This window comes from Candidatus Symbiopectobacterium sp. NZEC151 (assembly GCF_025962655.1).
Lineage (GTDB): Bacteria > Pseudomonadota > Gammaproteobacteria > Enterobacterales > Enterobacteriaceae > Symbiopectobacterium.
Window position 1 is genome coordinate 115343 of sequence record NZ_JAGFPE010000009.1, and the last position, 57671, is coordinate 173013.

General features: G+C 50.9%; 57 protein-coding genes and 1 tRNA gene (2 of these 58 running past the window's edge). 25 read left to right on the forward strand and 33 right to left on the reverse strand.

The features are described 5' to 3' along the window. Together mobQ and J5067_RS21500 are read left to right on the forward strand one after the other, a co-directional pair. Positions 1-796, forward strand: the 3' portion of a protein-coding gene (mobQ, locus tag J5067_RS21495; protein WP_264651976.1) for a MobQ family relaxase. 605 nt of this gene lie to the left of the window's left edge; the window shows 796 of its 1401 coding nt (coding positions 606-1401); its start codon lies beyond the left edge, outside the window; its stop codon occupies positions 794-796. A gap of 87 nt (positions 797-883) precedes the next feature. After that, positions 884-1201: a helix-turn-helix domain-containing protein gene (locus J5067_RS21500; RefSeq protein ID WP_264628274.1), complete on the forward strand. Its 318-nt coding sequence runs from the start codon at positions 884-886 to the stop codon at positions 1199-1201. On the opposite strand, the gene J5067_RS21505 is transcribed toward J5067_RS21500, so the two are convergent. The 3 genes from J5067_RS21505 to J5067_RS21515 all read right to left on the reverse strand — a co-directional run bounded on the left by J5067_RS21505 (position 1198) and on the right by J5067_RS21515 (position 2949). Further along, entirely contained in the window at positions 1198-1551 is a 354-nt protein-coding gene (locus J5067_RS21505) for a type II toxin-antitoxin system RelE/ParE family toxin (protein ID WP_264628273.1), read from the reverse strand. The two genes, J5067_RS21500 and J5067_RS21505, sit on opposite strands and share 4 nt — an antisense overlap. Before the next feature lie 171 nt (positions 1552-1722). Continuing rightward, complete coding sequence (locus tag J5067_RS21510) at positions 1723-2379, reverse strand: hypothetical protein (RefSeq protein ID WP_264651977.1); 657 nt, start codon at positions 2377-2379, stop codon at positions 1723-1725. A gap of 15 nt (positions 2380-2394) precedes the next feature. After that, the gene (locus J5067_RS21515; RefSeq protein WP_264627802.1) at positions 2395-2949 is read right to left on the reverse strand and encodes a membrane lipoprotein lipid attachment site-containing protein; all 555 of its coding nucleotides are present in this window, start codon (positions 2947-2949) and stop codon (positions 2395-2397) included. A 636-nt stretch (positions 2950-3585) separates the two neighbouring features. On the opposite strand from J5067_RS21515, the gene J5067_RS21520 reads away from it, so the two are divergent. Continuing rightward, positions 3586-3963, forward strand: coding sequence for a hypothetical protein (locus J5067_RS21520; RefSeq protein ID WP_264651978.1), 378 nt, complete (start codon positions 3586-3588; stop codon positions 3961-3963). 222 nt (positions 3964-4185) lie between these two features. Next, entirely contained in the window at positions 4186-6546 is a 2361-nt protein-coding gene (locus J5067_RS21525) for an AAA family ATPase (RefSeq protein WP_264651979.1), read from the forward strand. A 461-nt stretch (positions 6547-7007) separates the two neighbouring features. Here the strand turns inward: J5067_RS21525 and J5067_RS21530 are convergent, their stop codons facing one another. From J5067_RS21530 to gpt, 12 genes are all read right to left on the reverse strand, one after another. Further along, positions 7008-7775, reverse strand: a complete 768-nt coding sequence (locus tag J5067_RS21530) for a hypothetical protein (protein ID WP_264652008.1) — start codon at positions 7773-7775, stop codon at positions 7008-7010. A 746-nt stretch (positions 7776-8521) separates the two neighbouring features. After that, positions 8522-8761: a DNA-binding protein gene (locus tag J5067_RS21535; protein WP_264628228.1), complete on the reverse strand. Its 240-nt coding sequence runs from the start codon at positions 8759-8761 to the stop codon at positions 8522-8524. A gap of 90 nt (positions 8762-8851) precedes the next feature. Continuing rightward, positions 8852-9154 (reverse strand): hypothetical protein, encoded by a 303-nt coding sequence (locus J5067_RS21540; RefSeq protein WP_264628227.1) that lies wholly within the window; start codon positions 9152-9154, stop codon positions 8852-8854. A gap of 72 nt (positions 9155-9226) precedes the next feature. Further along, positions 9227-9511, reverse strand: coding sequence for a hypothetical protein (locus tag J5067_RS21545; RefSeq protein ID WP_264651980.1), 285 nt, complete (start codon positions 9509-9511; stop codon positions 9227-9229). Between the two features lie 148 nt (positions 9512-9659). Beyond that, positions 9660-9860 (reverse strand): AlpA family transcriptional regulator, encoded by a 201-nt coding sequence (locus J5067_RS21550; RefSeq protein ID WP_264628225.1) that lies wholly within the window; start codon positions 9858-9860, stop codon positions 9660-9662. Between the two features lie 326 nt (positions 9861-10186). Then, the gene (locus J5067_RS21555) at positions 10187-11401 is read right to left on the reverse strand and encodes an integrase arm-type DNA-binding domain-containing protein (protein ID WP_264628288.1); all 1215 of its coding nucleotides are present in this window, start codon (positions 11399-11401) and stop codon (positions 10187-10189) included. Positions 11402-11576: 175 nt separating this feature from the next. Next, positions 11577-11652 (reverse strand) — tRNA-Thr (locus tag J5067_RS21560). Between the two features lie 188 nt (positions 11653-11840). Further along, positions 11841-13094: a glutamate-5-semialdehyde dehydrogenase gene (gene proA, locus J5067_RS21565; RefSeq protein WP_264651981.1), complete on the reverse strand. Its 1254-nt coding sequence runs from the start codon at positions 13092-13094 to the stop codon at positions 11841-11843. Between the two features lie 10 nt (positions 13095-13104). Next, positions 13105-14208, reverse strand: coding sequence for a glutamate 5-kinase (gene proB, locus J5067_RS21570; protein ID WP_264645781.1), 1104 nt, complete (start codon positions 14206-14208; stop codon positions 13105-13107). Positions 14209-14349: 141 nt separating this feature from the next. Continuing rightward, complete coding sequence (gene crl, locus J5067_RS21575; protein ID WP_264645780.1) at positions 14350-14724, reverse strand: sigma factor-binding protein Crl; 375 nt, start codon at positions 14722-14724, stop codon at positions 14350-14352. A gap of 97 nt (positions 14725-14821) precedes the next feature. Then, positions 14822-16072, reverse strand: coding sequence for an esterase FrsA (gene frsA / locus J5067_RS21580; RefSeq protein ID WP_264645779.1), 1251 nt, complete (start codon positions 16070-16072; stop codon positions 14822-14824). Positions 16073-16257: 185 nt separating this feature from the next. Continuing rightward, on the reverse strand, positions 16258-16716 hold the full coding sequence (gpt, locus tag J5067_RS21585; RefSeq protein WP_264645778.1) for a xanthine phosphoribosyltransferase: 459 nt from the start codon (positions 16714-16716) through the stop codon (positions 16258-16260). Between the two features lie 417 nt (positions 16717-17133). On the opposite strand from gpt, the gene pepD reads away from it, so the two are divergent. Then, positions 17134-18594, forward strand: a complete 1461-nt coding sequence (gene pepD / locus J5067_RS21590) for a beta-Ala-His dipeptidase (protein ID WP_264651982.1) — start codon at positions 17134-17136, stop codon at positions 18592-18594. Positions 18595-18649: 55 nt separating this feature from the next. On the opposite strand, the gene dinB is transcribed toward pepD, so the two are convergent. Both dinB and J5067_RS21600 read right to left on the reverse strand, forming a co-directional pair. Further along, on the reverse strand, positions 18650-19708 hold the full coding sequence (gene dinB, locus J5067_RS21595) for a DNA polymerase IV (RefSeq protein WP_264626189.1): 1059 nt from the start codon (positions 19706-19708) through the stop codon (positions 18650-18652). Between the two features lie 56 nt (positions 19709-19764). Then, entirely contained in the window at positions 19765-20574 is an 810-nt protein-coding gene (locus J5067_RS21600) for a helix-turn-helix transcriptional regulator (protein ID WP_264651983.1), read from the reverse strand. A 191-nt stretch (positions 20575-20765) separates the two neighbouring features. On the opposite strand from J5067_RS21600, the gene J5067_RS21605 reads away from it, so the two are divergent. After that, positions 20766-21536: a class I SAM-dependent methyltransferase gene (locus J5067_RS21605; RefSeq protein ID WP_264645870.1), complete on the forward strand. Its 771-nt coding sequence runs from the start codon at positions 20766-20768 to the stop codon at positions 21534-21536. Positions 21537-21760: 224 nt separating this feature from the next. Further along, positions 21761-22483, forward strand: coding sequence for a peptidoglycan meso-diaminopimelic acid protein amidase (dpaA, locus tag J5067_RS21610; protein WP_222157967.1), 723 nt, complete (start codon positions 21761-21763; stop codon positions 22481-22483). Here dpaA and J5067_RS21615 read toward each other — a convergent pair. Together J5067_RS21615 and lpcA are read right to left on the reverse strand one after the other, a co-directional pair. Beyond that, on the reverse strand, positions 22454-23221 hold the full coding sequence (locus tag J5067_RS21615; protein WP_264645775.1) for a class II glutamine amidotransferase: 768 nt from the start codon (positions 23219-23221) through the stop codon (positions 22454-22456). The genes dpaA and J5067_RS21615 overlap by 30 nt on opposite strands. Before the next feature lie 40 nt (positions 23222-23261). Further along, positions 23262-23846: a D-sedoheptulose 7-phosphate isomerase gene (gene lpcA / locus J5067_RS21620; protein ID WP_264651984.1), complete on the reverse strand. Its 585-nt coding sequence runs from the start codon at positions 23844-23846 to the stop codon at positions 23262-23264. 360 nt (positions 23847-24206) lie between these two features. On the opposite strand from lpcA, the gene fadE reads away from it, so the two are divergent. From fadE to J5067_RS21675, 11 genes are all read left to right on the forward strand, one after another. Beyond that, complete coding sequence (gene fadE / locus J5067_RS21625; RefSeq protein WP_264645773.1) at positions 24207-26654, forward strand: acyl-CoA dehydrogenase FadE; 2448 nt, start codon at positions 24207-24209, stop codon at positions 26652-26654. Between the two features lie 176 nt (positions 26655-26830). Next, on the forward strand, positions 26831-28681 hold the full coding sequence (gene atoS, locus J5067_RS21630; RefSeq protein ID WP_264651985.1) for a two-component system sensor histidine kinase AtoS: 1851 nt from the start codon (positions 26831-26833) through the stop codon (positions 28679-28681). Beyond that, positions 28678-30084: an acetoacetate metabolism transcriptional regulator AtoC gene (gene atoC, locus J5067_RS21635; protein WP_264651986.1), complete on the forward strand. Its 1407-nt coding sequence runs from the start codon at positions 28678-28680 to the stop codon at positions 30082-30084. The genes atoS and atoC overlap by 4 nt, the downstream gene beginning before the upstream one ends. Positions 30085-30292: 208 nt before the next feature. Further along, the gene (gene atoD, locus J5067_RS21640; protein ID WP_264627602.1) at positions 30293-30952 is read left to right on the forward strand and encodes an acetate CoA-transferase subunit alpha; all 660 of its coding nucleotides are present in this window, start codon (positions 30293-30295) and stop codon (positions 30950-30952) included. A 2-nt stretch (positions 30953-30954) separates the two neighbouring features. Next, positions 30955-31620, forward strand: a complete 666-nt coding sequence (locus J5067_RS21645; RefSeq protein ID WP_264627601.1) for a 3-oxoacid CoA-transferase subunit B — start codon at positions 30955-30957, stop codon at positions 31618-31620. Next, positions 31617-32939, forward strand: coding sequence for a TIGR00366 family protein (locus tag J5067_RS21650; protein WP_264651987.1), 1323 nt, complete (start codon positions 31617-31619; stop codon positions 32937-32939). The genes J5067_RS21645 and J5067_RS21650 overlap by 4 nt, the downstream gene beginning before the upstream one ends. A gap of 30 nt (positions 32940-32969) precedes the next feature. Next, a complete protein-coding gene (locus tag J5067_RS21655; protein WP_264627600.1) occupies positions 32970-34154 on the forward strand; it encodes an acetyl-CoA C-acetyltransferase in 1185 nt (394 codons plus the stop codon). A 50-nt stretch (positions 34155-34204) separates the two neighbouring features. Further along, the gene (locus J5067_RS21660; protein ID WP_264627599.1) at positions 34205-34315 is read left to right on the forward strand and encodes a helix-turn-helix domain-containing protein; all 111 of its coding nucleotides are present in this window, start codon (positions 34205-34207) and stop codon (positions 34313-34315) included. Positions 34316-34460: 145 nt separating this feature from the next. Beyond that, on the forward strand, positions 34461-35759 hold the full coding sequence (locus J5067_RS21665) for a cytosine permease (RefSeq protein ID WP_264651988.1): 1299 nt from the start codon (positions 34461-34463) through the stop codon (positions 35757-35759). After that, on the forward strand, positions 35756-36841 hold the full coding sequence (locus tag J5067_RS21670) for a DUF917 domain-containing protein (protein ID WP_264651989.1): 1086 nt from the start codon (positions 35756-35758) through the stop codon (positions 36839-36841). Before J5067_RS21665 ends, J5067_RS21670 begins: the two co-directional genes overlap by 4 nt. Continuing rightward, entirely contained in the window at positions 36838-38391 is a 1554-nt protein-coding gene (locus tag J5067_RS21675) for a hydantoinase/oxoprolinase family protein (RefSeq protein ID WP_264651990.1), read from the forward strand. The genes J5067_RS21670 and J5067_RS21675 overlap by 4 nt, the downstream gene beginning before the upstream one ends. A gap of 6 nt (positions 38392-38397) precedes the next feature. On the opposite strand, the gene J5067_RS21680 is transcribed toward J5067_RS21675, so the two are convergent. Both J5067_RS21680 and mtnK read right to left on the reverse strand, forming a co-directional pair. Continuing rightward, positions 38398-39153: a PAS domain-containing protein gene (locus tag J5067_RS21680; RefSeq protein ID WP_264628101.1), complete on the reverse strand. Its 756-nt coding sequence runs from the start codon at positions 39151-39153 to the stop codon at positions 38398-38400. Between the two features lie 790 nt (positions 39154-39943). Further along, positions 39944-41146, reverse strand: coding sequence for an S-methyl-5-thioribose kinase (gene mtnK, locus J5067_RS21685; protein ID WP_264652009.1), 1203 nt, complete (start codon positions 41144-41146; stop codon positions 39944-39946). Between the two features lie 149 nt (positions 41147-41295). On the opposite strand from mtnK, the gene mtnA reads away from it, so the two are divergent. Then, complete coding sequence (gene mtnA / locus J5067_RS21690; protein WP_264651991.1) at positions 41296-42324, forward strand: S-methyl-5-thioribose-1-phosphate isomerase; 1029 nt, start codon at positions 41296-41298, stop codon at positions 42322-42324. A 42-nt stretch (positions 42325-42366) separates the two neighbouring features. Here the strand turns inward: mtnA and J5067_RS21695 are convergent, their stop codons facing one another. The 5 genes from J5067_RS21695 to J5067_RS21715 all read right to left on the reverse strand — a co-directional run bounded on the left by J5067_RS21695 (position 42367) and on the right by J5067_RS21715 (position 44940). Further along, positions 42367-42909, reverse strand: a complete 543-nt coding sequence (locus J5067_RS21695; protein ID WP_264651992.1) for an acireductone dioxygenase — start codon at positions 42907-42909, stop codon at positions 42367-42369. Positions 42910-42920: 11 nt separating this feature from the next. Further along, positions 42921-43616 (reverse strand): acireductone synthase, encoded by a 696-nt coding sequence (gene mtnC / locus J5067_RS21700; protein WP_264651993.1) that lies wholly within the window; start codon positions 43614-43616, stop codon positions 42921-42923. Then, positions 43613-44227 carry a methylthioribulose 1-phosphate dehydratase gene (locus J5067_RS21705; protein WP_264651994.1) on the reverse strand — a complete coding sequence of 205 codons (615 nt, stop codon included), beginning with the start codon at positions 44225-44227 and terminating at the stop codon, positions 43613-43615. Before J5067_RS21705 ends, mtnC begins: the two co-directional genes overlap by 4 nt. A gap of 178 nt (positions 44228-44405) precedes the next feature. Further along, positions 44406-44735 (reverse strand): type II toxin-antitoxin system RelE/ParE family toxin, encoded by a 330-nt coding sequence (locus tag J5067_RS21710; RefSeq protein ID WP_264628828.1) that lies wholly within the window; start codon positions 44733-44735, stop codon positions 44406-44408. Continuing rightward, positions 44713-44940 carry a ParD-like family protein gene (locus J5067_RS21715; protein WP_264628827.1) on the reverse strand — a complete coding sequence of 76 codons (228 nt, stop codon included), beginning with the start codon at positions 44938-44940 and terminating at the stop codon, positions 44713-44715. Before J5067_RS21715 ends, J5067_RS21710 begins: the two co-directional genes overlap by 23 nt. A 228-nt stretch (positions 44941-45168) precedes the next feature. On the opposite strand from J5067_RS21715, the gene J5067_RS21720 reads away from it, so the two are divergent. Both J5067_RS21720 and J5067_RS21725 read left to right on the forward strand, forming a co-directional pair. Next, positions 45169-46326, forward strand: a complete 1158-nt coding sequence (locus J5067_RS21720) for a pyridoxal phosphate-dependent aminotransferase (protein ID WP_264651995.1) — start codon at positions 45169-45171, stop codon at positions 46324-46326. Further along, positions 46314-47081, forward strand: coding sequence for an amidohydrolase (locus J5067_RS21725; RefSeq protein ID WP_264651996.1), 768 nt, complete (start codon positions 46314-46316; stop codon positions 47079-47081). Before J5067_RS21720 ends, J5067_RS21725 begins: the two co-directional genes overlap by 13 nt. A gap of 382 nt (positions 47082-47463) precedes the next feature. Here J5067_RS21725 and hpxK read toward each other — a convergent pair whose 3' ends face one another. From hpxK to J5067_RS21760, 7 genes are all read right to left on the reverse strand, one after another. After that, positions 47464-48723 carry an allantoate amidohydrolase gene (hpxK, locus tag J5067_RS21730; protein ID WP_264651997.1) on the reverse strand — a complete coding sequence of 420 codons (1260 nt, stop codon included), beginning with the start codon at positions 48721-48723 and terminating at the stop codon, positions 47464-47466. After that, positions 48720-49967: an alanine--glyoxylate aminotransferase family protein gene (locus tag J5067_RS21735; protein ID WP_264652010.1), complete on the reverse strand. Its 1248-nt coding sequence runs from the start codon at positions 49965-49967 to the stop codon at positions 48720-48722. Before J5067_RS21735 ends, hpxK begins: the two co-directional genes overlap by 4 nt. 49 nt (positions 49968-50016) lie before the next feature. Continuing rightward, on the reverse strand, positions 50017-50760 hold the full coding sequence (locus tag J5067_RS21740; RefSeq protein WP_264645754.1) for an amino acid ABC transporter ATP-binding protein: 744 nt from the start codon (positions 50758-50760) through the stop codon (positions 50017-50019). Next, entirely contained in the window at positions 50741-51397 is a 657-nt protein-coding gene (locus J5067_RS21745; RefSeq protein WP_264651998.1) for an amino acid ABC transporter permease, read from the reverse strand. The genes J5067_RS21740 and J5067_RS21745 overlap by 20 nt, the downstream gene beginning before the upstream one ends. Next, the gene (locus J5067_RS21750) at positions 51394-52062 is read right to left on the reverse strand and encodes an amino acid ABC transporter permease (RefSeq protein ID WP_264645752.1); all 669 of its coding nucleotides are present in this window, start codon (positions 52060-52062) and stop codon (positions 51394-51396) included. The genes J5067_RS21745 and J5067_RS21750 overlap by 4 nt, the downstream gene beginning before the upstream one ends. A 24-nt stretch (positions 52063-52086) precedes the next feature. Then, positions 52087-52875 (reverse strand): transporter substrate-binding domain-containing protein, encoded by a 789-nt coding sequence (locus J5067_RS21755; protein ID WP_264652011.1) that lies wholly within the window; start codon positions 52873-52875, stop codon positions 52087-52089. A gap of 225 nt (positions 52876-53100) precedes the next feature. Continuing rightward, positions 53101-53940: a MurR/RpiR family transcriptional regulator gene (locus J5067_RS21760; RefSeq protein WP_264645751.1), complete on the reverse strand. Its 840-nt coding sequence runs from the start codon at positions 53938-53940 to the stop codon at positions 53101-53103. 180 nt (positions 53941-54120) lie between these two features. Between J5067_RS21760 and hpxX the strand changes: the two genes are divergently transcribed. The 4 genes from hpxX to proW all read left to right on the forward strand — a co-directional run. Further along, complete coding sequence (gene hpxX / locus J5067_RS21765; protein ID WP_264629025.1) at positions 54121-54312, forward strand: oxalurate catabolism protein HpxX; 192 nt, start codon at positions 54121-54123, stop codon at positions 54310-54312. Between the two features lie 14 nt (positions 54313-54326). After that, complete coding sequence (locus J5067_RS21770; RefSeq protein ID WP_264652012.1) at positions 54327-55727, forward strand: AtzE family amidohydrolase; 1401 nt, start codon at positions 54327-54329, stop codon at positions 55725-55727. Between the two features lie 514 nt (positions 55728-56241). Beyond that, positions 56242-57444 (forward strand): glycine betaine/L-proline ABC transporter ATP-binding protein ProV, encoded by a 1203-nt coding sequence (proV, locus tag J5067_RS21775; protein ID WP_264645750.1) that lies wholly within the window; start codon positions 56242-56244, stop codon positions 57442-57444. Continuing rightward, positions 57437-57671, forward strand: partial view of a glycine betaine/L-proline ABC transporter permease ProW gene (gene proW / locus J5067_RS21780; protein ID WP_264645749.1) — the start only. 908 nt of this gene lie beyond the right edge of the window; 235 of the gene's 1143 nt are visible here — the first part of the coding sequence; the start codon lies at positions 57437-57439; the stop codon falls past the right edge of the window. The genes proV and proW overlap by 8 nt, the downstream gene beginning before the upstream one ends.

Consider the following 57671-nt stretch of genomic DNA (forward strand, 5'->3'; position numbering starts at 1 on the left):
CACTATTACATTGGATGTTGAAGAAAAAGCATTATGGCTTGCCAAGGCAACATTGACCAGCCGTCCACCAATGCAGCGTGTTCATCGTGCCAAATGGAGCAGTAAGCACGTTCAGGAGAATCGTGCTGCTGAACAGGCTGTTCGTGATGAGATGAAACAAGAAGCTCAGGCCACATACAACACCTTCAAAGATTTAGATCTGCAGATCGTTGTTGACCTTAGAAGCTTCACCGTATCAGAAATGCCTGAGCCTGTTGAAATCGTATTGCCTGAAACAGGTTCGCAGTCGTCATCATCCGAAGAGCAACAGCCTGTTCTGGTTGCACCTGCACCTCATACACGCACTAAATTGAAAACCCCATCCTTCCCAACTGCCAGTACGATTAAACGCGCTCCCGTTAAAAGTAATAGGAAGCAGGTTAAACCTCGTCAGGATGGTTTGTTCAAGCGTTTCACCCTACTGGTGGTTGAATATATAAGGGAGAAATTTGTCTGGGCCAAGAAGAAGCCTGCTATTCCTGATGTTGAGCACGATAAACGTATTGCCGAAAACTATGTCTTTGATGAGGTGCAGGGGATCTATGTTCCACGCGCTGAACATGAAAGACGCACAAGGTTCAACAGTGATGATTACAAGCCAACCAAGGAAGAGATCGCACGTTTTCCGAGTCGTCCCACACAGAAGCAGCCAGAAACAGATAACAGTATGGATCTCACTTCAATTATCTCATCGAAGCAGATTAGAAAAGGTCCTTTCCCCACACTGCGCCCACCCGGTTATCGCGATAGAGAGTGATCAGTAAACAGAACACTTATTGTCCAGTAGACTTGACGGATTATCTAAAATATTAGATAATCCACTCATCGTTATCAGGAGGTGTATATGGCCTTAAAATTCTACGAAAGTCCGTTCCATGTGACACATGATGCTGAAACTGCCAGCAAAATGGCAATGAAAATGGATTTATCGATCATGATCATCAATTTGATCAAAGAGAAAGGCTGGACGCAAAAAGAAGCGGCTGAAAAACTCGGCATCAACCAATCCCGTGTTTCAGAACTGAAAAATGCCAAAATTGAGCTTTTCACTATTGATGCCATGTTCGACATGTTAGATGCTCTCGGTTTCAGAGCTAAAATGTCAATGACAAGTCTGCATCAGGCATCAATCGCAATTACAGAAACCGAAGCAGCCGCTTAACGTTTTTTACAGCGTTCAGCCTCTCTGACATCAGCCATAAGTTCCTTGAGTCGTTTTTCAGCTACGTCTTTAGCTTTACGATCAACACCGTTGGTAGTTTTTTTAAAGGAATGTAAAACTACCACGGTATCAAGATACTTTGCGACGTAGGTGCATCGATATGCCGGGCTACCATTTATTTTCAGCTCGATAACGCCTATACCAACGCTATCAAGAAAATCAATCGGCAATTCAGGATCTTGCCCAAATTGAATACGGCGTAGGTCTTTTCCAAACTCATCTTGCACATCAGCAGGAAGTGCTTTGTATTCCCTTTCAGCGGCATCGTTAACAAATGCGAAATTTTTCAAGAAAACTCCTTGTAATAATTTGTCCCAAGCACCTGTCTTATTCTTTACTATAGCTAATTGAAAAACAAGAAGAACTCGGTATGAATAAACAGCCGAGAGCTGATAGCAGTCAGGATCTCACCCAACAATGTCACTCACAGTGTTTAGGAAGAACAACGTCCAATATTGAAATTAATGATTTTCTTCTCTTTTTTTAAGGGCATCCCGATAACGCTGCTGTTCAACGATACTCAGATTTGGATCAGACAGAACACTTGCGCCCTTCACAGCAATATCGTAGTCAATTTGAGATTGTGTTTCATATTCTTTGATCGGTTTAAAATAATCGGATTGCGGTGCAGATGACGATGCAGAATAACCAGAATATGTTTTACTTCCACCACAACCGAGATAAGCCAGCAGACTGGCAAACAAGAAGAAAAATGTCCATGCGGCGTTGTATCCGTTAATCGTATATCCACTTCCATTAACATGTGAAAACACGCCGTGAAATCTAATAGCGTAGACAATCAGGAATGATGACAGAATAACAGCCCGACTTGTCCCGATGGTTAAATGCTTACGTATGAATTTTACCGTTGGCACCAGCATGAGCACAAATAGCCCAATAGCGGCAAAAACCAGCCATACAGGAAACAGTCCGTATTTTTGTGTTGTATTCTGCGATACCGTCACCAGCGACAGCACCAAGAAAGTGTTAAGCAGGTAAAGCCTGACAGCCATCGATACCTTCACCTGTTTTTGTGTATTCCCGAGAAACAGCACAGGTGCCAGTGATGGTATGTTAATCAGCAGACCGATGAAAAGCACCCCATAGATAGAGTTCATAGCATTTTCCTGTAATTATCGAGCGGCCCAGCCGTTATTGGTCTTCACCAGAACAATTTTGGCTTCTTCCGGTTCAGCCATTCCTTTAACGCCAGAGAACGCATTTTTATCAACCCAACCCGGAACGCCATCGAGCTTCCACGTATAGGTCACTTGCGTGATTTTAGCGCCAGCGCCTTCACTCGGTTCAGTCCAGCTTGTGATCTCAGCTACAACACGATGACCGACGCAGGCACCTTCCTCACGGTTCCAAAACTCAACCTCTTGGCCTTTGTCTGTTACTTCCAGAACATCAACACTGCTAAAGCCATTCGCCTGTTGTGAAACAGTGAGAAGCCCCAGCTCAACAAGCCCTCTTAGAATTTCATCGCTAACATTGTATCCAGCAGAACGGTAGCCATGATTAACCTTTACTGGAAAACCTTTGTTGAACGCAAAGTCATTGTTCTGCAGTGAGTAGCAAACCTTTGATTTTGAAATTTTCGCGTTAATCGCCTTCTCAAAATCGCCTTTCTCACCACATCCCGCCAGAACAAGAGCTGTGCAAGTAACGAATAAAATTTTCTTCATCTTCCTATCCATCCTGATAATCACCAATGCTGTTATGTAGAGGTAGTCTGCTGCACACCTGTAGTCGTTAAAGCTTGTTCTTACTGGCATAACGCAGCAAAACCACCTGATTAACCAATTGATAGGATTCAATTATTTTTGTGGGCCGTCATATCGTTTGTAACGATCAAAATCAAAATAATGATAGATATTAACTATCATATTTTATTATTCGATCGATTAAATCAATTAACACACCGATCGAAAGAGCGTTATTAATCGTTAATATCTATCAATATCAATTTATCGATCTACCATACCGATCATTTTCTTGCTAGATGAATCGTTACTGGATAAAGTGAACAGAAGGCTCACTGGAGCGTTTATTCGCTGGTTTGTAGGGATAGAACGTCAAACCCTACGACCAACAGCCAGCACTGCCCTATGGCCCTTTCTTGACCTTTATTAATGCAACATCAGGGAAAACAACAGTGAAGGATACCGCTAGCTGATTAGATAAAAAGACTCACAGGCTTATGATAAGCGGCTTTATTCACCACTAATTAACATGACCTATTTCAATGGACAGCAGCAACACAACGCTGGTCCCGGTCTCTTTACGCCTATTTTTACGTTTACTGTTTATATGGAGTTAACATGAAAAAACTGTTTATCGCTGCGTTGGTGATCCTGCCCCTTACCGCTTGCACCACCTATGGCAACAAATCCCTTAACGATGAATCGCAACAAACCGTAAAAACCAAGATCGTTAAAGGGAAAACTACCCAGCAAGATGTTATTAACGCATTCGGGGAACCACAAACACGAGCCACCAATGATGGACAGGAAATGTGGTCCTACTCCAGCATGTCAGGCGAGAGCCAGATCTCGAACTACATTCCCGGTCTGGCCCTGCTGAAGAACAGCAACACCGCTCACATGAACTCCCTTGAGATCTGGTTCAAGGGAAATGTTGTTGACCGATATAATTTCAGCCAGACGGCGAGTAAGGTTTCGAAGGGATTGTTGGATTAGTTGATAAAAGCAACATCATTGATGGGTCTGTTTTATGCATCAGACCCAATTTACTCAAACATTCCATAAACAAGCAAAGACAGTTAGTTTCCACAAGTTATAATTATCACGATCACAATATTTACTTCCTCAAATTAAATACTCTTGCAAGAAAAATTAATAAGATCAATAATAATTGAAAATTGTCCTTAACTATAAGCATGAGCCATAAAAGGTTTTCATATGTTAAGAAAAATATCACACATAAATAACTTCGCTGTATTCAACAATTTCTCATGGAATAACTCAGTCCGAGATGAAGGTAACAATATTGCTGAGTTAAAAAAAATGAACATTTTTTATGGTAGGAACTATTCCGGGAAAACAACCCTATCAAGAATAATTAGAAGTCTGGAGCTTTATAAGGTTCATGATAAATATCCTAATTCGGAATACTCTTTTGAATTCACTACTGGTGAGTTAATTAGCCATGATACACTGATAAATAATTCTCGAAATGTAAGGGTATATAATCGAGATTTTGTACAAGATAACTTAAAGTGGTTGTTTAACTCAGATGGAGATATTAAATCCTTTGCAATATTGGGTGAAAGAAATATTGATATAGAAAATAAAATAGTTGAATTAAAAGATATTATCGGTGATAACCAAAAAGGACTTGTTTGTAACTACAATCTAAAAAACTTAGAATATAACAATAAAAAAAGAGAATTCCAATCAACATCTGAAAATTTAGAAAGTAAACTACGTGAAAAAGCTAATAGGCAAATTAAAACAAATCATTTATATCAAAAAGTCACATACAATATTAACTCAATAGAAGAAGACATCAAAACAATACTGAACAATCCAATAAGAGATATTCCTCAAGAAGAACAAGCAAAGCTAGTTAATTTGCTATCAGAGAAAAGTAAAGATTTTCTACTAGATAAAGTAACGTTTTCTGATAAAACACTTTTACTACAAACCCAAGCTAATAATTTACTCTCTTATGAAGTGAAACCTGACGAAACCATACAGGATCTAATTAACAACTCACTCCTACAAGAGTGGGTTCGAAGTGGGATAAACTTACATAAAGGGGTAAGAGATACTTGTGCTTTTTGTGGTGGGGTGATTCCTCATAATTTATGGGAGCAGTTGGATTCACATTTCAATAAAGAATCAGAAAAACTAAGAGGATTAATAAATGATCTCATTTCTGATATAGATACTGTAATTAATACATTACCAACATCCCTACCTATTAATCAGGAACAGATTTATTCATTATTACATACTGACTATTTTGACGTATTATCTAGATTTAGCAAAGAGATTGTTTTATATGATAATTTCTTAATGAGCATGAAAAATTCGTTGCAAGAGAGACTCAAAGAAATATTTACACCGATGCCTTCAATAATCATTGAAGAAAGTTATGATTTAGAAGCCATATATAATTCTCTGGAAAGTATTCGACAAGCGCATAATACTAAAATAAGAAATCTGAAGAGTGATCAAGATGCAGCTAGAAATATCCTTCGCCTTACAGAAGTAAGTAAGTTCATTATTGACATTAATTATATTAAAGAAAAGGAAAAAATAGCCTCTTTAGTAAATGAGTATAAAACCCTTGAGCAGGAAAAAAATAAAATACAAGAACAAATCAATAGTTTCAATACTGATATTCAAAATCTTCTTGATCAACAAAGAGATGAAAGCTATGGTGCAGAAAAAATAAATCTTTTTCTAAAAAACCATTTTGGGCATAATAGCTTAAACCTAAGACCCTTCAATAATACCGAGACTCATGGTGTTAATTTCAAAATCTATAGAGGTGATACCCTCGCAGATAACTTAAGTGAAGGTGAATGTAGTCTTGTATCTTTTTGTTACTTCATGGCTAAGCTAGGTGACGTTGATTCAGCAAATAAAGACCTAATCATATGGATCGACGACCCTATTTCTAGCTTAGATAACAATCATATATTTTTCATATATAGCTTGATCGAAGATGTTCTCACCCGTCCAATTAAAAACCAAGGGCAAAGGAATAGTTATAAATATCATCAGATATTTATATCGACACATAATTTGGACTTTTTAAAATATATAAAAAGACTATCAAAACCCAAAGATGATGCAAATAAAGAAAGTTGTGGATATTTTTTATTGGATCGAGGAGAAACTATCAGCACTTTGAAAGTAATGCCTAAATATCTAAAAAAATACATCACAGAATTTAATTATCTTTTTGGGCAAATTTATAAATGTGCATATGGCAATATCGAAGATAACAACCACGATTCATACTATAATTTTGGGAACAACTTGAGGAAATTTCTTGAGGCATACTTATACTATAAATACCCTAACAATAAGCCAAATGATGAAAAACTCTATTTATTTTTTGACAATAATCAGCTTGCTGTGGATATTGCGAACAGGGTAAATAATGAGCTATCTCATTTAGAGGAAATTTTTGACAGAAGTATGCTTCCCGTTGACGTTCCTGCATTCAAAAAATTAGCAATATTTGTATTGGATACAATTCAAAGAAAAGATCCTGAACAATATCAAGCATTAGTTGACAGCATGTAAGAAGTTTGCACATGGCAATATTGTTAACAATATTGCCATATATTCAGGAATCTCTAATTACTACAATTAAACATTCTTAAACATATCATCAATAATAGATAATTAGGGCAGCATAAAAATCATAATTCCCTGTCATCTTCATTTAACACAACAGTAATCTTCATCCTATCAACTGCCTGATGCAACACCTCATAGAGATCAATTTCGACCTCATGCTCAAACTCACCATCGCAGAACATTACCACATCGCCATTATGTCAGCATTAAGCAAGATTCTACCGGAGGCTTCCAGTTCTTATAAGAAGATATCTTCAGCTAAGGCCTCGCGTAGATCCTTTAGGTCAAGCGCGTTCATCAATGTGTATTCATCTGACGCGTTAGCTTTCACGCTACCACAGGAATAATAATCATCCAGTTTACTTACAGATCTATTGGGATGATGGCTGTTATAAATTATCATCCTAGATAGTATCCCAATCTATCGGCTCTTCTGGTGCTACAAGACTTACATTATCCACTGAGATACCCTCTTTCACACTTTTAATCATGATCGCCCCTTGAGATTTTTTAGCCTGTAATCTTGCGATTAACACATCGATGTCTTCTTGACTATTTACATCTTGAATGACTGACTCAATAGACCTACGCTTATCTTCATTTTTAGTATAGTCTCCTCCGCTATCAGTAACGCTTTCATCTCGTTCAATCTCTATAGTTTCTTTCTTTTTTCTAATCTCAGAAACAAAGCGAGCCCTATCACCGTTGAAAACAATCGCAGGATTTATGAAATACCAGTTTTTTTCATTAGTTTTAGCAATAATACGTTTCTCGATGAGTTCCTTTATTCCCCGGTAAAAGATAGATTCAGATAAGACAAAATGATCTATCTTTTCCGCAAGAGACATTGCTTTTTTACAACTCAGGTAGAAATGATCTTTGCCTATCGCATCCTGATAAATACGTAAAAAGATAAAAAATACTTTGTATGCTGTTTTCGTAAGATCAAAGTAGGCTTTTATTTGTGATGTATAGAGTTTGATGAACTCTTCTTTATCAACCTCTTGTGTATGCACAATATTAGCAAAGTAGCTTCGACTGGCATCTTTTCTTTCGATAAGTTCAGTTCCCCTTGAAACAGTCAGATTTTTCTTTCTTGTCTCAATCTTTAGTTCTGTCTCAAAGCAAAATGGATTTAAGCCCAAATCCAAGTCAACTTCCATTTCTTTAATCATATTATCACCTCTTATTATTTTATTTATAATAAAGTAAATACCATGCATGAAATAGATATCAAGTTTTTTGCATGTTTTTTTGCGAAAATATTTTATAAATCGCAAGTTTTCCAGTGACGAAGATTTAAATCACTGTCATTTTTTAGCGTAAAAATGATATAAGAACTGACTACAGAGTCAGGAAAGCTTACCGTGCAGTCAGTAATGCTGACCATAGAGTCAGTAATACTGACCGTATAGTCAGTCGTGTTTTTCTAACACAAGTCTTATTCTCCAAGGGCTACAGGCCATTTTTGTGTTAACTTAATTTTGCAAGAAGTAAGAGATAATACTTAAGAGGATTAAAAGAAACCGGGCGATTTTTATGATCGCCGCACAGGGTTTCTAATAATTTATTGCTAATTATTCCTTTCTATTTAACTAAAATCTTTTTTTTTGAAAATCCCCACCATCTATGAGCTAACGCTCATGTGCTGACGCAAGGCTACGCCCTAATGCTGACATACAAATATTTTTCATATTGGATTAAAAATTTATCGAAGCAGCACTTGGTGATTGTCGCCAACAATCACCTCGCTGGACAGGGCTTGCCCCTGTTAATGATGGATTTTTCATTAATGATCGTGGCGATAGCCACTTATAACCAAATGTAAAACTTAAATATTAACAACTATCAAACTTTCGCAAACACCGATTTTACTAATTTTCGATGGAACTTAATGAGCATATTTTTTATAGACTGGCTACTGCCAGTCACATAGTTCCTGTGGTGAAATACCATCACGCGCCATCAACTTGAGGAGTCTTTTCATCTTTAGCTTACGCACCTTATTTTCACCAATCTCCTGATAATGCTTCTCACGCCGCTCCTCTACCACTTTTCGAAATTTCTTCAAAAGCTGATTCAGTGTCTTCATATCAGTAATAGCGGCTTCAGCTTGGATTTTTTTATACATAAACATAACGTGGAACTCATCAATCATCAGATTTCTCCTGTTATCACAAATGTTGTTTATCTGCCCCTTACGAGGCAAATATTTGTATATTTGGCACGAATACATCATCAAAGGAAACTACAAAGATTTATGAACAAATAAATACGAATGCCTTACCAACAGATTAGCAATAACCTTAAGATCAACCTCGTCAATATTTCCATTATTTCCTTCTTTCTGTGTTAAACTCTCAAAGTTATTTTTAATATGCATTATCACGCACATGATGGTTGCACTCATAAAATCATGATCACTAATATACTCTCTTATATCCCCATCGTGATCATTTTGTAAACTGATCCAACTTGCCTCAAACGATCTTTTAGCAAGATCAAGGAACAGTTTTGTAGATTTGTTTTTAACTTTATTATTTTTAGACATAACTAACTCTCACTTTTATATGATTATTTAATATTTGATTTATTTTCAGCCCCCAGAAGGGGCCAAATAGATTTACATATAGGCTAACACTAAGGCTTTGGTATGCAGCGTCATTACCTCCATTCTTACCCCTTCAAAATCGATAAGATAGCGCTTATTTTTGGCTACACCCTTTTTAGCTCGTTCGATTACTTGGTCATAGACTGTTTCCATATGATGATTATCAGTAAGTAAATTAAATGCCTCTTTTGGCCCTTTTTTGACTATATCCCAATAAATACGGTAATACTCTTTCATCGCTGATAGTAGAAACATCTCAGTAGCGATCCTATCAAAACCATTATTTTTCTTTTTCATATATTTTTCCTTTTCTTTGTTTATAGTGTAAAATACCCTGCATTATTAATGCATAAATATTTTGATTTTTATTTTATAGTATTGTAAAAAACACAGCGTTTAACGTTTTACATAAAACCTCCTCATCGCATTAATAGTGTATTATTCATTAATCAGCGTGTTTACGTGAAAACTGAATAATATTTTCAATCCATTCATCTATTTCACTTTCAACAAAAGCTCTGGCTCTTATGCCAATCTTTATCTGTTCTGGGAATACGCCCCTGCTAATAAGTCGATAAATCCATGCTTTGCTATATCCTGTTTTATTCATCACTTCCGGCAGGCGAATAAGTCTTCTTGTTGTCATATATTTCTCCGTTGTTGTTTTGATGAATGTAGTATCTGCAGATCGCTTATGACGTTCAACCCTCGAAAAATCAGAATTGAACCTGAATTGAATGTTTTTTAAACAAAAACGGATGAAATGGTGGGAGAGCTGTCACTGGGCGGGGTGTAGAGTGATTTGGCAAAAAGTGCTATTTATTTTCCTGTTTTAAGATATTTTATAATTTTCATATTAATCAATTAGTTAATAAATATCAGTTTAAATTCTGACTTAATTCTTATCTGCTTTAGCCAAGAAAAAGGGCTATGTCCGCTAAGACATAGCCCTTCTTTTATCAGCCGTTATCCTTACCCACGCCGATTAAACGCTCCCTGCACCACATTGCTTCCGTTCTCAAGGCTTACCATGTAGTCGGCATACCATTGCAGCATCTCACGTCTGCCATCAAGATATTGCGCATGGTTGTAGGTGCCACGGATAGCATTCTTATCAACATGCGCCAGTTGGGTTTCAATCCATGCGGTGTTGTAGCCCTGTTCATGAAGAACGGTGCTCATGGTATGACGGAAGCCGTGACCCGTAACCCGGCCTGTATAGCCAATTCGCTTAAATACCTGATTGATACTGGCTTCACTCATGGTCTTACTGGGATCATTGCGTCCCGGAAACAGTAAAGGAAATTGTCCCGTCATCGCTCTGATCTGTTCGATAATGGCTAGCGCTTGGGTAGATAGCGGGATGATATGAGGACGGCGCATTTTCATGCGTTCAGCAGAAATTTCCCATAGCGCTTTCTTGGTATCGATTTCTGACCATAACGCACCGCGCAATTCCCCTGTTCTCAGGCCAGTAATGATCAGCAATCTCGCTGCCAGCACCATCAGTTCACTACCAGAGTAGCCAGCAAGGGCTTTAAAGAAAGCAGGAAGCTCTTCGGTGGTCAGGAACGGGTAATGTGTAGACTCATGCCCCTGCATGGCACTGGTGAGATCAGGCGCGGGATTATACTCGGCTCTGCCTGTCACGATGGCGTAGCGAAACACTTCGCCGCAGCGTTGACGTACTTTTTTGGCTTTCTCGGTCGCGCCTCGGTCTTCCATCTTTTTCAGCACGTTTAGCAGTTCCAACGGCTTGATGTCTGCAACAGGACGTTGACCAATGAACGGGAAGACGTCTTTGTTGAACGCTTCAAGAATGTCTGAGGCATATCCCGCAGACCATTTCTTCACTTTCATGCTGTGCCATTCGAGTGCAATTTGCTGAAAGGTGTTTTTGACTTCTTCAATGTGGGCTTGTTTGCTTTCTTGCTTAAACGCACTCGGATCAACGCCATTAACCAGCAGCTTTTTAGCATCATCTCTTTTGCTTCTGGCATCGGCTAAGGTAATGGTCGGGTAGACACCAAACACCACACGTTTTTCTTTACCTGCGATGCGGTATTTCATGCGCCAGCTTTTGGTGCCGTTCGGGAACACCTCCAGATACATGCCCCCACCATCGGCTAACTTGTAGGGTTTATCTTTGGGCTTGGCAGTCTCGACCTGTCTGGCATTGAGCTTCATTTGGGGGCATCTCCTTTAGACCGAACACGATATGCCCCCACTGATGCCCCCAACTCAGCGTAGATTTCCGTGAACGTGAGTAGACGAGCAGAGACAATAAGGGCCGTGAAACCGCGTATTATAAGGGTTTAAAGGGTGTTTGAGTAGACTTAGGGAGACGTTAAAATAGGTAGGATGGTGCCGATAATAGGAGTCGAACCTACGACCTTCGCATTACGAATGCGCTGCTCTACCAACTGAGCTATATCGGCCCTGAGACACGTCAGTGAGCACTGACGGTGGACTACGGGGTGACAAAGTAGTGAAATCACCGCAGCAAGTCAATAGTTTTGCCGTCCGTTTGCTGGTTTTGTAAACGACCGGATGAATAACAGGATTCTCTCATTATCTTCACTGCTAATAACGGAGAATCCTATAACTTTCAGGCTTAAGGGGACGGTCAGGCGCGGATTAAATCTTCGCCGTAACCAATCCACTTGTAGGTGGTCAAGGCTTCCAGCCCCATCGGGCCGCGCGCGTGCAGTTTCTGCGTGCTCACCGCTACTTCAGCGCCCAAACCAAACTGTCCACCGTCGGTAAAGCGGGTGCTGGCATTGACGTACACCGCCGAGGAATCTACTTCGCGTACAAAGCGTTCCGCATTGCTGATGGAGCGCGTCAAAATGGCATCGGAGTGCTGCGTGCCGTGTTCGCGGATATGGGCAATGGCAGCATCCATATCGTCCACCAGCGCCACGTTGAGGTCGTTAGAGAGCCATTCATCATCGTAATCCTTGGCTTCCACCGCAACCACGTTGGCAGGCCCGCTTTGCAGCGTGCTCAAGGCTTCCGGGCTGGCGTGCAGCGTCACCCCCGCCAGTGCCATTTTCTCGCTCAGTGCAGGTAGGAACTGCGCGGCAATGGCGCGGTGAATCAGTAGCGTTTCCAGGCTGTTGCACGCGCTCGGGCGCTGTACCTTGGCGCTTTCAATCACGGTCAGCGCTTTGGCGAAATCAATGCTCTCATCAGCAAAAATATGGCACACGCCAATCCCACCCGTGATAACCGGAATGGTCGATTGTTCGCGACACAGTTTATGCAACCCGGCACCACCGCGCGGGATTAGCATATCCACGTAGCGATCCAGTTTAAGCAGTTGATTGACCAACTCTCTGTCCGGGCTTTCAATCGCCTGAACCGCAGCAGCAGGCAGCCCGCTCTGTGCCAGTGCGCGTTGAATCACGCTCACCGTGGCCGCATTGGTGCGATAAGTCTCTTTACCGCCGCGCAGAATCACCGCGTTACCGGTTTTCAGGCACAGGCTGGCGACATCCACCGTGACATTCGGGCGCGCTTCATAGATAACGCCCACCACGCCCAACGGCACACGACGGCGTTCCAGTTTCAACCCATTATCCAGCACGCGACCATCGATCACTTCACCCACCGGGTCATTCAGGCGGCAGACCTGGCGCACATCGTCAGCAATAGCGCTCAAACGCTGCGGCGTGAGCAGCAAGCGGTCTTGTAATGCGGCACTCATGCCGTTTTGCCGTGCATCCGCCAGATCCAGTGCGTTAGCGGCCAGAATCTCTGCGCTTTCCGCTTCCAGCAGGTCAGCAATCACGTTCAGCGCCTGGTTCTTCTGCACTGTACTTAGCACCGACAGGTGATAGGAGGCTTGTTTAGCCGCTTTGCCCATTTTTTCCAGCATAGCGTGCTCCTTAAGTGATAATCATGTCGTCGCGATGAACGGCCACCGGGCCATATTCATACCCGAGGATATCGGCAATCTGCTGCGAGTGATGCCCGGCGATCATGCGCAGCGCATCACTGTTATAACGGGTTACCGCGTGCGCCACATCGCGTCCGGAAAGCGTACAAACGCGGATGACCTCACCGCGAGAAAAGTTGCCCTTCACCTCGCGAATGCCTTTTGGCAGCAGAGAGCTGCCACGCTCAACGATCGCGGAAAGCGCACCGTCATCAATGGTGATTTCACCCGCCGGCGGTGCGCCAAAAATCCAGTGTTTTCGGCTTTCCAGCGGTGCTTCCACTGCGTGGAAACGGGTGCCGACCGACACATTGCCAATCACGTCGCCAATCACATCGGCGCGGTTGCCTGCGGCAATGATCACATCAATCCCGGCACGACAGGCCACGTCGGCGGCCTGCAATTTGGTCGACATACCGCCCGTGCCAAGGCCGGATACGCTGCCACCAGCAATCAGGCGCAGTTCGTCGGTAATGCCTTCCACTTCCCGGATCAGTTCGGCCTCCGGGTTGGAACGCGGATCGGCAGTAAACAGGCCAGCCTGATCGGTCAGCAGCAGCAGTTTGTCCGCATCTGCCAATATCGCGGCGAGCGCCGACAGGTTGTCGTTATCACCAACCTTGATTTCGGCAGTGGCTACCGCATCGTTCTCATTAATCACCGGAACAATACGGTTATCCAGCAATGCACGCAGCGTGTCGCGGGCGTTGAGGAAACGTTCTCTGTCTTCCAGATCCGCGCGCGTCAGCAACATTTGACCAATATGGATGCCGTAAATAGAAAACAGTTGTTCCCACAACTGAATCAAACGGCTCTGCCCGACCGCTGCCAACAGTTGCTTGGTGGCGATGGTGGCAGGCAATTCCGGATAGCCCAAATGCTCGCGCCCAGCGGCAATCGCCCCAGACGTGACAATCACAATACGGTGTCCGGCCGCGTGCTGCTGCGCACACTGGCGAACCAATTCAACAATATGGGCACGGTTCAAGCGGCGCGATCCGCCGGTCAACACACTGGTACCCAATTTCACAACCAAAGTCTGGCTGCCACTCATGATTAATCTGCCGTTAATGTTGGTCAAAACACGAAGTAGTGAAAACGTTGCCACAGAGCACGTTCATAATGGCAACAGAGATTACGCGAATCTGCCCCGCTCCCGCAAACGGTAACGCGGCGCAGACTCAAAAGAGAGGCTTCACGGTCGCTCGGTGAGCGTCAAGGCGGGTTCCAAAGAGTGTAATAACTTTTCCAGACGCGTATGAAACTGCCGTTGCGTCTCCTGCACTTTCGTCAGCACTTCGGTATCCTTAATGTTCTCTTCTTGCCAACGGCCTGTTTTATCGTACAAGCCAGTATGGTAGGAATAAACGAGCGTCTGTTCCTGGGCTTCCAACTGGAGCCACCATCCCCAGAATTCCCGTTTTTCCGGCACAGGTTTCACACTAACGCATACCGCCAGGCAATCAAAGAAAAAACGCTCGTTGCCGCACTGATTCTCGCGTAGATAGGGCCCCAATGAGGCAAAACTTTTCATGAGCCGGGCTTTCGGGTGTCCACTCGGTAATGTCATCGGTTTACTCCTCAGGTTGAAGCTTATCTTTTAACAGATGGCAACAATAAATTAAACCGCTACGCTTCAGGTTGTTCTTTCTTTGTGAGTCCGATGCTTAGGCGTTCAGCGCGCCCTTTAACCAATCGCTGATATGACCCAATGCCTGATGAAAATTGCGGTATATCGGTGCCGCCTTGATGGGCAACAATTTACCGTTGGTGGACGAATTGACGATCAGGCTCGCCTCTTCTTTCGGGCACAGCAGGTCGTTATCCCAATAGCCCGCCAGCATCGGCGTCGGGCAACGGTGGCCCAGCAGCCCTTGCGTTTTGAGCGAGTAGCGTCCCAGTTCCGTTTTCAGCGCCGCATCGCTGGCATTCGCCATGCCAAGGCGGCTGGCCAACACGTCCATATACATATCCGGCACCTGATGTTGGCGCTGCGTATCACACAGCAAATGGTGCACGATGGGGCCAAGGGTTGCGACACCGCACAACCGGCCCGGCTCCAGATAGGCCAGCCGCACCGCGATATTGGCACCGAAACGAAAACCAAAGGCACCCACGCGGCAGTGATCGACCCAGGGAATATCTGGCAGCGCACGCAGTACTTGTCGGTGCAGGAAACTGCTGTCTTCACTGAGCTTCCAGCGCGACGAAAAACCTACCGACGGCACATCAATGGTCAGCATGGCCATGCCCGCCGGAGCCAGATAGTCGCGGAACAGGCGATAATAGTCGCTTTGCAGCATATCCAGCGTGCCACACATCAGCACGGTCGGGAATGGTGCCGAGCCCTGCTCAGGCAAGTGCAAAAAGCCGCGCAGGTTGCCACCGCCTTCAATGGGAAAATCCAGCGCTTTCAGCTGATACGGCAGGTAGTTCGCCGCTTCTTCATAGGCGCGGTTAGCCAGCGTTTGTGCCTGCTCGGCCAGTTCGTCCCCTTTGATATAGGGATAAGCCGCAATGCTGTAGAGATTGGCCGCATTCAGCCAATAATGACCATCGTGCTGGGTCTCTTCGCTTTCCATCGCTTTAGCTTGCCAGGCAGCCCCCTGCTTGGCCCACTCATAAATCCAGTTGCCGCTGCGGTAGCCCACCACGGTGTCCAGAAAATGTTCATTGCTGCGTTTCGCCGTGCTGACCGTAATTCGCGCCAGCACTTCTTCGATTTCACGCGGATCGACACCGCGCCAGATCCACATCAGGCGGTTCAGCGTGCGATACCAGTGTTTTGAATAGTGCCCTTCCAGCGCGGAATGGCGTTCAACGTCTTCATGGTGGCGAGCGCGCCTGACCAACGTTGATGTCTCTTGATGTTTGAACGAGGGTTTAAACAGTGTCTCAGAGAGATTGGCTTGAACCACGGCAGTCTCCTAGATACGGCATGAGTGATAACACGAAAACGCACGGCAGGTGCGCATCGGAATGAAAGTGCTGCACAGGCTTCTTGGAGCCTTTAAAAAAAATTGCCCGGCGCGAAGCCGGGCAATTAACATAACATTAGTTAGCGTCTGAACGCTATGCCGGAAGGCGATTGCCGTCCCGCCTGTTACTGCCCGACCAAGGGCGGTATGAACACCACGCCCATGTCCCACGGCTGCTCAATCCAGGTGTCCTGCGGGATATCAACCACGTAGTCATCAACCAGCGGACGTCCGGCTGGCTTGGCAAAGATGGTGATAAAATGCGCCTTCGGATACATATCGCGAATCGCTTTCGCCGTTCCCCCGGTATCCACCAGATCGTCGATCACGATAAAGCCTTCACCGTCTCCCTCGGCACGTTTCAGGACAGTCAGCGCACGCTGGTTGTCGTGGTCATAGCTGGAGATACACACGGTATCCACATGACGGATGCCTAATTCACGCGCCAGCAGTGCACCGGGAACCAACCCGCCACGGCTAACGGCAATAATGCCTTTCCATTGTTCGGCTGGCAGCAAACGCTGCGCCAGTTTACGGGCATGAATTTGCAACATATCCCAGGTGACGACGTACTTTTCGCTCATAAAAATCTATCCTGACCAACGTTAAATTGGCTTAATTCGAGTCTGAGGGGGGAAAAAGGTTGCGCGAGATTATAGATAGCCGCCAGCATAAAAACCAGTATTTATCCACGTAATCGCTGTATACCTCTTGCTTTTGCCCTCGAAGTGCCGGGTAAAGACACCCTAGCACAAAGCGGAAAATAACGGCCATACCGGTTACTTAGCGCAAAGCATCAATGATATATTCTGATTTTTTCATTTTTTAAAGCACAAAATACCGGGACCATCGGTAATACAAATTGAAGATGCATCAATAGAGAAGGAAAGTGATATTCTGTCGCTGACGTGCCGATTGCGGCGGCACACCCCGAAACGTTTAACTTGCAGTCCTTACGCACCTGATGCGCAGACGGGTCTGCTAACGAGGAGACGCTAATCGTGTCTGAACTGTCTCAACTTGCTCCCCAGCCTTTGTGGGATATTTTTGCCACCATCTGTTCCATTCCCCATCCTTCGTACCATGAAGAGGCGTTGGCACAGCACATTTTAGCCTGGGCCGAAGGGCGTAATATTCACGCCGAGCGCGACGCCGTGGGCAATATCCTGCTGCGTAAAGCCGCGACGCCGGGGCTGGAAAACCGCAAAGCGGTGGTATTGCAGGCGCACCTGGATATGGTGCCGCAGAAAAACAACGACACCGTACACGATTTTACCACTGACCCTATCCAACCTTATGTGGATGGTGACTGGATCAAAGCGCGCGGCACCACGCTGGGCGCCGATAACGGTATTGGCATGGCCTCGGCACTGGCGGTGCTGGCTGACGATCGCGTGAAACATGGTCCGCTGGAAGTGCTGCTGACCATGACGGAAGAATCCGGTATGGATGGCGCTTTTGGCTTGCAGCCCAACTGGTTGCAGGGCGACATTCTGATCAACACCGATTCAGAAGAAGAAGGTGAAGTGTACATGGGCTGTGCCGGCGGGATCGATTTTATCACCCGTCTGCCGCTGACGCGTGAAACGCTGCCCGCAGGCCTTTCTACGTTCAAACTGACGCTGAAAGGGTTAAAAGGCGGCCACTCCGGCTGCGATATTCATTTGGGGCTGGGTAACGCCAATAAGCTGCTGGCGCGTTTTCTGTTCCAGCACGCCGCGAAAACAGATATTCGCGTGCTGGATTTAAACGGCGGCACCCTGCGTAACGCCATTCCGCGTGAAGCGTTCGCCACGCTGGCCGTTCCGGCGGGCAACGTCACCGCGCTGAAAACGCTGGCAGAACAGTATCTGGCGACGCTGCAACACGAACTGGCCGCCGTGGAGAAAAACCTGACGCTGGTGCTGGAAGAAACCACCAGCGATGCCCTGCCGCTCACCGCAGAATCCCGCGATCGCCTGCTGGCATTGCTGAATTCCACCCCGAATGGCGTCATCCGTATGAGTGATGAAGTCAAAGGCGTGGTGGAAACTTCGCTCAATCTGGGCGTAGTCACCATGAACGCTGAACAGGCAGAAATCGTCTGCTTGATCCGTTCGCTGATTGACAGCGGGAAAGATGCCGTGGTCGGAACGTTAACGGCGTTAGGTCAGTTAGCGGGCGCTCACACCGCGCCGAAAGGCGGCTACCCGGGCTGGAAGCCGGATGCCCATTCACCGGTGATGCAGTTGGTGCGTGAAACGTACCAGAAGCTGTTCGACACCACGCCGAACGTCATGGTTATTCACGCCGGGCTGGAGTGCGGGTTGTTTAAAAAACCCTACCCGAATATGGACATGGTTTCTATTGGGCCCACCATCACCGGACCGCATTCACCCGATGAGCAGGTACATATTGCAAGCGTAGGCCGCTACTGGCAACTGCTGACAGCACTGCTGGCAGCCATCCCAGAAAAAGCCTAAGCACGGCGCGCCGGGGCATTTACGGCTACCGGCGCGTTGTTGACTTCACGCCCCGTCACTCCAAATTCAGCAGCAGTTGGCGTTCCATTTGCGGATCGAGCAAGGTAACGTGCAACCCGACCAGCCTGACGCCTCGCGTCTGACGCCGTTCTTCCCAGGTTTGCCGTGCCAGACGCAGCAAATCCTGCTTATTCAGTTCGGGCCACACGTGTTCCTGCGTGGTCTGGCAAAAATCATCAAACTTCAGCTTTACGCCCTGGCGGGCGATATGCAGATCCGGCTTCACCCGCCGCAGGCGCAATTCCAGCTCCTGATAGAGCTGTTCTACCAGCCCCTCACACTCATGCCAGTGGTGGATATCGGCGGCCAGCGTCTTTTCCACCCCCACGGATTTACGTAAGCGATCGGGAGAAACCGCGCGCTCATCAATGCCATGGCAGCGCTCCCATAACACACGGCCAAATTTGCCAAACTGGCGCAGCAATTCGGCCAAATCGTACTGCCGCACATCCGCGCACGTGTGCAACCCCTTCTCTTCCAGCCGCTTTGCCGTCACCTTCCCCACGCCGGGGATTTTTTCCAGCGGCAATGCCAGCAGAAAGGCTTCCATGTTGTTGGGGGTAATCACGAACTGGCCGTTAGGTTTATTCTGTTCCGATGCCACCTTGGCAAGAAACTTGATGGGAGCCACGCCCGCGGATGCCGTGAGCTGTAACTCATTGGCGATCGTCTGGCGAATGTCCTGAGCAATCAGCGTCGCTGAGCCGTTGCACAGTGGACTGTCTGTCACATCCAGATAGGCTTCATCCAGCGAAAGGGGTTCTATCAGCGTGGTGTAGCGGGAAAAGATATCGCGAATCAGGCGCGAGGTGGCTTTGTACACCTCCATACGCCCCGGCAGAAGCTTAAGCTGAGGGCACAAACGCAACGCGGTCGCCGTCGCCATGGCACTGTGCACGCCGTAGCGGCGCGCGGGATAGTTGGCGGTGCTGATCACGCCCCGCCGATCCGCACTGCCACCAATCGCCAGAGGGATGTCGCGCAGGCGCGGATTATCACGCATTTCAATGGCGGCATAGAAGCAATCCATATCGACATGAATAATTTTACGCATACACCCTCCAATTACTGTACAAAAATACAGTAATAAAAAACGGTATGCAAGCAACATTAACCAGGCGTGTGTCCATCTCCTGTGTCAGCAGGAATCAACATCACCAGTTTGAATTCCTGATGCAATGCCGGATGAAAAGTCTGCTGCTGATAGGTTATCTCCTGGCCTGTGGTGGCGTGGTGAAAGCGCCGCTCGCCGCCTTCGCGCGCCATCACCGCTTGTTGCGTCCACCAGCGCTCAAATTCACGGCTATCCCGACACAATTGCATCACCAGCTCACGCATCATCTCCTGGGAATAATGGCTCGATTCGGCGCGAAATTCCGCCACCACGCGGCGAGCGCGTTCGGGCCAATCCACTACCAGTTGCTTTGCCAGCGGGTTAACAAACATAAACCGCAACAGATTGGGTTGAGGCTCCTCCCCTAACCAGCCGCGAAATAGCCCCTGAGCCTGCGCATTCCAGTCCAGCACATTCCACACGCCATCCAGCAGATAAGCCGGGCAATCCATATACTGCAACGCCGCTGTCACCTGTGCGCCAAGCGGCAAAGCCTCTGGCTGTTTGTCCGGATCTTTAACATTCGCCAGGTTAAACAGATAGTCACGCGCTGCGGGTGCAAGCTGTAACGCCACAGCCAACCGCACTAGCGCAGCAGGAGAAACGGAGACCTCACGCCCCTGTTCTATCCAGGTATACCAGGTGGTGCTGATGCGGCTCAACTGCGCCAACTCCTCACGGCGCAAACCGCTGGTGCGTCGCCGCCCCGCAGCGGGTAGCCCGACCCTCTCGGGAGCGAGCATTTCACGCTGCGCACGCAAAAAAGCCCCTAATGCCTTTGGACCACTCAGTGAGCCATTACTCATGTTCTCTTGACCGTGTTGGTTAGCGATACGTTGGTTAACGCGAAGGTTGTTAATCAAACTAGCACTATTCTATACCAGTATAAATGTTCATATTGTACCCGTATCAGGGGCTACCTATAGTAACAACAACCTGGGTCATTCAGGTCGACGTAGCGCTGCGTCTTACCTTCGCCAACAGCATGAGAGCCATGATGAAAACTACACCGAATCACCATCAGCACGTCGTTGAACAATTTGGCGCACAGGCGCAGCACTATTTAAACAGCGCGGTGCACGCGCAAGGGACCGATCTCACCTGGCTGGCAGAGCGCCTCGCGGCATTTCCCGCTGCACACGTTATTGACGTGGGGTGTGGCGCAGGCCATGCCAGCTTCGTGGCCGCGCAGCAGGTCGCCCGCGTAACGGCCTACGATCTTTCAACGGAGATGCTGAGCGTCGTGGCACAGGCGGCACAGCAAAAGGGGCTGAACAACATCCAGACTCAACATGGCCCTGCGGAGTCCCTGCCCTTTGCCAGCGCCAGCGCCGATGTGGTCATTAGCCGCTATTCAGCACACCACTGGCACGATGTAGGGCGGGCATTGCGTGAAATCCATCGGGTATTGAAGCCGGGAGGCACCGTGATTCTGATGGATGTGGTTTCGCCGGGCCATCCGGTGCTGGATATCTACCTGCAAACGGTGGAAATGCTGCGCGACACCTCACATGTGCGTAACTACGCGCCGGGTGAGTGGATGACGCTGCTGACCGAGTCAGGTTTTGCCATACGTCAGCTTCAGGCAGACAAGCTGCCGCTGGAGTTCAGCAGTTGGATTGCCCGCATGCGCACACCGCCGCATTTCTCCACCGCGATCCTGGCGCTGCAAAAAACCTTGTCCGCAGACGTCATCGACTATTTTGCGATTCAAGCCGATGGCTCATTCAGCACGGACATCATGACCATTGAAGCGCAGCGCGCATAAATAGGGCTGACACATCAGGTGACAATGTTTTTTCCTGTCAATACGCTTGAAGAAATGCAGAGAAAAAGCAGTGTCACCGTTTTCTTAACGTAAAAATGCCGTTTTGCTGCTTTTCTCGCTTGATAAAAATAAACGCAATGATAATGTGACTGCGCCTGTCTCACAAAAAATGAGCAGGGCAGCGGCTATCGTTTGTCACACAGCTTTTACCATCAGGATTAATAATGCAAAAAATCGCGCTGTCTATTGCGATGTTGTTTTTTTTGCCATCCGTCGTTGTTACCAGTGTCGCCAGTGAACCGGCTCCCATAGCAAAAGAATTAAAACAACAATTATTAGGTTCACCGATCTATATTCAGATCTTCAAAGAAGAGCGGATACTGGAACTGTACGCCAAGGTAGGAAATGAATATCGCCTGCTTGATCACTACCCCATCTGCAAATATTCCGGCGGATTAGGGCCCAAGCGTGTCGAGGGCGATCTGAAAAGCCCGGAAGGTTTCTATCAGGTTGATCTGCGTCAGTTAAAACCCGACAGCCACTACTACAAAGCGATCAACATTGGTTTTCCTAATGAATACGATCGGGCGCAGGGCTATTCCGGTCGCTATTTGATGATTCACGGTGAATGCGTCTCTGTTGGCTGTTATGCCATGACCAACAACTATATCGACGAAATTTACCGTTATGCTGAAGCGGCGTTACGTAATGGACAAACCAAAATTGATTTGGCGATATATCCTTTCCGTATGACCGAAACCAACATGCAGCGCCACCGTAATTCCACCTACAACAGTTTCTGGCGTCAACTTCAGCCGGGTTATGCGTATTTCAACCAGAATTATCAGCCACCGTTAATCACGGTAAATAACGGACAGTATGTGGTTAATCCCTCCGTTATCAGCAGTGAAAAACCATCACGCTACGCGTTCACCCAAACAAAATAGTACGAACTCACCTGGCATAATTTGATGCCAGGTTTCATTCCCCGTCAGCGGCTGCGTCGCCAACACGGTCACCACATCATTAGGCGTGGTTTGCTGCTGAAAATCGATTTCCACATCCTGATCCAATAGCGTCGCCTTGCCAAAAGGCGCGCGCCGCGTGATCCAGTAGAGTTTGGTGGAACAGTACCCCATCACAAAGCGTCCGTCAGACAGCAGCATGTTGAACACGCCTTTGCTTCTCAGCACCTCGGCTTGCGATGCGATAAAGCGGAACACCGCGGGCCAACGGGTGGGCGAACGCGGATAACGTTGCGCCAGTTGATTGAGCAGCCAGCAGAAGGCGTACTCGCTGTCGGTTTGTCCCACGGGACGGAAATGGCCGGTTTTCAGCCCGCGATATCCTTTCAACTGACCGTTATGGGCGAACGTCCAGTTACGTCCCCACAGTTCGCGGGTAAAGGGATGGGTATTTTCCAGCGTGACCGCGCCGCGATTCGCCTGACGAATGTGCGACACCACGGCGCAGGATTTAATCGGATAATCCTGCACCAGACGGGCGATAGGAGAGTTGAAGCTTGGTAACGGATCTTTGAACGTACGACAGCCATTACCTTCATAAAAGGTAATGCCCCAGCCATCTTTGTGTGGCCCGGTGCCGCCGCCGCGCTGTATAAGCCCGGTAAAGCTGAAACAGATATCTGTCGGTACGTTTGCGCTCATCCCAAGCAGTTCACACATGTCCCCTCCTACCCCCCTTACTGCTGGCAGTTCTACGAGCTTACTGCCCGTTTGCCATTTCTTTTTCAACTAACTGGATCAGGATATGAATCGCTTTGATGTGCACTTCCTGAATACGGTCAGCGTAACCGAAGTGCGGTACGCGAATTTCGACATCCGCCGTGCCCGCCATTTTGCCGCCGTCTTTGCCGGTCAGGGTAATGACCTTCATGCCTTTGGCACGAGCGGCATCAATCGCTTTGATGATATTACCGGAATTGCCTGACGTGGAAATCCCGAGCAGCACATCCCCTTCACGTCCCAGCGATTCTACGTAGCGAGAAAACACGAAATCGTAGCCAAAATCATTACTCACGCAGGAGAGATGGCTAGGATCGGAGATAGCAATCGCCGGATAGCCAGGGCGGTTCTCACGATAACGACCGGTCAATTCTTCGGCAAAATGCATAGCATCGCAGTGCGAACCGCCATTGCCGCAGGAAATCACTTTGCCACCCGCCTTGAACGCATCAGCCAGCAGCACTGCCGCATTCTGGATAGACTGAATATTCGCGTCGTCACTCAGAAAAGCGTCCAGCGTAGCCGCAGCCTCTTTCAGTTCACTACGGATTAAGTCCTGATACATAGGATCCTCTCGTTTTGTTCGGTAACAGGCGATAACTCTGCATCGCACGGGAGGTGCGCGCAGAGGGAATGCTGGCAGTGTAACGGATCGTGGAAACCGCGAGAAGTATGCTATGCCGCAATCAAGACAATTGCTGATGTTTATCACTGCTGGGGTAAAAACGCACCAGTTTGTGAGTTAAGTTGTAATTGCGTTGTAAATAAATTGATAAAAAAGACGCGATGCACTACACACTATACACATACAGGTCAGACCTCTTAGCAGATGTTTGCCGTAGTGATAACAGCATTGAGTGGGATGCGCACAGGCGCAACGTGAACGGATCGGATTAACGGCCGATGACAACTCTGGAGACGAACTATGGTCGCAGTCAGTATTCTTGTTTTGCTGATAATGGTGGGAGCCCTGTTTTATCACCGGGTGAATCTGCCGCTCAGCGCCGCGTTGCTCGTGGCCTACTTCGCGTTGATGGGTGCCGGTGGACTGTGGTCCTACTGGTTGTTGTTGCCACTGCTGGTGGTGTTGGCACCACTGGTGGTGACCGCGCTGCGCCAAAAGGCACTGTCGGCCCCTGCCCTGCGGGTGTTTAAAAAGGTGATGCCTGCCATGTCAAACACCGAGAAAGAGGCCATCAACGCCGGCACCACCTGGTGGGAAGGCGAACTGTTTCGCGGTGCACCGGACTGGAAGATGCTGCATAACTATCCGCAGCCGACATTGACAGAAGAAGAGCAGGCGTTTCTCGATGGCCCGGTGGAAGAAGCATGCCGGATGGCAAATGATTTCCAGATAACCCATGAACTGGCCGATCTGCCGCCGGAGCTGTGGGCGTTCCTCAAGCAGCACCGCTTCTTCGCCATGATCATCAAAAAGCAGTACGGCGGGCTGGAATTCTCCGCCTACGCGCAGTCTCAGGTACTGCAAAAACTGGCGGGCGTTTCCAGCATTCTGGCGATTACCGTCGGTGTACCTAACTCGCTCGGCCCCGGCGAACTGCTGCAACATTACGGCACCGAGGATCAGAAAGATCACTACCTGCCACGTCTGGCGCGTGGTCAGGAAATTCCCTGCTTCGCACTTACCAGCCCGGAAGCCGGCTCCGATGCGGGCTCAATTCCTGACGTTGGCATCGTTTGCTACGGCGAATGGCAAGGCGAGCAAGTGCTGGGTATGCGTCTGACCTGGAACAAACGCTATATCACGCTGGCACCGATTGCCACCGTGCTTGGGCTGGCGTTCAAGCTGCACGATCCCGATCACCTGCTGGGTGATGAAGACGATATCGGTATTACCTGTGCGCTGATCCCAACCAACACCCCCGGTGTACAGATTGGCCGCCGCCACTTCCCGCTTAACGTGCCGTTCCAAAACGGCCCGACGCAAGGGGAAAACATTTTCGTGCCGCTCGATTACATTATCGGCGGCTCGAAAATGGCCGGTCAGGGCTGGCGTATGCTGATGGAATGCCTGTCGGTGGGGCGCGGCATTACGCTGCCGTCCAACTCGACGGGTGGCATGAAATCCATTGCACTGGCAACCGGAGCTTATGCCCACCTGCGCCGCCAGTTCAAAATCTCCATCGGTAAAATGGAGGGGATTGAGGAGCCGCTGGCGCGTATCGCCGGTAACACCTACGTGATGGATGCCGCCGCGACGCTGGTGACCGTAGGCATCATGCAAGGTGCCAAACCAGCGGTGCTCTCCGCCATTGTGAAATACCACTGCACCCATCGGGCACAACGCGCTGCGCTGGATGCCATGGATATCACCGGCGGTAAAGGCATCTGCCTTGGTCCTTCCAACTTCGTGGCGCGCAGCTATCAGGGCTCCCCCATCGCGATTACCGTGGAAGGGGCTAACATCCTGACGCGCAGCATGATTATCTTCGGCCAGGGTGCCATTCGCTGCCATCCCTACGTGCTCAAAGAGATGGCGGCGGCGCAGGACGACAACCTGACCCGCTTCGATCGTGCACTGTTTGGTCATATCGGGCATGTCGGCAGCAATCTGGCGCGTAGCCTGTGGCTGGGGCTCAGCAATGGGCATTTGAGTCAGGCACCGACCAAAGATGCCACCCGTCACTACTATCAACGGATAAATCGCCTCAGCGCCAACCTGGCTCTGCTGGCGGATGTGTCGATGGCGGTGCTGGGCGGCGATTTAAAACGTCGGGAACGTATCTCCGCTCGACTGGGCGATGTGCTGAGCCAACTTTATCTCGCCTCGGCGACGCTGAAGCGCTTTGACGACGAAGGCCGCCAGCAGGCCGATCTGCCGCTGGTACACTGGGGCGTGCAAGATAGCCTGCATCAGGCCGAAGTGGCCTTGCACGATCTGCTGCGTAACTTCCCGAACCGTGCGGTGGCAGCAACGATGCGCATCGCGCTATTCCCGCTGGGCCAGGTCAGTCCGGCACCGAGCGATCGTCTGGATCATCAAGTCGCCAAGCTGCTGCAAACGCCAAGCGCCACGCGCAGCCGGTTAGGACGCGGTCAATACCTGACGGCCAGCGAACACAACCCGGTGGGTCTGCTGGAACAGTCGTTGCTGGATGTGATGGCCGCCGAACCGATCCACCAGCGGTTGTCAAAAGCGTTGGGTAAATCCCTGCCATTTATGCGGCTCGATCAGTTGGCGGAGCAGGCATTGGCAGAAGGCGATATCACTGCGGAAGAAGCGCAGATCTTGATCCGAGCTGAAGCGAGCCGATTGCGCGCTATCAATGTGGATGATTTCGCGCCTGAAGCGCTCGCTGCTCATGCACCACAAACCAAACCGGCAACCAAAAAATCCGTTGCCGTCGCCTGATAACCCGCCGGGCTGCTCTCGCAGTCCGGCGTTTTCCATTCTTCGCCCTCGAAGCTAAATTACCGCACTGCACGTATCATTATCCTGCTCAGTATCTGCGCGGAGTTTGAAGCGCCTCCGAGAAACCCAACGCCATTGCCCGGATAATTCCTCTTTTAGCTGAGAGGAAAGGATCGATGAGCACCCGTTTCAGTGGGTTACGTAAAGGCCTCAGTTGGATGTACCCACGCCGTCTACGCAACCAGCTCATTATGATTGCGGTGTTCATGGTCACGATCCCCACCCTCACCATCGGTTATGTCGTCGAGACCGAAGGCCGGGCGGCACTGCTGCAAGAGAAAGAGAAAAAACTCTCTGCCATTACCCATCTGCTGGATGAAGCGCTGGGGGACAGGTTCACGCATTTTGCCACCCTCCCCCACGCTGAGCGTATTCAAGCGCTCAATCAGGAGTTAGCCCCGATCACCGAGAGGATCACGCGCGCTTTTAACGGCGTCGGCGCAGGCTATTACCACCGTGCGCTGGACGCCATCATCACCTATGCCCCTTCGGCACAGTTTCAGTCCAACGTCGGTGTCACGATCAACGCCGACCACCCCGGCAGAGAAGTCATGTCCAGTAATCAGCCCAAGGTCTATTCCGGCAAGCAGGTGCGCGGCAACATCATGAATTCCATGCAGCCGATCGCCCGCGATGGCAACGTGATTGGTTATATCTGGGCCAATGAATTATCTGAAGATATCAGCCAGCAGGCTCGGCGCATGGATATCAATATTGTCTCGGTGCTGGTACTGGGTTTGCTGGTGAGCCTGTGCCTGATTATTCTGCTCTCTCGCCGTTTCAGTACCAGCATTGACGTGATTGCTCACGGACTGGAAGATCTGGCGCAGAATCTCAATACCCGGTTGCCGCCCCTATCGGGAGACTTGGGGAAAATTTCACACAGCGTCAACGCGTTGGCGCAGGCATTGCGCGAAACCAAAACCCTCAACGATCTGATTATCGAAAGTGCCGCCGACGGCGTGATCGCCGTGGATAAACACGGCAATGTCACTACGATCAACCCTGCCGCTCAGGAGATAACCGGCTATCGGCAGGATGAGTTACTGGGCCAGCCGTATGCCAAAATATTCTCCAACACACATTTTGACAGCCCGGTGCTGGATACGCTGCAAAAAGGCACCGAGCACGTCGCGCTGGAGGTGAGCTTTCCCGCCCGGGATCGCACGATAGAACTGAGTGTGACCACCAGTCAGATCCATAATGCCCATAATCAGCTGGTTGGCGCGTTGGTAATCTTCTCCGATCTCACGGCACGTAAAGAGGCGCAACGGCGGCTGGCGCAAACAGAGCGGCTGGCGACACTGGGTGAACTGATGGCGGGCGTTGCCCACGAGGTGCGTAACCCACTGACCGCCATCAAAGGCTACGTCCAGATCCTCAAGCAACAGGACACCGATCCTATCCATCAGGAATATATCGCCATCATCCTGAAAGAGACCCACTCCATCAACCGGGTGATTCAGCAACTGCTCGATTTCGCCCGCCCGCGTCAGGGCTATTGGCAGTTGGTCAGCCTGAACCAGCTTATCGAAGAGTGTCTGGTATTGATCCAAACCACTGGACTGCAAGCCCGTATCGACGTGAGCAAAGATCTGGCACCTGACCTCGAAGAGATCGAAGCCGATGGCGAACTGCTGCGGCAAGTGATCCTCAACATTTTGATCAATGCGGTACAGGCCATCAGCGCGCGCGGGCAAATCACTATTCGAACCTGGCAGGTGGACGATGCGCGTCAGGCGGTCACTATCCGCGACACCGGCTGCGGTATTCCCGAGCAGCATAAAAACAAGATTTTCGATCCCTTTTTCACCACCAAAGCGTCGGGCACCGGCCTCGGGTTAGCGCTCAGCCAGCGCATTATCAATGCGCATCAGGGAGACATTCAGCTTAGCAGCGATCCTGAGCACGGCACTGCCTTTACCCTTTTGCTACCGATTCACCATCAGGGAAATACGCCGCAATGAAACAGACTTACAGTATCCTGATCGCCGATGATGAAGAGAATGTGCGCCGTATGCTCACCACGGCATTTTCGCTAGCCGGTCAGCAAACATTTTGCGCCAGCGATGGCCGCGAAGCGGTGCGGACCTTTATCGATCACACGCCGGACGTGGTATTGATGGATATCCGCATGCCGCGACTCAACGGCATCGAAGCGCTGCAACAGATGCGCCAGCATCACCCTAAAACGCCCATCATCCTGATGACCGCCTACGCTGCCGTGGAAACCGCCGTTGAGGCGTTACGCCACGGCGCGTTCGATTACGTGATCAAACCCTTCGATCTCGATGAACTGACGCTGATCATTCAGCGAGCACTGCAACTTCAGGCGATGAAGCAGGAGATTCGCCATTTGCATCAGGCACTGAGCGACAGTTGGCAATGGGGGCACATACTGACCAACAGCCCACGGATGATGGAGATCTGCCGCGACACGGCCAAGATCGCGCTCAGTCAGGCCAGTGTGTTGATCAGCGGTGAAAGCGGCACCGGCAAAGAACTGATCGCCCGCGCCATTCACTACAACAGCCGGCGAGCCAACGGCCCCTTTATCAAAATCAACTGCGCCGCGTTGCCGGAATCGTTGCTGGAAAGCGAGCTGTTCGGCCATGAGAAAGGGGCCTTTACCGGCGCGCAGGTGCAGCGACAAGGACTGTTTGAGCGCGCCCATCAGGGAACACTGCTGCTGGATGAAGTGGGCGAAATGCCGCTCAATTTACAGGTAAAACTGCTGCGCGTGTTGCAAGAACGCGAGTTTGAACGGGTAGGAGGGCACAACACGGTAAAAGTGGATATCCGTATCATTGCAGCCACTAACCGCAACCTCGCCGCGATGGTCGATAGCGGCGATTTCCGGCAGGATTTGTTTTATCGCCTGAATGTGATCCATCTGGAAATTCCCCCGTTACGCGAACGCCAGCCAGATATTGCGCTGCTAGCCAATCACTTCCTGCAAAAGTTCTGTGCGGAAAATCAGCGCGAAATCATTGATATCGATCCGGCAGCGCTGGCGGCTCTGCAAGCCTGGCACTGGCCGGGCAATATTCGCGAGTTATCGAATGTGATTGAGCGTGCGGTGATCATGAGCACCGGCGTGGTGGTTTTCGCCGACGATTTGCCAGCACAGCTGCACAGTGCAGCCACCAGCGCCGATGGGGAAAAGCCGCTACAGTCATTCACTCAGGGTGAGTCCAGCCTGAAAGAAGAGATTAAACGCTACGAGAAGCAGGTGATTATTTCCACGCTGGAAAAACATCAGGGCAACCGCACCCACAGCGCATTACAGTTGGGTATCAGCCGCCGGGCGCTGATGTATAAACTGCAAGAATACGGCATCGATACCCTTCTTCCGAAAACGGACGCCTGACCCGCCTTTGCCTGAGAAGGAATTTGCGCACTGTGCAAATTCCTTCTCACTTCCCGCCGCCTACCTGACACCGTTTACGGTTAAAGATACAAAACCAACTCATTGAAAAAAATCATAAATAAAAAATTTATTGCCTGAAAAACACAGCTGGCACCCGCCTTGCTATTCCCTGCCCGTACCCACTTCGGCGTATACAAAGGGAAAAATAATGAAAGATAAACATCTTACCTTACCGCAGGCTAGCCGCTTGTTCCGTGATGGCATGACCATCATGGTGGGCGGTTTTATGGGAATTGGCACGCCCCCCCGTCTGGTTAATGCGTTACTCGATTCCGGCGTGCGCGACTTGACGCTGATCGCCAACGACACCGCGTTCGTCGATACCGGCATTGGCCCGCTGATCGTCAACGGCCGGGTGAAGAAAGTGATCGCCTCACACATTGGCACCAACCCGGAAACCGGTCGCCGCATGATTAACGGCGAAATGGAAGTGCAACTGGTCCCGCAAGGAACCCTTATCGAGCAGATCCGTTGCGGCGGTGCCGGGCTGGGCGGCGTGTTGACGCCAACTGGGGTTGGCACCGTGGTGGAAGAAGGCAAACAGCGGATCACGCTGGATAACGTCACCTATCTGCTGGAACGCCCACTGCGCGCAGATTTAGCACTGATTCGCGCCCATCAGGCCGATGCGCTCGGCAATCTAACCTACCAACTCAGCGCCAGAAACTTCAACCCGCTGCTGGCTCTCGCCGCAGATATCACGCTGGTCGAACCGGATGAGTTGGTCGCTATCGGCGACATCGAACCGGATCGGGTGGTCACGCCCGGTGCCCTGGTTGATTACATCATTACCTCCGAGGAGCGTTAATCATGGATGCCAAACAACGTATCGCGCGCCGCGTGGCGCAAGAACTGCAAGATGGCGATGTGGTCAATCTGGGGATTGGCCTGCCGACGCAGGTGGCTAACTATCTGCCGGAAGGCATTGATATCACCCTGCAATCAGAAAATGGTTTTCTTGGCCTCGGCCCGATAACCGAACCGCATCCCGATCTGGTCAACGCGGGTGGGCAACCCTGCGGCATTCTGCCCGGCGCAGCGATGTTCGACAGCGCGTTCTCCTTTGCCCTGATCCGTGGCGGCCACGTGGATGCCTGCGTACTGGGCGGCCTGCAAGTGGATGAAGAGGCCAACCTGGCTAACTGGGTTGTTCCCGGCAAGATGGTACCCGGCATGGGCGGCGCGATGGATTTGGTTACCGGTGCGAAGAAAGTGATCATCGCCATGGAACACTGCGCTAAAGACGGTAGCGCAAAAATTCTCAAACGCTGCACCATGCCGCTCACCGCACAGCATGCCGTCCATATGCTGGTCACTGAATTGGCGGTATTCCGTTTTATTAACGGCGCCATGTGGCTCACCGAAATCGCACTGGGCCACGACGTGGACAGTATTCGCGCCAAAACCGAAGCGCACTTCGACGTGGCAGAACCGCTGCAACCGATGTGGCAAGCCACTGTCGGGGGTGATGCATGATAGGGCGTATCTCGCGTTTTATGACGCGCGTCGTCAGCCGCTATCTGCCCGATCCGCTGATTTTCGCCATGTTGTTAACGCTGATTACCTTCGGCGTGGCGCTCTGGCTCACGCCACAAACGCCGCTCAGCATGGTGAAACTGTGGGGGGATGGTTTCTGGAATCTGCTGGCGTTCGGCATGCAGATGGCGCTGATCATTGTCACCGGCCATGCGCTGGCGAGCTCACCACCGGTCAAACGCCTGCTGCGTCTGGCGGCTTCCGCCGCCAAAACGCCGGCACAGGGCGTGATGCTGGTGACGTTTTTCGGCTCCGTCGCCTGCGTGATCAACTGGGGCTTCGGTTTGATCGTCGGTGCGATGTTTGCGCGCGAAGTGGCGCGCCGTGTACCCGGATCGGACTATCCGCTCCTGATCGCCTGCGCCTATATTGGTTTTCTCACCTGGGGTGGCGGTTTCTCCGGCTCAATGCCTCTGCTGGCGGCAACACCCGGCAATCCGGTAGAGCATATCGCCGGTCTGGTGCCGGTGTCTCACACCCTGTTTACCGGTTTTAATCTGTTTATCACGCTCGGCCTGATCGTCGTCATGCCGTTTGTGACCCGCATGATGACGCCGCGACCCAGCGATGTGATAACCATCGATCCTGCGTTGTTAAAGGACGATACCGACTTCCAGAAAACCTTGCCTGCCGATGCGCCGCCTTCTGAACGTTTGGAAGAGAGCCGCATTCTGGCACTGATTATCGGCGCATTGGGTGTCGTTTATCTGGGCATCTACTTCGCGGAGAAAGGGTTCAACATCACCATCAACACCGTCAACATGATGTTCATGATTGCCGGTCTGCTGCTGCATAAAACCCCCATGGCCTATATGCGGGCTATCAGCGCCGCGGCGCGCAGTACCGCCGGTATTCTGGTGCAGTTCCCGTTCTACGCCGGTATTCAGCTCATGATGGAACATTCCGGACTGGGCGGTCTGATCACCGAATTTTTCATCAACGTCGCCAATAAAGACACCTTCCCCGTCATGACCTTCTTCAGCTCTGCGCTGATCAACTTCGCCGTGCCTTCCGGCGGCGGCCACTGGGTGATTCAAGGGCCCTTCGTGATGCCTGCGGCACAAGCATTAGGTGCCGATTTGGGCAAATCAGTGATGGCTATCGCCTATGGCGAGCAGTGGATGAACATGGCCCAGCCCTTCTGGGCGCTGCCCGCGCTTGCCATCGCAGGGCTGGGCGTGCGCGACATCATGGGGTATTGCATCACTGCGCTGCTGTTCTCCGGGGTGATTTTTGTCGTGGGTTTGACGTTCTTTTAACGTCGCGGTGATGAAACAGAGGAAAAAAACATGAAAAACGTCGTTATCGTGAGTGCAGTACGTACCGCCATCGGCAGTTTCAACGGATCGCTTGCCGGTGTGAGCGCGGTCGATTTGGGGGCTACCGTTATCAAGGCGGCATTAGAGCGCGCCAGCCTTGATGCGGAACGTGTCGATGAAGTGATTATGGGCAACGTGTTGCAAGCGGGCCTGGGGCAGAACCCGGCGCGTCAGGCGTTGCTGAAAAGCGGGCTGGCAGACACGGTGTGTGGCTACACCGTCAACATGGTGTGCGGATCGGGACTGAAAAGCGTGGCGTTAGCCGCTCAGGCGATTCAATCCGGTCAGGCCACCACGCTGGTGGCGGGTGGCATGGAAAACATGAGCCAGGCCCCTTACCTGCTTGATGCCAAAGCGCGCTGGGGCTACCGTCTCGGCGATGGGCAGCTGTCAGACGTTATCCTGCGCGATGGCCTGATTTGCGCCACCCACGGCTATCATATGGGCATTACCGCAGAAAACGTCGCCAAAGCCTATGACATCAGCCGCGCCATGCAGGATGAAGCGGCGCTCATCTCCCAGCAACGGGCGGTTGCGGCAATTCAATCCGGTGCGTTCGCTGCCGAAATCATCCCCATCACCGTCAAACAACGCAAAAAAGAGGTCGTGTTCCACACCGATGAGTTTCCCAAAGCGGACTCTACGCTGGAAGGGCTGGCAGCACTGCGTCCGGCCTTTGACAAAGCGGGCACCGTAACCGCCGGGAATGCCTCGGGCATCAATGACGGGGCAGCGGCGCTAGTGATAATGGAAGAAGACACCGCGCGGGCTGCCGGGCTGACACCACTGGCGCGTATCCGCGGTTATGCCAGCGGCGGCGTAGCCCCGGCGCTGATGGGCATGGGCCCCGTGCCCGCCACGCAAAAAGTCCTGCAACAGACAGGATTGCAGATTGATGATTTCGATCTGATCGAAGCCAACGAAGCCTTTGCCGCCCAGTTCCTGGCGGTAGGCAACACGTTGAAGTTCGATCGGGAGAAAGTTAACGTCAACGGCGGAGCGATGGCGCTCGGCCACCCGATTGGCGCCAGCGGCGCGCGCATTCTGGTGACGCTGCTGCATGCGCTGCGGGCGCGTGATAAAACGCTGGGGCTGGCAACGCTGTGCATCGGCGGCGGCCAGGGCGTGGCACTGGCCATTGAGCGTCTTGACTGATTTTACGCTGCCACATCAGGGATAACGCAGCGGTAAACCGGCGGCAGCCTATGCGTCGCTTCGCAGAGGCTTGCCGCTTTGTTTTTAACCGTACGCTGACACTTCAGAATAAGCACCATGAGGCGGGGAATAAGTCTATTTCCTATGCAAAAAAATCCTGAGTAAACAATCAATATCGTCATTTACAGAACCGCAGTCTCTTCACTTTATTTTTACCGTAGTGCAGACAGAAACCAACTATACCGGCGTTGACCTGCCGGAGAACTTCTTATCAGTACAATAGTTTCCTTTTCTCAAGCAGAGTCCATGGAGAAGGTTTTGCATCAACATCACGATTTCTCTTTTACGCGTGTTCCCCTTTCAGCCAGGCATAATCTTTTCATTCTGATCATGGTTCGTATCGGAATTATGACGGCACTAGGACAGTTCATGCTAGGTGCTCTGTTAGGCCACTCGATGCCGTTTCATCAAGCAATGCTAGCCACTTTTCTGGGCAGTATGCTGCTGGAAGTGGTCAGTTTAGGGCTTGGAATTGCTGCCGCTCGTGAAGGCTTATCAACAAGTTTATTGGCACTATGGGGAGGATTTGGCCGTTATGGATCAGCGTTAGTCAGTGTGTTAATCGCGTTAAGTTTGATTGGTTGGTTTGGTGTGCAAAACGCGATTCTCTCTCATGGTGTGAATTATGCACTGGATAATCAACCCGGATTTACGATGAGCGCTGTGATATCTGGATTAGGGATAACCGCACTGATGATTTTTGGATTCCGTGCCTTAGGATGGATTGCTGTTATCACCGTGCCATTGTTTATGCTCGTGGTCGGCTGGATCGTGATCAAACTTTTATCAGGATATGATTTGATGCAGTTGGCGACGAGTTTTCCCACAGGTGAACCCATGACCTTGGGAATGGCCGCAACTGCGGTTGCCGGAGGCTATATAGTTACGGCTACAACTACTGCGGATATCGCTCGTTATTGCCAAAAAAGTCATCACGTATTTTGGATGGTTACGGTATCGATAATTGTCGGTGAGTTCTTTATCAATGGTATTGCAATACTCATCGCCCACGCCATGAATACTTCTGATGTAGTCACTATTATGACACAAAGTGCGGGTTGGCTGGGTCTCTTGGCCGTAATCTTGTCGGCTGTAAAAATTAATGATTCCAATCTTTACTCATCTACGCTTGCGCTTGCTAATGCCATAGAACGTGTTAGCAAGCATAGGATGTCTTATGTTAAGTTAACGATTATTTTAGGTTTCACAGGCACCTTGTTGACTATTGCGGGTATTTTGGAGAAATTTACCCATTTTTTAGTATTACTGGGTATTGTTTTTCCTCCCATTGCTGGCGTAATCCTGTGTGATTATTTTTTACTAAAGAATCATAAGAAAGAACTCGATCTAAGTCGTGACAATCAATGTCTTCCTGATCCCGCCATGCTTCCCGCCATAGGTTGGTATGCTATCATTGCGTGCCTATCGGGTGTTTTGGCAGGGTTGATAATAACTGTTGGGATTCCTTCATTAAATTCTTTATTAATCTCCATCATGGTATACAGGGGATTTCATTTACTCCCGCGCTTAGGGAAAACAAAGTGATTCTTCTTGATATCAAGGCAATAGAACATATTTGCTATGGTGCTTCTATTTTAGCGAGTGGTGGTGGGGGTGATCCTCATCTTGGAAAGATTATGGCCCAGCAGGCAATTGAAAAGCATGGGCCAATTAGGTTAATCAGCATCGAAGAATTACAGCCAGACGATATTTTATTGTCAACAGGGATGATAGGTGCACCAACCATCATGATGGAGAAAATTCCTAATGGGGAAGAATCCATCCTCGCATGCCGTCGAGTAGAGCAACACCTGAGAAAATCGATAACGGCAATTTACCCAATCGAAGCAGGTGGAATTAACTCTTTGTTACCCTTAGCAACTGCATGTCGTTTAGGTTTGCCAGTCTTGGATGTGGATGGCATGGGACGTGCTTTTCCTCAATTCCACATGACGACTTTTTACCTTGATAATATTAATGCATCACCCTTTATCGTTGTCGATGAGAAGCTTAACACGGTACTTATTGATGCTGTAGATGGTTATCAATCTGAGATATTTGCCCGAGATGCCACTGTAAAAATGGGAGGCGCTGCGATTTTTGCTGCTTATCCCATCTCCCCCATTCAAGCAAAAAAATCGGGAATTGCAGGAACGATTAGCTTGATGAAAAACATTGGTGAAAAGATGCAGCAAGCCATTTCCAATAAAGACAACCTGGTAAATACCCTAATTAATCTGCTTCAGGGTCATGTTTTGTTTCGTGGGAAACTGAACCTAGTGAATCAGCGAAGTGAAGGCGGTTTTACTTATGGGCATGCTGATTTTAGTGGTTTGGACAATAAGAAAAAAAATTTTAAGGTGTTATTCCAAAATGAATATTTGCTAGCGCTAGAAAATGACAACCCCTTGTGCATGACGCCTGATTTAATTATTATTATTGACGAAGATTCTGGCATTCCCATTCTTGCCGAAAAATTAAGCTATGGAATGAATGTGGTTGCTATTGGTGTGCCAGCCAATAATAAATGGCGTAGTCAACGTGGTATTGAAGTTTGCGGGCCACGCTATTTTAAATACCCGATGGATTACTCCCCTGTCGAAGATTGTATAAAGGCATACAAATGACGTATTGCATAGGAATTGATGTTGGCGGGACACATGTTGACGCTGTCTTATTAGATTCGAGAGGCGAAATTCTTGCCAAGACTAAGCAGATAACGACATCTAATGTCATGTACGCTGTAGATAAGGCTGTTGAAGCGTTACTGGTTAATCAGTCAATTAATCGATCACTTATTAGCCGTGCCATGTTGGGCACTACGCATTGTACTAATGCTATTGTTGAGCGCAAAGGGCTAGAGGCAGTTGCCCATTTTCGGCTCGGATCACCCGCAACGTTGGCTGTTTCTCCTTTAACCGATATGCCATTGGAATTTCGGAATAACATTGAAGTTTATTGGTTTTCTGTTCCGGGTGGATATCATTATGATGGCCAGCAATTTGCTGAGTTAGACGAAAAAATCCTGCGAGAGCAGCTTTATTCAATCAAGGGGGTAGTAAAAGCAGTATCGGTCTGTGGCTTATTCTCCCCAGTAATAGACAAACAAGAGCGGAGGGTCGAGTCTTTGGTAAAGGGAATTCTGGGGGCTTCAATTCCGGTTTCTTTGTCGTCTCAAATTGGCACTATTGGTTTGCTGGAACGAGAGAATGCAACCATCCTTAATGCAGCATTATGTAATGTTGCAAGTAGTATCACGGATGGATTTGAAAAAACGCTAACTCGGCATCACATCAAGGCTGAACTCTATTTTGGGCAAAATGATGGTACATTAATGTCACTTAGCCAGGCCAGGCTATTTCCCATTTTGACGATTGCTTCAGGCCCAACGAACAGTATATTCGGTGCAGCCAAGCTGGCAGATTTACAAGAGGCAATAGTGGTAGATGTTGGTGGAACGACAACCGATGTTGGCGTCTTGAAGGGAGGTTTCCCCCGTCAATCATGTTTATCGGCAGAGATTGGTGGCGTGAGAACTAATTTTCGTATGCCAGATATTACTTCTATTGGTCTTGGTGGAGGTTCAATTGTAAAAATAGAATCTGGCAATGTTATTAAAATTGGCCCCGAGAGTGTTGGTTATGAACTACCTGATAAAGCACTTGTTTTTGGCGGTAATATTCTGACTGTTACCGATATAGCAGTGGCTATGGGATGGGCAACTATCGGAGATATCAACAAAATTTCGCATCTTTGCCCTGAACAAGTGGCAAAAATTGCTGGCTGCTATGTCTCTATGTTAGAGAAAATCCTGGAGAAAATGAATAATACTGCCAATGCGTTACCCGTTATTCTTGTGGGAGGAGGTGCTGAGGTTTTGCCAATGCAATTAAAGGGCGCGTCAAAAGTTATAAAACCACAACATTCTGGTGTCGCTAATGCGATTGGTGTTGCAACAGCTCAGGTTAGCGGTAGCGTTGATATGATAGTTTCTACTGAAAATAAAAAATTAGACGATTATTTAGAAAAAGCGGAGAATATGGCGACCAAAGAGGCAATAAAAAATGGGGCCATGCCTGATTCAATTAGAATTGTTGAGCTTGAATCCTTACCACTTGGCTATATGTCAGGCAATACAATAAGGATAAAAGCCAAGGCAGTAGGAACATTAAAGTAATGTATTTCATACCCGACAAGGTAGGCAAACAGAAGACAGCATATCCAACACTGTACTTTCTTGCTTTAGTATTTTTTGCGGAAGATAGCGATCAAGGTTATTTTTCTGACAATAATTAATAAATTCATAAGATGAATGAACCCCCGCTTTTTCATATATTATTTGTATCTTATTTTCTATTGTTTTGGGTGTTAGCGATAGAAAGCGAGCAATAAGTTTACTACTCATTCTCTGTAAGAGGCAAAAAATAATATCAAGCTCTCCTGTAGTGAAAATCGGATCTGGTGAGTAAAATAGAAAATAACCTGGCTCAGCGTTAAATATGAGCTTCCCCGGCAATGATGAATTTTCTACTGGCCGGGCATGAAATATAGTCCCTACACATTCTGTATTTTTCTTATCATAAAGAGGATATTTATCAAAATAATAGGGCAGCATTATTTGATCTTTCCCATAGGGATGAATTTCGATAGAACAGAGTCGATCTTTCTTTTCTATAGTTTGACGATCATGCTGTTGAAAATGAGAAGCAAAATCAGCTATAGGCGACGGCAATTCATTGTCAAGTAGCCCAATAATTGAAAAAGTGTCAGGATTGATGTTTAGAAGATCGTAATAAGCCAGGTTGCCGTAGATATAACGTGAGTTAATATCCTTGAATCCCCAAGGCTCTGCTGATGAATCCCATAAAAAGAGTAATTGAGGAGGGATTAAGGCTATTTTTTTCCTTGGATTAGCATGAGATTCCTTTAAGTCCTTCATAGTAAAGTTCCTTTTTAATCCAATTGATTTATCTATTCGTTAGGTATCGTCCCTGATGACTTTTAAGAATATTCACCTGATAACATTTCGGAACATTAAGGTTTATTAAATATCTTGTCAAGCATAATGCTATAGTTTTTCAATATAAATAGGTAGCCATTAAGAGAATATTGACTTTGTTTTTGACTTGCTTTGCAATTAATTATTTTCTCTGGGAAGAGCGTATAGACCTGTTGGTATCATTGATCCAATAACAGATGTCAGGAGAGAAGATGTTTATTTACCGTGTGGATAGCGGGTAAAGCGTTGAATCTGTGAAAAATAAACAATCCATCAAGTTCTGAACGTACCGAAGAAAAGAGAAAACGGGTGCATAGGGTAATGACTACGATTTTTCGAAAAACGTAATACAGAGCTAACATGCTGTTATTATTTCGCTTTATTACTTTATTACTTTATTACTTTATTACTTTATTACTTTATTACTTTATTACTTTATTACTTTATTACTTTATTAAAACCTATAATTATCTTATATAAAAACATAAAAGACAAGGGTAGATTTTACACTGATCCTTCATGGATTAGTTAACTATATTAGCCTCATTCACGGCAACGATGTTCAGTAACACCAGGGAATCTAGTAATAATAGGTTATAAGCCAGCGGCTGGTAGTAAGTACATTCACACCAAGGAAAAAGTGCTAGCCGCCGTTGCTTATACCACACTAATAAAGAAGATGGTCGTTCTTATGCTCCGCAGAAGCATCATTACCGCCTGTGCATTTGCGTTACGCGCCGCTCTGCCGCACCCGCGCCAATAGCGCAGCGACATCAGGAATATCACCCGCAGTCAGAATCAACGTTTTACCCAATTCAACGGCGTGACGCTGGCAGGCATGTCGCGCCTGCGGCTCCGCGATGTTTGCCAAATCGGCAACGTGCGAGAAACCTATCGCGCGCCGAATCAACTCCGTACCGGCGTAACCGAGGGTGTCCTGCCACACGTGTTTAAGGAACTGCTCTGCGTACCCTGATTCTGCCAGCGCCGGATCGCGACCATGTTCGTCAACCAATGCGCTAAAGCGCACAGAGAAGGCGTGCCACAGCGCCGTGATATCCTGTAAACGGTTGTCGCGCGCGGCGGCGGCTTCTCGAGGGGCCAGCAGCCCAGGCAGGCCACAGAAATTCAGTAACAGATTACCCAACACGGTTCCGATATCAAACCCGATGGGCCCATAGAAACCGAATTCCGCATCAATCACTTTCAGCGTCGTCGGCCCTACAAAAATAGAACCACTGTGAATATCCCCGTGTAACAGTGCCTCTGCGTTGGCCAGAAAACGGTGCTTGAGCGCCGCCACGGCGCGCTTCAGTGCGGCATCACGCCACAGCGCTTCCACCGTTGGGCGCAACTCGGCATCAAAGCGGTTACGTTCATGGTCACGATAGGGATCGGTAAAGAACAGATCTTCGGTAATCTGGCACAGTTCAGGGTTGATAAAGCGTGCCACCGCCGCTTTTTTCTCATGCGGATGCTGATAAAAATCAGAGGTGTGGAACAGCGTCTGCGCCAGATACTCCCCCACCTGCGCCACCGCATGCGGATAGGCCTGTCCATCCACCAGCTCGCGCCGCCAGATGTGCAGATGGGAAAGATCCTCCTGCACCATCACCGCTAACTCAGCATCATGATACAGCACCTTGACCGTGTGCTGCGGGCAATATTGCGCATGTACCAACAGGGTTTCCGCTTCAATACGCGCCCTGTCGAGGGTTAACGGCCAGGACTCCCCAACGCAACGCACATAGGGCAACGCCTGTTTGACAATGACGCGGCTCACGCCCTGCGTATCGCGGATTTTAAACACCAGATTGAGGTTGCCATCGCCAATCTCATCGGCAGTCACCAGCGCCTGCGGGTCCGGCACGGCACCAAATTGACGGGCATATTCAACGGCATCTGCCGCGCTAAAGGTACGATACAGGGACATCACCACCTCTTCTTGTGACTCGACCATCGATTAATTCGCTATCCGCCGTCCGGTTTTAGACATAAAAGCGTTTGGACGTCTATACTTCTGTTTTTCATATTGGCAGAATAAGAAAATCAACGCAATACGCAACAGGAATTTAACGACCTATGCAGAGCTTTAACACCCTGAGCCTTAAGGTGACGAATAATCAACTTTGGATCCTTGACCAGCAGGCTTTGCCACAGGAAACGGTGTGGCACCCCAGCCCGGATGTGGCGGCGCTGGTTGAGCATATCCGTACTCTGCGGGTGCGCGGCGCACCACTGATCGGGCTCTCTGCCAGCGTGCTGTTAGCGCTGCTGGCGGAAAATGGCATGCCAGTCACCGCGCTTGAGCAGGCATTGGAAACCCTGCGCGCCGCGCGCCCAACCGCCGTGAATCTGATGAACAATCTGGATCGGATGAAACGGGCTTTGGCACAGTCTCAGCATGTCCCGGCACTGGTGCAGGAAGCGTTGCGTCTGATCGAGGAAGATCGCGCCCTGTGTCAACAGATTGCTCAGCACGGAGCCACATTGGTCAAACCCGGCAGCCGCCTGCTGACCCACTGCAATACCGGAGGGTTAGCTACCGCAGGTGTCGGCACCGCCATCGGGGTGATTCACCGCGCACACCGTCAAGGTCATGTGGAACAGGTCTGGGTGGATGAAACGCGGCCCTTGTTACAAGGGGGGCGGCTGACCGCCTGGGAGTTGGGGGAATTAAACATTCCCTATCGTTTGATCTGTGATTCGATGGCTGCCACCCTGATGGCGCAAGGTCTGGTCGATGCCGTGTGGGTCGGGGCCGATCGCATCGCCGCAAACGGTGATATTGCCAACAAAATTGGCACCTACAGCCTGGCGGTACTGGCCCATTATCATGGCATTCCGTTCTATGTCGCCGCGCCGCACACCACGCACGATGCGGCCTGCCCGGATGGCAGCGCGATCCCCATTGAGCAGCGCGCCGCCAGCGAAGTGACCGGCGTGTCGGGCAGCTTTGGCGCTTGCCAGTGGGCACCGCAAGACGCACAGGTCTATAACCCGGCTTTCGATGTCACACCCGCGTCACTGATCAGCGGTTGGGTGCTGGATAGCGGCGTAATCACGCCCGAGCAGGTGCAAGCAGGGATATTTACTCAGGCATTGCGCTAGTCCCTTTCCTCCAGCCGTTGGCTGGAGGAAAAATCAACACGGCTATGCCAGTTTCGGATAGGCATCGGCAATGGCATCACCGGTAAAGTGTGCCACCCAACCGTCTGGATTATCGAACAGGCGAATCGCGGTAAAATGCGGCTCGGAGCCCATATCGAACCAGTGTGCGGTACCGGCGGGTACCGACAGCAGATCGTTCTTCTCACACAATATCTGGTAAATCTTGCCGTTCAGGTGCAGGCAGAACAGCCCGGCACCTTCAACGAAAAAGCGCACCTCATCTTCGCTGTGCGTATGCTCAGACAGAAACTTGGTGCGCAACGCGTCTTTCTGCGGATTGTCGGCACGCAGACTGATGACGTCCCAGCTTTGGTAGCCTTTTTCTGCCACCAGTTTATCAATTTCATGCTGATAGGCCGCCAGCACTTCTTCCGCCAATGGAGAGGCGCTCAGCGTGCGATCGGCCTGCCAGCGTTCAAAACGTACGCCAATCGCGGCAAGCGCCGTCTGGATAGCGTCCGCATCGCGGCTGTCCCATACCGGTTGGCTGGCGTCATTGTCGTTAAAAATGGTTAATGCACTCATGGCAAGACTCCTTAAACGGCGCTCGTGGCCTGGGATGGGTCAATCTGGTCGAAACGCGCCACCTGACGGTGGACGCTCTCCTCGTCCGCTTCACCACGCATCAACTGACACGTTTGCCACCCCGCCTCGGCAGCTGCGTCCAGTTCCTGATGAATGTCAGACAAAAACAGCAGTTGCTCGCCCGGCAGCCCAATCGCCTGCGCAATATGGTGGTATGAGCGCGCTTCACGCTTGGCCCCGACGCGGGTGTCAAAGTAATCGCTGAACAACGGGCGTAAGTCTCCCGCGTCACTGTAACCGAACAGCAGTTGCTGTGCTTCCACCGACCCCGATGAGTAGACGTAGAGCGCGATCCCCTGCTCGCGCCATCTGCGCAACTGCGGCGCAACGTCGTCATACACATGACCACGGAAATCACCGTTGAGATAGCCGTTGCGCCAGATAATCCCTTGCAGACGTTTTAATGCTGTCGATTTGCGGTCTTGATCCATAAATTGATGCAATGCTTCCAGCAAGGCGGCGGCGTGCGCCTGCGGCTGACCGAGTTCTTCGCGTAACAGCGCCAGCGTTTCGGCTATCTCCGGCTGAGCATCAGCCTGCGCCACCGTCTCGGCTAAACGCGCCCGCGCGTAAGGGAACAGGATGTTATGCACAAAACGGATATCGCTGGTGGTGCCTTCAATATCCGTCACGATGGCCTTGATCATTTTGCCTCCAGCAGACGTCGTTGCAGTTCACACTGGAACAGAAACTCGAGCCCTTCCAGATGACGGCGCGCCTGCGCGACATCCTCTCCCCAACAGTACAGCCCATGACCACGCACTAAAAAACCGTAGCGCAGCGCCTGGGTATCGGCGTACGCCGCCACGCGTGCTGCCAGTGCGGCAATATCCTGATCGTTGGCAAAAATGGGAATGACAACGCGGTCAAGGTGGGTATGCTGCCCTTGCAGAGATTTCTGCATTTCATACCCTTCCAGCACCAGCGCATCGCTTTTCTCTACGCGGGAGAGTACGGTCGCGTTCACAGAATGGGTATGTAACACCGCCCCTACTGACGCAAAGCGGCGATAGAGCAAGGTATGCAGGCCAGTTTCAGCCGACGGCGTGCGCCCGCTGGGAACATGGTTATCGGCAATATTCACCAGTAAAAAATCATCCTGATGCAAACTGCCTTTATCCTTGCCGGATTCAGAGATCAGGCAACGGTCTTCATCCAGACGCACCGACATATTGCCGCCGGTTGCCGGACACCACCCTTTTTGCCCAATCCAATGACAGGCCGCGACTAACGCAGCCAGTTCTGGGTTTTCACTCATCGTTCATCCTGTGCAGGTGTGCTCTTCACCACAGCGTTTCACACTGTGGTTAGTACGTTTTGTTATAGGTTAGACGTCAATGGAATTTAGCCGTTTAAACGTCCATGCGTCTTGATTGCCAAATACTAGCATCGTGTCGGAGCGAAATGAAGAGTGACATGGAGGCGAGAAATGCAGATCAACCGAGTAATTTCAGATCAATTTTTCGGTGTTTTTTCTGATCCTGATAGAAATTTTCATGAGAACTGATGCTTAAGAGATACAGTTCGAGCTTATCTTCAACCCAACTGTACCCCAGAAGTGCTTGCTGCCTATTAAGCGGAAATTTATGCACCCAGAGAAAATGCAAATCGCCTTTTTTCTGCACGCCAATCGTAGGGTCTTCGATGATTTTATCTACCTCATCTTCAACCACTTTCAACTGCGCTTCAGGCAGTTTATTCAGCGCCTTTTCGAACCGGCGACTTTGATAAACCTCAACGTCCTTATTTTTTCGTCCTTCTGGCATAACGCGTAACCTTATGGTTTCTGACTTCACTTTGCGCCAGTAAGGTTTCACTGATGAAACTATAGGGCAGATCGGGATTATCTTCCGCGATGCGACCAATTTTGGCCCAGTGCTCTATCTGCTTCGGCACGCTGCGACTTGCCGCATCAGCATAAACCTTTACATCACTCACAAAGTCTTCGTCTAAACGAATGCTTGTTGCCATATGTGCGTACCTCTTTGGAATGTGCACCACGTCGAAATATGTAGCGCTAACGCTGAATCAACGTGCTTCGATAATATGCGACAATTTGTCGCATTGTGCAATCTTTGATTGACACGAAGATAATGTCATTTTGGTAATATTCTTATTCCTCATTACCTTAACGGCGAATTCCGGCATCGTGTTATATTGGCTCGTAATACAGCAGGTTTGCAGGAGTTCATTTCCACCATGAGTGCCGCACTTTTTCCCGAAAGCAAACTGCCCGCATTGGGCACCACCATTTTTACCCAAATGAGCGCGCTGGCGCAGCAGCATCAGGCGATCAACCTGTCGCAGGGGTTCCCGGATTTCAGCGGGCCAGATTACCTGCAACAGCGTCTGGCCTATCACGTTGCCCAAGGGGCCAACCAATATGCCCCGATGACGGGAGCAGCACCGCTGCGCAGCGCGATCGCCGAAAAAACCGCGGCACAGTATGGCTGGCAGCCCGATGCCGACAAGGACATCACGGTCACCGCGGGAGCCACCGAAGCGCTGTTTGCCGCTATCGCCGCGCTGGTGCGCCCCGGTGATGAAGTTATCTGTTTCGATCCCAGCTATGACAGCTATGCACCGGCCATCGAGCTGGCGGGCGGCGTGGTGAAACGCGTTGCGTTACAGCCGCCGCTGTTTAACGTGGACTGGGCGGCGTTTCGCGCGCTGTTAAGCGCCCGTACTCGTCTGGTGATCCTCAACACGCCGCACAATCCGTCTGCCACCGTGTGGCGTCAGAGCGATTTCGAGCAGTTGTGGCAGGCGATTGCCAGCCGCGAAATCTACGTGCTGAGCGATGAAGTCTATGAACACATCTGCTTTGCACCGGAAGGACACGCCAGCGTTCTGCGCCACAGCGAGCTGCGCCAACGCGCTATCGCGGTCTCTTCCTTCGGCAAGACCTACCACATGACCGGTTGGAAAGTGGGTTATTGCATTGCGCCTGAGGCCATCAGTGCAGAAATCCGCAAGGTACACCAGTACCTCACGTTCTCAGTCAATACACCGGCGCAATTAGCCCTTGCCGATATGTTGCGCCATGCGCCAGAGCACTGGCAGGAGCTGCCGGAGTTCTATCGGTCACGCCGTGATTTTCTGGTTAATGCGCTCTCAACCAGCCGTTTTGAGGTGCTGCCTTGTGAAGGAACCTACTTCCTGCTGGCGGATTACAGTGCCATTTCCGATCTTGATGATGTCACCTTCTGCCGCTGGCTGACGGAACACGCGGGCGTGGCGGCGATCCCGCTCTCGGTTTTCTGCGCCGATCCCTTCCCGCACAAATTGATTCGGCTATGCTTTGCTAAACAGGAATCTACCTTGCAAGCGGCGGCGGAGCGCTTATGTCGACTTTAACTATCACGCTACTACAGCAGCCTCTGGTATGGCTCGATGGGCCAGCCAACCTGAGCCATTTCGATGCCGAACTGGAAACGGTACGCGGCAGCGACCTTATCGTGCTGCCAGAAATGTTTACCACGGGGTTCGCCATGAATGCGGCGAACAAGGGGCTGTCACAAGCGGTGGTGGAAACCTGGCTGCAAGAGTGGGCCAAAGAGACCAATGCGCTCATCGGCGGCAGCATTGCGGTTGCCACGCCAAAAGGCGCAGTAAACCGCTTTGTGCTGGTTTCACCGCTGGGCGATGTGTACCACTATGACAAACGCCATCTGTTTCGCATGGCTAATGAGCACCACCATTTTGAAGCCGGACATCAACGCCTGATTATCGAATGGCGTGGCTGGCGGATATTGCCACAGATTTGCTACGATCTGCGTTTCCCGGTGTGGTCGCGCAACCGTCAGGATTACGATTTGGCGCTGTACGTGGCGAACTGGCCCGCCCCGCGCGCGCACCATTGGCGCACGCTGCTCGCGGCGCGCGCGATTGAAAATCAGGCCTATGTGGCAGGATGCAACCGTGTCGGCGCTGATGGCAACGATCACAGTTATCAGGGTGACAGTCAGATAATCAACCCGCTGGGTGAAATCGTCGCGCGAGCGCCGGAGAACCAGCCCGCGCACATCAGCACAGAGCTGTCGCTGGAAGCCCTGCAAAGCTACCGTGAAGCGTTTCCGGCATGGCGTGATGCGGACAGGTTCACACTGTAGTGTGAGACGGCGCAGGCCGTCATGCTGTTTAGGTGATGGCATCAGATTTATGCCATGTCCGCGTTAGGTTTCGTGCGCGAAAGCGTCATTATATCTCTGCCACTCGCGTGGCACGCGCCCGACACGGGGTGTGCAGTCGCCCCCACCCCGTGACCCCGGGCTTTTTGCGGAATGCCGCCGCTACGCGGTCCCTTCGGAAACGGTAGCCGCCGGACGGACCGCGCTCGACGCGTTCCCGACGCGGCGAGCGCTTTCGCAGCATCCATGCTGCTCATCCTGGCGTCTCCCCTTTCCTCAGCAGCATTCGACGCGGGCAAACACCAAAAATCACCACCAAACAAAACTGAACAAAAGAGCCTTGCCGATATAACGGAAAAAGCCGCTATTTTTCACCAAAACTGAGCACCACCGCCAACCACGCTCGCAGCGCCTGCACCACATCCGCCGTAGTGATCGACTCATCCGGGTGGTGGCTGATTCCTCCTTTGCAGCGCACAAACAACATACCGACCGGCCAGCGCTCTGCTATCGCAATCGCATCGTGTCCGGCACCGCTCGGCAAAGCAAGCGCATGCCCTTGCACCTGAGTGACCGCCTCACACAGCAACCGCTGTAACCCGTCATCACAGCGCGTCGGGGCAATGCGGTAATATTCTTCAGCCCCAAAGTGGCAGCCGCGCGCCTGCGCCACCTGCTCACCGTGAGACAATAAGTTCGCCAGCAACGCGGCCAGTGCAGTCTCCTCCGGCCCGCGCACGTCCAACGTTAAACGCACCTCGCCCGGTATCACATTCGCCGCCCCCGGCGCACATTGCAACGTGCCGATGGTTGCCACCAAACCGGATGCCTGCTCTCGCGTCAGTTGCTCCACCACAACCATCCACTGTGCCGCTGCTGCCAGTGCATCCTGACGCTGCGTCATCGGCACAGTCCCTGCGTGGCCCGCCGTTCCCTGAAAAACACAGTTTAACCGGCGCGCACCGTTGATCGCCGTCACCACGCCCAAGGCGGCGTCATCGTGTTCCAGGCAAGGGCCTTGCTCAATGTGCATTTCCAGATAGGCGGCAATGCTTTGTGGCGCACGCGCCGCACGCCCGATCGCTTCCGGGCTTAATCCCGCCTGCGACAACGCTTGTGACACGCTCACACCTTGCGCATCCTGACAGGATAACCAGCTTTCAGGCCAGGTGCCGGTCAGTCCTCGGCTACCCAGCAGCGTAATACCAAACCGCGTACCCTCTTCGTCACCAAATCCGACAATTTCCAGCGCCACCGGTAGGCGAATCTGCTGCTGATGCAGAAAGCGCACCACTTCAATGGATGCCAAAACGCCTAGCATGCCATCATAGCGCCCGGCATTACGTACCGTATCGAGGTGCGAGCCTAACAAGACCGCAGGCGCGTCCGGCATCTGGCCTTCATAGCGACCGCAGATATTGCCGACCGCATCCTGCCACACCTGCATTCCCGCTTCGCGCATCCATTCACCCACGCAGGTATTGGCGCGCAAATGCTGCGGCGACAGATAAACCCGCGTCAGCTGATCGGCATCTTCACTGATCTCTGCCAGCGCATCGCAGCGCCACATGACCCGCTCAGCGGCAGAGTGTGCCGTAAAGCGGGAAAACCACGGCGAACTCATTGCGCAACTCCAGCGCTGGCGTCATAGCGGTCCCATGCCGCCTGCAATGCCGCGCCCTGCACCGTGCGGAAACCATGGCGGTTGAGCACCGCTTCCAGCGCACTCAGGGTTTGCATCACACAATCTTTGCGGGCGTTGTACCCCATGGTACCGATGCGCCAGATTTTCCCCTGTAGCGGACCAAATGAGGTGCCGATTTCAATGGCAAAATCGTTCAGCAAGCACTGGCGGATCTGCTCACCCTGTATGCCCTCAGGGATAACCACACCGGTCACGTTATTCATTTTGTGTTGCTTGTCACCGTAAATGCGCAATCCCATCCCTTCCAGACCGGCGACCAGCGCCTCACCGTGCAGTGCATGGCGCGCAATGCCCTTGTCCAGCCCCTCTTCAAGCATCACTCGGGCACACTCCCGTGCGGCAAATAACATGCTGGTGGCTTCGGTATGGTGGTTCAGGCGCTCGGGCCCCCAATAGTCCATCACCATGCCGAGATCGAAATAGTTGGAGTAGATCATCTCCTCTTCACCGTCACGATGTTCGGCGGTGCGAATCCCCTGCTCCACGCAGCGACGACGGCGTATGGCCGCTTCCATCTTCGGGCTGAGGGTAATCGGCGCGCTGCCTGAAGGGCCGCCCAGACACTTCTGCAAACCGGCAGATACGGCATCCAATCCCCAAGCGTCCGTCTCCAGCACATTGCCACCGAACGAAGCGGTCGCATCGGTATAAAACAGCACATCATGGCGACGGCAGATATCCCCGAGTTCGGCCAGCGGCTGCAACATGGTGGTGGAGGTATCGCCTTGCACCGTCAATAGGGCACGCGGGCGTAACCGTTGGATGGCATATTCAATCTTATCCGCGGTAAAGACTTCCCCCCAAGGCACTTCGATGGTGTGAACGTCTGCGCGGCAGCGGCGGGCAATTTCGCATAACAGATGCCCGAAACGCCCAAACACCGGCACCAGAACCCGATCGCCAGGGCGGATCGCCGAGAGCAGAATGGCCTCGATCCCCGCGCGCGAGGTGCCATCCACCAGCATGGTCCAGCGATTTTCCGTACGGAACAGTTGACGATAAAGTGCCATGGTTTGGTTCATGTATTCCGTCATGGCCGGATCGTATTGACCAATCAACTGACATGCCATGGCGCGCAGGACACGGGGATCCGCATTGATCGGACCGGGTCCCATCAGTAAACGGTGAGGTGGATTGATCTGCGCGTATAATTGGTTATTCATCATGCACAACTCCAAAAAAAGCAGGAATGTTCGCTGCCAGCGACGGGGCTCAGGCCTCCGTCAAACCGCGCACCGACGCAATAAACTGTTTGAGCTCGGGAGTCTGTGGGTTAGCGAACAGCGCGCGGCTCTCGCCTTGTTCCCACACGGTGCCTTCGTGCATAAACACCACCCGATCGCCCACTTCCCGGGCAAAATTCATTTCGTGTGTGACCAAAATCAGCGTCATGCCTTCTGCCGCCAGTTGCTCCAGCACTTTCAGCACCTCCCCCACCAGTTCAGGATCGAGCGCAGAGGTGATTTCATCGCACAGCAGCACTTTCGGGTTCATCGCCAGCGCACGGGCAATCGCCACCCGTTGCTGCTGACCGCCAGACAGGTTGGCCGGTGAGTAGTGCAGGCGTTCACTCAACCCGACTTTCGCCAGCATCTGCTCACCCAGGGCACGGCACTCTGCTTCGCTTTTTTTCAGTACCAAACGGGGTGCCAGCATCACGTTTTCCAGCGCGCTCATGTGCGGGAACAGGTTAAAGTTCTGAAACACCATGCCCACTGAACGACTGATTTCACGCGCCTGCGAATCGCGGTTGGTCACGGTTACGCCACCGAGCTTGATACTTCCTTCCTGATAGCCTTCCAGCCCGTTAACACAGCGTAACAACGTGCTTTTTCCCGAGCCGCTGCGCCCGATAATGGAAACGACCTCGCCCATGTCGATATCCAGATCGACGCCTTTCAGGACGTGATTCTGGCCGTAGTATTTCTGCACCTGATTAATGGTGATGAGCGGCATTGAATTTCTTCTCCAGATAGCGGCTGTAGTAGGACAGCGGATAACACATCAGGAAGTAGCCCAGTGCGACCAGGCCAAAGACCTTGAAAGGTTGATAAGTGACGTTGTTCAGCATGGTGCCGGCCTTGGTCAGTTCGATAAAACCGATGATCGATGCCAGCGCTGTCCCTTTAATCACCTGCACCGAAAAACCCACCGTGGGCGCGATGGCAATACGCATGGCCTGCGGCGCGACCACCCGACACAACGTTTGACCAAAACTCAGCCCTAAACAGCGTGACGCCTCCCACTGCCCTTTTGGCAATGCCACGATGCTGCCGTGCCAGATATCCACCAGAAATGCGCTGGTAAACAACGTCATCGCCAGTGCGGCGGCGGTCCAGGGACTGACATCGATACCAAACAGGCCAAGGCCGAAAAAGGCCAGAAACAGTTGCATCAGCAGCGGCGTGCCCTGAAACACACCGGCATAGAAATGCGTAAAACGCACCGCCCAGCGGCGCTGGCTTAGCCGCACCAACAGCAACGGTAATGTCACCAATGCGCCGCCGAAAAAGGCCGTCAGCGAGAGCAACAGTGTCCAACGTGCCGCCAGCAGCAGGTTGCGCACGATATCCCAATCGGTAAAGTTGATCATCCGTGGGTTCTCCCGAGTAAACGGCGGCCCGCCATCATCAGCAGTTGTCGCATCAACAACGACAGCGCCAGATAAAACAGCGTGGTGACCAGATACACCTCAAAGCTGAGAAAGGTGCGTGACTGAATCAGGTTGGCGGCAAAGGTCAGCTCTTCATAAGAGACCTGTGACACCACGGATGAGCCGAGCATCACGATAATGCACTGGCTGACCAGCGCCGGGTAAATACGCTGCATGGCCGGTGGCAGGATAACGCGCACGAAGGTTTGCATGCGTGTCAGCCCCAGCACGCGCGCGGCTTCCCATTGTCCTTTCGGCGTAACCTGAATGCCCGCGCGGATAATTTCCGTGCTGTAGGCTCCCAGGTTAATCAACATCGCCAGCAGCGCAGCTTCACCCGCCGTCAGTTTCCAGCCGAGCGTTGGCAGGCCAAAAACAATGAAAAACAGCTGCACAACAAACGGTGTATTGCGGATCAGCTCGACATATAGCCCCCACAGGCGGCTTGGCAGCGAGGGGCGGCCACTGCGTAATGCCGCGCCACAGATGCCGATGGCAATGCCGCCAAGGGTCGCCATGGCCGTCAACTGGACCGTCACCCACAGCCCCGCGAGCAATTCGGGCCAGTAAGGCCACAGCGCGGCAAAATTCAGTTGATAGGTCATGGCATCTCTCCCTTAGGCACCCGGTTATTCAGCCAACAGGCTGGCGGGCAGCGGCGCTTTCAGCCATTTTTCAGAGAGCGAATTCAGGGTGTTATCCGCCAGCGCCTGGGCAATCAGCGTATCCACTTTGGCTTGCAGCGCCGCTTCCCCTTTCTTGATGCCGATGTAGCACGGTGAGTCTTTCAGCATAAATTTGGCAACCGGTGCCTTGGCGGGGTTTTGCGCTGCAATGGCGGCCACCACCAGGTTACCGGTAGCGATATACTCCACCTGCCCGGACAGATAAGCCGACAACGTGGTGTTGTTATCCTCATAGCGCTTTATCTGCGCGGCTTTCGGTGCGATTTCACTCAGCACCATGTCTTCTACGGCACCACGCGTTACGCCCACGCTTTTGTCTGCAAGTTGCTGCGCATCGCTCGCCGTACCGGCCTGCGGGCCAAACACGCCGAGAAAGAACGGCGCATAGGCTCGGCTGAAATCGATCACCTTTTCGCGCTCGGCGTTTTTACCCAGACTGGAGATCACCAGATCCACTTTATTGGTTTGCAGATAGGGCACACGGTTGGCGCTGGTCACCGGCACCAGTTGCAACTTTAGTTTCATCTCTTGCGCCAGATAGCGGGCGACATCGATGTCATAGCCTTGCGGTTGCAGGTCAGTGCCAACCGAGCCAAACGGCGGGAAATCTTGCGGTACTGCCACGCGTAACACGCCACGCTGTTCAATGTCCTGAAGCTGATCGGCAACCGCGTTGCCCACTTGTGTCACTAACAGCAATGCGCCAGCCAGCGCGATAAGGTGTTTTTTGATGCCCATTGCGTATCTCCTGGTTGAAAATCAGATGAAACCAAAAGTTCTTGATAAGCGATAAGTGAAACTATCGTTTCATTGAGTAAGCAAAGGGCGTGCCAGTCTTATAGAGAGCGACAATCAGGCACAGCAAGGGGAGAATTGAGCTAACCGAGAGTGATACGCGCAAAAATGCAGCGCAGCAACGGCACCAAAAAAGTGCAAGAGCACCATTTTAGCGCTCGCTTAGCGCTGCTCTAATTCGTCCAGATGGGTATAAAGATCGGCTATCTGATGGATACGCTGACGCCCTTGCTGCAACATTTCATGCAGTAACGCATTGCTGAGCAAGCCTGCCAGACTCATGGCGGCACTGTAGCTATCAAAGGCGGAAACGCTGTCCAACGGCAGACACAGTGACCAGGTGGCAAACGGAAATAGCCCGTTAGCCTGCGGTTCACTGATCAGCACAATCGGCACCTGACGCGCCTGCAACTGTGCCAGTAACGGCTGGATGACTCGCGGGCGGCGGCGAAACGCCACAATCACGGCGACATCCTGCGCGTCCAGATCGGCAATCTCTTCCGACAGCGTCTGCCCCGGCTGGGCCAACAGCGACACCTGCGCACGCACCTGCATCAATTGTTGGCGCAGATGTAGCGCCACCGGATAGCTATTGCGCAGACCGATAACCGCGACCTGTCTGGCCCGTAGCAACGCATCAATAATGGCACCAAACTGCGCCGGATCGATACGGTTGATCCACTGCGCCAGATTCGCCATTTCCTGTTTATAGTGGCGCGCCAGCAACGTATTGCCCTGAACCGCATCACGGCTCTCGGCCAGCGGCATCCCGCTTTGGCGCAGGGTTCTTAATTCTTCACGCACCTCACGGTAACTGGCATAACCCAGCCGCTTGAACAAGCGACTGACCGTCGCTTTCGATACGCCGCTAAGCTGCGCCAGTTCGGCGCTGTTATAGCCAATCACATCGTCGAAATGGGTAAAGATAAAATCGGCAATGCGCTGTTCCTGTCCAGAGAGTGTGCTGTAACGGCTGCGTAGCCGCTCATCAATTTGTGTCATGGCGATTCCGTTATCTCTGTGTCATTGCAACTTTCGTTGCAACCACCCTAACACAAGCCCATCACTGACATACAATAGGAAAAAACGTCTGCCCTCTTGGTTTCGCCACCATTCTGGAACAACTCTTGCAACACGGGTTTCACGCTAACGCCTCTGCATCGTGAAATAACGGGAGAACCGATGACCTCTTATGCCCCTGAAACCCTGAGCGCTTATCTGCAACAGATGGAAACCCTGCTGAATCTGCCCCTCACGCCTGAACGCCATGATGCGGTGTTGCTCCAGTTACAGCGCATCGCGGAGATGGCACAACCGCTGATGGACTACCCGCTGGAGATGCAGGAAGAGATCGCGGGGGTTTATCAATTATGAATTCCCCGTTGTCGATGGCGGAACTCGCCGCTTTACCCATCAGCCAACTGCAACAACACCTGCAACGTGGCGAGCTTGCCGCCCGCGAGATCGCGGACATTACGCTGGATGCTATCGCACAGCGGCACCCAACGTTAAATGCCTATACCCAGGTCACAGGCCAGCGTATGCAACGAGAGGCCGATGCGCTGGATGCGAGGCGCCTGCGCGGTGACGTCTTGCCAGCGCTGGCGGGTGTGCCTTATGCGGTAAAGAACCTGTTTGACGTTGCCGGAGAAACCACGCTGGCAGGCGCACAGCTGTTTGCCGACCATCCCCCCGCCCAGCGCGATGCGTTTGCGCTGCGCCAATTAAGCGCCAGCGGTGCCCTGCTTTCCGGCATGCTGAATATGGATGCTTACGCTTATGGCTTCACCACCGAAAACAGCTATTACGGCCCGACTCGCCATCCGCTCGATCCTACCCGTATCGCAGGAGGATCTTCCGGTGGCTCCGCTGCTGCCGTCGGCGCGGGGCTGGTGCACTTTTCATTGGGCAGCGATACCAATGGCTCGATACGGGTTCCCGCGTCGCTGTGCGGCATTTTTGGCCTGAAACCGACGTTTGGCCGGTTATCGCGTGAAGGCAGCCACCCGTTTGTTGCCAACCTCGATCATATCGGCCCGCTGGCGCGCCGCACAGAGGATTTGTCCCAGGTGTTCGATGCCCTACAGGGCATTGATAGCGACGATCGTTTTCAGCGCCCACAGCCGCTCCTTGCTACGACTTCCCGCTTGCAGGACGGCGCCCACGGCCTGCGCAGTGCCGTGCTTTCCGGTTACTTTCGCGAAGCCTGCGATGATGATGCGCGCGATGCCGTACAACGGGTTGCACAGGCGCTTGCCGCTAATGAAGAAAGGACCATTGCACAAGCCGAACTGGCTCGCACCGCCGCCTTTATTCTCTCTGCCAGCGAAGGGGGTAACCGTTATCTCTCCGCCCTGCGCCACACACCTGAAAAATTTGAGCCGCACTCTCGTGAACGCCTGACGGCGGGAGCCATGCTGCCTTCTGCCTGGTATCTACAGGCACAGCGCTTTCGTGATGTCTTTCGCCGTCAGGTATTACCGCTGTTTGAACACCTGGACCTGCTGATTGCCCCGGCAACACCGTGCTGCGCGACGCTTATCGGCCAGGAAACGATGCGAATCAATGACACCGATCTGCCCGTACGCGCCAGCATGGGCATGTTGACTCAGCCTATTTCGTTTGTCGGGCTTCCCGTCGTCACGGTGCCGTTGATGACCACAAAAGGGTTGCCGATTGGCGTGCAGCTGATTGCCGCACCCTGGCGGGAAGATGTTTGTCTACGTGCCGCCTGGGCGCTGGAACAATCAGGCGTGGTCAGCGCTATATCCAGCCAGCAGAAAGGGTGAAATAGCATTGTATCAGGATGCCTGAGGGCATCCTCTATTTCAGTGCAAATAACAAGGAAATATAAAGCATTGGCACTGGCATTCTCCCGCTGTCGATGTAGCAATAACTTTCAGTCTAATCCGAAAATAATTATCCTCAAATGGCGATACACCTCACCTTTATCACTGCAATGGAATAAGTAATTTCAAAAAAAATCACAGCGTTATTGGCATGCATTATTAAGCACAAAACACCGCAGAGAAAAAACCATTTAAAACACCCATTTTCAAAACAACGAACTAACTGATTTAAAAACAAAAATTAATACAAAACACCAAGAAATAATATAAAAAACAGACAATGAAAAACAAAGAAAACTGGCTTAACCAGAGACATGAATATGAATATCTCCATAGCACCCTTTGCGGCACCAAGGGTTGCCTCAGAATCTCAGTATGGTAGGGTATGGCGTGTTTTAACCTTCATCAGGACCGAAATATAGAACGATAATTCACAGAGGAATTTTATCATTTCATGGCAATAAAACTCGAAGTAAAGCATCTCTATAAAATATTTGGCGAGCACCCTGACAGGGCATTCAAACTGATAGACAAAGGGCTAAACAAAGATCAGATCTTTGAAAAAACCGGGCTCACTGTCGGCGTGAATGACGCCAATCTGGCCATTGAAGAAGGCGAGATATTCGTCATCATGGGATTATCCGGCTCGGGTAAATCCACACTGGTACGCCTTCTCAATCGTCTGATTGAACCGACACGCGGTCAGGTACTGATCGATGGCGAAAACATCGCCGAGGTATCAGACAGTGAACTGCGCGCCCTGCGCCGCAAAAAAATCAGTATGGTGTTCCAGTCATTCGCCTTGATGCCGCACCTGAGCGTGTTGGCTAACACCGCGTTTGGCATGGAGTTGGCGGGCGTTGATAAGGCACAGCGTGAGCAGAAAGCGCTCGAAGCGCTGCAACAGGTGGGTCTTGAGGCCTACGCCAATACCTACCCGGATGAGCTTTCCGGCGGGATGCGCCAACGCGTCGGTCTGGCACGCGCACTGGCAAACGATCCCGATATCCTGCTGATGGATGAAGCGTTTTCAGCGCTCGATCCGCTGATCCGTACTGAAATGCAAGATGAGTTGGTGAAACTGCAATCGCGCCACCAGCGCACCATCGTGTTTATTTCCCACGATCTGGACGAAGCCATGCGCATCGGCGATCGCATCGCCATCATGCACGGCGGTGAAGTGATTCAGGTCGGCACGCCGGATGAAATTCTCAATAATCCGGCCAATGACTATGTGCGCACCTTCTTCCGCGGTGTGGATATCAGCCACGTGTTCAGTGCGAAAGATATTGCCCGTCGTCGCCCCGTTACCTTGATCCGTAAAACGCCCGGCGTTGGGCCGCGCTCTGCGCTCAAGATCCTACAGGACGATGACCGTGAATATGGCTACGTGCTGGAAAAAGGGAAAAAATTTATCGGCGTGGTTTCTATCGACTCGCTGAAAAAAGCCCTGCAAGCGCAACAACCGCTGGAACAGGCTTTGCTGCCCGATCCTGCCCCCGTGCCCGCAGATATGTCACTGAACGAGCTGATTTCACTGGTTGCTCAGGCCCCCTGTGCCGTGCCGGTCATCGGTGAGAACAGTGAATACATCGGCATTATTTCCAAGGGCATGCTGTTACAGGCACTCGACAAGGAGGGCAGCAACAATGACTAACGCAACCAATTCGTGGGAGACCACGCAAACACCGGTCAATGCTGCCGAACAGGCAGCCACCAGCAGCAATGGCGATCCCTGGTCATCGGCAGCGCAAAGTGCACCGGCTTCGAGTGACGCCGCAACAAACGGCGCAGATGCCTGGGGCACACCCGCTCAGGATGCCGCCCAGTCGGGCGCTGATTGGCTGAACAGTGTACCCGCACCGGCTCAAGAACACTTTTCGC

Excerpts from the sequence above, each read along its gene's own strand:
- J5067_RS21500 (WP_264628274.1), top strand. The coding sequence starts at position 884 with ATGGCCTTAAAATTCTACGAAAGTCCGTTCCATGTGACACATGATGCT.
- J5067_RS21510 (WP_264651977.1), bottom strand. The coding sequence starts at position 2,379 with ATGAACTCTATCTATGGGGTGCTTTTCATCGGTCTGCTGATTAACATA.
- J5067_RS21515 (WP_264627802.1), bottom strand. The coding sequence starts at position 2,949 with ATGAAGAAAATTTTATTCGTTACTTGCACAGCTCTTGTTCTGGCGGGA.
- J5067_RS21520 (WP_264651978.1), top strand. The coding sequence starts at position 3,586 with ATGAAAAAACTGTTTATCGCTGCGTTGGTGATCCTGCCCCTTACCGCT.
- J5067_RS21525 (WP_264651979.1), top strand. The coding sequence starts at position 4,186 with ATGTTAAGAAAAATATCACACATAAATAACTTCGCTGTATTCAACAAT.
- J5067_RS21535 (WP_264628228.1), bottom strand. The coding sequence starts at position 8,761 with ATGATTGATGAGTTCCACGTTATGTTTATGTATAAAAAAATCCAAGCT.
- J5067_RS21540 (WP_264628227.1), bottom strand. The coding sequence starts at position 9,154 with ATGTCTAAAAATAATAAAGTTAAAAACAAATCTACAAAACTGTTCCTT.
- J5067_RS21545 (WP_264651980.1), bottom strand. The coding sequence starts at position 9,511 with ATGAAAAAGAAAAATAATGGTTTTGATAGGATCGCTACTGAGATGTTT.
- J5067_RS21550 (WP_264628225.1), bottom strand. The coding sequence starts at position 9,860 with ATGACAACAAGAAGACTTATTCGCCTGCCGGAAGTGATGAATAAAACA.
- J5067_RS21555 (WP_264628288.1), bottom strand. The coding sequence starts at position 11,401 with ATGAAGCTCAATGCCAGACAGGTCGAGACTGCCAAGCCCAAAGATAAA.
- proA (WP_264651981.1), bottom strand. The coding sequence starts at position 13,094 with ATGCTGGAAAAAATGGGCAAAGCGGCTAAACAAGCCTCCTATCACCTG.
- proB (WP_264645781.1), bottom strand. The coding sequence starts at position 14,208 with ATGAGTGGCAGCCAGACTTTGGTTGTGAAATTGGGTACCAGTGTGTTG.
- crl (WP_264645780.1), bottom strand. The coding sequence starts at position 14,724 with ATGACATTACCGAGTGGACACCCGAAAGCCCGGCTCATGAAAAGTTTT.
- gpt (WP_264645778.1), bottom strand. The coding sequence starts at position 16,716 with ATGAGCGAAAAGTACGTCGTCACCTGGGATATGTTGCAAATTCATGCC.
- dinB (WP_264626189.1), bottom strand. The coding sequence starts at position 19,708 with ATGCGTAAAATTATTCATGTCGATATGGATTGCTTCTATGCCGCCATT.
- J5067_RS21600 (WP_264651983.1), bottom strand. The coding sequence starts at position 20,574 with ATGAGTAATGGCTCACTGAGTGGTCCAAAGGCATTAGGGGCTTTTTTG.
- J5067_RS21605 (WP_264645870.1), top strand. The coding sequence starts at position 20,766 with ATGAAAACTACACCGAATCACCATCAGCACGTCGTTGAACAATTTGGC.
- dpaA (WP_222157967.1), top strand. The coding sequence starts at position 21,761 with ATGCAAAAAATCGCGCTGTCTATTGCGATGTTGTTTTTTTTGCCATCC.
- J5067_RS21615 (WP_264645775.1), bottom strand. The coding sequence starts at position 23,221 with ATGTGTGAACTGCTTGGGATGAGCGCAAACGTACCGACAGATATCTGT.
- lpcA (WP_264651984.1), bottom strand. The coding sequence starts at position 23,846 with ATGTATCAGGACTTAATCCGTAGTGAACTGAAAGAGGCTGCGGCTACG.
- fadE (WP_264645773.1), top strand. The coding sequence starts at position 24,207 with ATGGTCGCAGTCAGTATTCTTGTTTTGCTGATAATGGTGGGAGCCCTG.
- atoS (WP_264651985.1), top strand. The coding sequence starts at position 26,831 with ATGAGCACCCGTTTCAGTGGGTTACGTAAAGGCCTCAGTTGGATGTAC.
- atoC (WP_264651986.1), top strand. The coding sequence starts at position 28,678 with ATGAAACAGACTTACAGTATCCTGATCGCCGATGATGAAGAGAATGTG.
- atoD (WP_264627602.1), top strand. The coding sequence starts at position 30,293 with ATGAAAGATAAACATCTTACCTTACCGCAGGCTAGCCGCTTGTTCCGT.
- J5067_RS21645 (WP_264627601.1), top strand. The coding sequence starts at position 30,955 with ATGGATGCCAAACAACGTATCGCGCGCCGCGTGGCGCAAGAACTGCAA.
- J5067_RS21650 (WP_264651987.1), top strand. The coding sequence starts at position 31,617 with ATGATAGGGCGTATCTCGCGTTTTATGACGCGCGTCGTCAGCCGCTAT.
- J5067_RS21655 (WP_264627600.1), top strand. The coding sequence starts at position 32,970 with ATGAAAAACGTCGTTATCGTGAGTGCAGTACGTACCGCCATCGGCAGT.
- J5067_RS21660 (WP_264627599.1), top strand. The coding sequence starts at position 34,205 with ATGCGTCGCTTCGCAGAGGCTTGCCGCTTTGTTTTTAACCGTACGCTG.
- J5067_RS21665 (WP_264651988.1), top strand. The coding sequence starts at position 34,461 with ATGGAGAAGGTTTTGCATCAACATCACGATTTCTCTTTTACGCGTGTT.
- J5067_RS21675 (WP_264651990.1), top strand. The coding sequence starts at position 36,838 with ATGACGTATTGCATAGGAATTGATGTTGGCGGGACACATGTTGACGCT.
- J5067_RS21680 (WP_264628101.1), bottom strand. The coding sequence starts at position 39,153 with ATGAAGGACTTAAAGGAATCTCATGCTAATCCAAGGAAAAAAATAGCC.
- mtnK (WP_264652009.1), bottom strand. The coding sequence starts at position 41,146 with ATGTCCCTGTATCGTACCTTTAGCGCGGCAGATGCCGTTGAATATGCC.
- mtnA (WP_264651991.1), top strand. The coding sequence starts at position 41,296 with ATGCAGAGCTTTAACACCCTGAGCCTTAAGGTGACGAATAATCAACTT.
- J5067_RS21695 (WP_264651992.1), bottom strand. The coding sequence starts at position 42,909 with ATGAGTGCATTAACCATTTTTAACGACAATGACGCCAGCCAACCGGTA.
- mtnC (WP_264651993.1), bottom strand. The coding sequence starts at position 43,616 with ATGATCAAGGCCATCGTGACGGATATTGAAGGCACCACCAGCGATATC.
- J5067_RS21705 (WP_264651994.1), bottom strand. The coding sequence starts at position 44,227 with ATGAGTGAAAACCCAGAACTGGCTGCGTTAGTCGCGGCCTGTCATTGG.
- J5067_RS21710 (WP_264628828.1), bottom strand. The coding sequence starts at position 44,735 with ATGCCAGAAGGACGAAAAAATAAGGACGTTGAGGTTTATCAAAGTCGC.
- J5067_RS21715 (WP_264628827.1), bottom strand. The coding sequence starts at position 44,940 with ATGGCAACAAGCATTCGTTTAGACGAAGACTTTGTGAGTGATGTAAAG.
- J5067_RS21720 (WP_264651995.1), top strand. The coding sequence starts at position 45,169 with ATGAGTGCCGCACTTTTTCCCGAAAGCAAACTGCCCGCATTGGGCACC.
- J5067_RS21725 (WP_264651996.1), top strand. The coding sequence starts at position 46,314 with ATGTCGACTTTAACTATCACGCTACTACAGCAGCCTCTGGTATGGCTC.
- hpxK (WP_264651997.1), bottom strand. The coding sequence starts at position 48,723 with ATGAGTTCGCCGTGGTTTTCCCGCTTTACGGCACACTCTGCCGCTGAG.
- J5067_RS21735 (WP_264652010.1), bottom strand. The coding sequence starts at position 49,967 with ATGAATAACCAATTATACGCGCAGATCAATCCACCTCACCGTTTACTG.
- J5067_RS21740 (WP_264645754.1), bottom strand. The coding sequence starts at position 50,760 with ATGCCGCTCATCACCATTAATCAGGTGCAGAAATACTACGGCCAGAAT.
- J5067_RS21745 (WP_264651998.1), bottom strand. The coding sequence starts at position 51,397 with ATGATCAACTTTACCGATTGGGATATCGTGCGCAACCTGCTGCTGGCG.
- J5067_RS21750 (WP_264645752.1), bottom strand. The coding sequence starts at position 52,062 with ATGACCTATCAACTGAATTTTGCCGCGCTGTGGCCTTACTGGCCCGAA.
- J5067_RS21760 (WP_264645751.1), bottom strand. The coding sequence starts at position 53,940 with ATGACACAAATTGATGAGCGGCTACGCAGCCGTTACAGCACACTCTCT.
- hpxX (WP_264629025.1), top strand. The coding sequence starts at position 54,121 with ATGACCTCTTATGCCCCTGAAACCCTGAGCGCTTATCTGCAACAGATG.
- J5067_RS21770 (WP_264652012.1), top strand. The coding sequence starts at position 54,327 with ATGGCGGAACTCGCCGCTTTACCCATCAGCCAACTGCAACAACACCTG.
- proV (WP_264645750.1), top strand. The coding sequence starts at position 56,242 with ATGGCAATAAAACTCGAAGTAAAGCATCTCTATAAAATATTTGGCGAG.